This is a genomic window from Knoellia sp. Soil729, from assembly GCF_001427985.1.
Taxonomy (GTDB): Bacteria; Actinomycetota; Actinomycetes; order Actinomycetales; family Dermatophilaceae; genus Knoellia.
Window position 1 is genome coordinate 1 of record NZ_LMSA01000004.1, and the last position, 56,207, is coordinate 56,207.

Below are 56,207 nucleotides of genomic sequence, written 5' to 3' on the forward strand. Positions count from 1 at the left end.
TTGCCGCCCCACATCGTGCCGATCCAGTTGAAGAACTTCACCCCGGTCGGCACCGCGATGAGCATCGTCATGATCGCGAAGAACGGCAGCAGCACCTGACCCGTGCCGTACATGTGGTGGGCCCACACCGAGACCGAGAGCGCTGCGATGGCGATGGTGGCGTAGACGAGGGTCTTGTAGCCGAAGAYCGGCTTGCGCGAGAACACCGGGAGGATCTCGGAGATGATCCCGAAGAACGGCAACGCGATGACGTAGACCTCGGGGTGCCCGAAGAACCAGAAGACGTGCTGCCAGAGCATCACGCCACCGCTGTCGGGGTCGAAGATGTGCGCCCCGAACCGGCGGTCGGCACCGAGGGCGAAGAGCGCCGCGGCGAGGGCCGGGAAGATGAGGAGCACGAGGATCGAGGTGATGAGCACGGTCCACGTGAAGATCGGCATCCGGAACATCGTCATGCCGGGGGCACGCATCGTCAGGATCGTGGTGATGANGAGCACGAGGATCGAGGTGATGAGCACGGTCCACGTGAAGATCGGCATCCGGAACATCGTCATGCCGGGGGCACGCATCGTCAGGATCGTGGTGATGAAGTTGACCGACCCSAGGATGGTGCCGAAGCCCGCGAGGGCCAGGCCGAACACCCACAGGTTGCCACCCATGCCGGGGCTGTACGAGGTGTCCGACAACGGCGTGTAGGCGAACCACCCGAACGCGGCCGCGCCACCCGGGGTGAGGAACCCCCCGGCGGCGATGAGGCCACCGAAGAGGTAGAGCCAGTAGGCGAACATGTTGAGCCGCGGGAACGACACGTCCGGCGCGCCGATCTGCAGCGGCATGAGCGCGTTGGCGAACGCCGCGAACAACGGGGTCGCGAACAGCAGCAGCATGATCGTGCCGTGCATCGTGAAGAGCTCGTTGAACTGCTGCGGGTTGTCGACGACCTGCATGCCCGGCTCGAACAGCTCGGCGCGGATGATCAGCGCCATCACGCCGCCCATGAGGAACCAGGCGAAGGAGGTGATGAAGTAGAGGTTGCCGATGACCTTGTGGTCGGTCGTGGTGATCCACTTGACGACAGTGGCACCCGGGGAGACCCGCGGGTTGGCGCGAGCGGCGGTGCGCTCACGCAGCATCGTGGTGCTGGATTCGGTGGCGGCACTCATCTCGTCAGTTCCTCAGTTCCTTGGGCAACAGCTGGTCCTCACCTGGGACGAGGCCCGACCCGTCACGGTTGAGGTCGGTGCCCAGCAGTCCGGTCTGGCCACGCGACTTGAGGTCGGCGACGTGCGCATCGAAGTCCGCGCGCGAGACGACCTTGACGTTGAACAACATTGCTGAGTGGTAGGCACCGCACAGCTCCGCACACTTGCCCTTGAAGGTGCCTTCCTCGGTCGGGACGACCTGGAACTTGTTGACCTTGCCGGGGAGGACGTCGAGCTTCTGCAGGAACTGCGGCACCCAGAAGGAGTGGATGACGTCACGAGCCGTGAGCACGAACTCGACGCGCTCGTTGACCGGCAGGTAGAGGGTGGGGATGGTCTCCTCGGCCCCCGGCTTGCCGGTGAGGATCGCCTGGGTGCCCGCCTCGTGGACGTTGTCCTCGATGTAGTTGAAGTCCCAGGACCACTGCTTGCCGACGACGTTGACCGTCACCGCAGGGTCCTGCTTGGTGTCCAGCAGCGCCGACTGGTCACGGGCGGTGTAGAAGAAGAACACCGCGATCATGAAGATCGGCACGATCGTGTAGAGGATCTCGAGCGGCACGTTGTAGCGCAGCTGCACCGGGAGCTCGTTGTCGTCACGGCGCCGGCGGTAGGCCACGATGCACCACAGGATGAGCCCCCACACGAGGATGCCCACGAGGAGCAGGGCAATCCACGCGCCGACCCAGAGGTCGCGCACGCGGTGGGCGTGGTCGGTGACGCCCCTGGGCAGGAACCCGTCCTTGGCATCACCCAGCTCGCAGCCGCTGAGGGCCGCCATCGCCATCACGGCCACGGCAGCCCAGATGGCCATGCTGCGGCCGCGTGAGCGAGGGGTGAAATGGTCGTGCTGAGGCACCGTGGCACCTTCCTGCGTCGTCTGCTGGAACACGGACAAACACTAGTGCATGAGGCGGAACTTCTCTGGGACGGGTCGCGTTACGGTGCAGGCGTGCTGGACGCCACCCGCAGCCCCCTGCATCCCTCCGCGCGAGAGACCCTGCTCGCGGCCCTCGAGGCGGGCTGGGCCGACCCCCGGCGCCTCCACCGTGAGGGTCGCCGGGCGCGCCACCTCCTCGACCGGGCACGCGAGAGCCTGGCCGCGTCGCTGGGCGCCCGACCCGACGAGATGTCCTTCCACCCCAGTGGCGCGCACGCCCTGAGGACCGGCCTCGCGGGCCTGCGACACGCCCGCCGGCGCGTGGGCACGCGGGTGCTCACGTCGGCCGTGGACCAGGCCGTCCTCCTGAACGAGGCGCACGACGCCGATGCCGGCTTCCGTCCGCTGTCCGTCGACCGCCTGGGCCGCCTCGCCCCCGAGACCCTTCGGCTCGCCGTGGCGCAGGGTCCCCCGGTGGCGGCGGTCGCGCTCCAGCAGGCCAACGGTGAGGTCGGCACTTCCCAGCCCGTGGAGGACCTCTTCTCCGTATGCCGTGAGGCTCGCCTCCCGCTGCTGGTCGACGGCACCGCCTCGCTGGGCCGGGTGGACCCGCCGGGCACCTACGACGTCCTCGTCGGGGACGCCTCCACCGTGGCCGGACCGCCACTGGGTGTCCTCGTCGTACGCACCGGCACCCGCTTCGACCTCCCGGACCCGCGATGGGAGCCCGAGCACGGCCGCGAGCCGGCCGACCCCTGGGTGCCGGTGGCGCTCGCCGCCGCGGAGGCCTGGCAGCAGGCCGTCCACGTCCGTCCCGACGAGTCGACGTCGGCCAGGGCCCTGGTCGACCGCATCCGCGGCGCCGCGGCCGCCGTCCCGGACGTCGACGTCGTCGGCGACCCGGTCGACCGGCTCCCCCATGTCGTCACCTTCAGCGCGCTCTATGTCGACGGAGAGAGCATCGTCGACGCCCTCGACCGCAGGGGCATCGTCGTGGCGTCGGGCTCGGCCTGCACCTCGAGCCGTCTGGAGCCGAGCCACGTCCTGGCAGCGATGGGGTCCCTCACGCACGGCAACGTCCGGGTCACCCTCCCCCTGGAGTCGGTCTCGCCGCGACGCGCCGAGGACGTCGAGGCCCTGTGCCGCGAGCTCCCGGGCGTGGTTGCCGAGCTGCGTTCCCGGCTCGGGGTGGGTGACCTGTGAGCACCGAGCCCGAGCCCGACCTGGACGCCCGCGGCCTCAAATGCCCCCTGCCCGTCATCAGGCTCGCGCGCCTGGCGCGCGAGCTGCCTTCCGGCACAACGCTGCTCGCTCTCGCGGACGACCCTGCAGCCGAGGCCGACATCCCCGCCTGGGCCCGCATGCGCGGCCACACCGTGACGCTGGAGCAGCGAGGTGGGCACACGGCATACGTGGTCGTCCTGGGGTGAGGTCTCAGCCGAAGCGGACGTGGGGCGCCTCCAGCGCCTCACCGAGCGCGGAGAGGTAGCGCTCGCGCGGCCACTGCGCGACGCCGAGCCTTTCGAGGTGCTCGGTGGCCCACTGGACGTCGATGAGACGGCGAGGGTCGCCGTCTGCGTGGAAGAGGTCGACGAGCGCGGCGAGGGCCACCTTGGACGCGTCGCGCTCGGAGTGGAACATCGACTCACCCGCGAAGAGGCCACCGACGGCCACGCCGTAGAGCCCACCGACGAGGGATCCGTCGCGCCACGCCTCGACGCTGTGGGCCCAGCCGAGGCGGTGCAGCTCGCCGTAGGCCGCACGGATCTCGTCGGTGATCCAGCGTCCATGGCGGTCCGGGTCCGCGCAGCGCTCCATGACCTGCGCAAAGGCCGTGTCGACGTGAATCTCGAAGTGCGCCCGGGACTTGGTGAGGGAGCGGCGCTCCCGGAAGGCACCGGGGGCGAGGACGCCACGTGGCTCCGGCGACCACCAGCCCAGTGGCCGGGCGCCGTCCTCGCCCAGGCCCATGGGGAACAGGCCGGCCCGGTAGGCCGCGAGGAGAGTGCCGGGCGCGAGGTCGGCCCCGGCCGCGACGAGGTCCTCGTCGTCGGTCGGGCGCAGCTGGCCCAGGGCCCAGTCGCTCGGCGGCGGCTCCACCGGCGGGTAGGGGACGCGTGCGTCGCTCACGGGCGTGCGGTCAGCGCGTGGCGCAGGTGATGTGCGGCTCGACGTCGGCGGCGCAGTCGTCCCCGTAGGACTGGGCGAGCCGCTCGAGGAAGGACGTCTTGTCGAGGATGTACTCCTGCGTCCCGACGGTCTCGAGGACGTAGGTCGCGAGCAGCGACCCGATCTCGGCGCAGCGCCGGTATTCGAGGCCGGCGGACAGGCCCGTGAGGAAGCCCGCCCGGAAGGCGTCGCCCACCCCCGTGGGGTCTGCGCGGTGGGCCTCGCCGGCGATGGGCACCTCGATGGGGTCCTCGCCGCGGGTCATGATGACCGCGCCGTGCCTGCCCTTGGTGATGACGCGGGTCGTCACCTGGTTCGCGATGTCTGAGGCACTCCACCCGGTCTTGCTCTCGGTGAGGTGGGCCTCGTACTCGTTGGTGAAGAGGAAGTCCGCGCCCTCGATGAGCTTGCGGATGAAGGGACCGTCGGCGAAGGCGAGCTGCTGCGAGGGGTCGGCGACGAACGTGAGTCCCCTCGTGCGGCACTCGTCGGTGTGGCGCAGCATCGCCTCGGGGTCGTTGGCTCCGACGAGCACCAGGTCCAGGCCCCGCTCCGCGATCGGACCGATCTCGATGAGGCGGGCCTCGCTCATCGCCCCCGCGTAGAACGTCGCCATCTGGGCCATGTCGTGGTCGGTGGTGCACACGAAGCGGGCCGTGTGCTTGCTCGTGGAGATGAGGACGTTGTCGCAGTTCACCCCGTGGCGGGTGAGCCAGCTGCGGTAGTCGGCGAAGTCCTCCCCGGCCGCGCCCACGAGGAGGGGGTGCTGGCCCAGAGCCGCCATGCCGAAGCAGATGTTGCCCGCCACTCCCCCTCGGCGGATCTCGAGGGTGTCGGCGAGGAAGCTCACCGAGATCTTGTCGAGCTGCTCGACGACGAGGGAGTCGGCGAAGCGGCCCTGGAAGGTCATGAGGTGGTCGGTCGCGATGGACCCGGTGACTGCGATGCGCACCACGGCAACCTACCCCGGAAGCGCACCATGCCCGCCCTCCGCCCGCTGAGGACTGCTACTTGACAATGTCGAGTACTGGGCGAGACAGTGGAGTGTGCCCGCCCACGACCCGCAGATGCTCAAGGGAGTCCTGTCACTCCTCCTCCTCAGCGTGCTCTCGAGCGGGGAGAACTACGGCTACGGGCTCGTCACCCAGCTGCGGACCGCAGGCTTCGAGGGACTCGCCGAGGGCACGGTCTACCCGGGCCTCACCCGGCTCGAGGCCGCTGGGCTCCTGGAGTCGCGCCTCGTGCGCAGCGATGCCGGGCCGGCCCGCAAGTACTACCGGCTCACGACGACAGGGCGCGCCGAGCTATCGGCGCGCCGCACCGCCTGGGAGGACCTCGTCCACTCCGTGCAGACGGCGACCGCCGCCTCACTCACCACAGGGGAGACAGCATGAACCTCATCGACCGCCTCCGGATCGAGACCGCCATCCTCAAGTACGACTTCTGGCTCGAGATGCGCGGCGTGCGCGGGCGGCGGCGGCGTGACCTGCGTCGCGAGCTGCGGGCCAACCTCACCGAGGCCGGTGCCGACGTCGGCACCACTGCGGCCCTGTTCGGCATCGGCTCTCCCAAGGAGCTGGCGTATGCCGCGACCGAGAGCGACCCGTCGCGTCCCCGGTGGTCCCAGGGAGCCCTGTGGGCGTCGGCCACGCTCGCCGTGCTCGTGGTGTGGCTCCTCGTCACGAGCCTGAACATCGTCCGGACGATCGAGGCCGCGGGCGTGACCCAACCCGTGGACGTGAGCCCGTTCCCGTGGTTCGGGACGACGTTCTCGGCTCAGTCCTCCCCCGGCGTCCTCGAGGCGAGCATCTCGCCGTTGTGGCAGCTGCTCGCCGGTCCGCTGCTGGTGTTCCTGCTCGTCGCCCAGCCGTGGCGGCTCCTGCGACGCTCGATTCGCCGCTTCCCTCTCGCTGCGTCGCAGAAACGGCGAATCGAGCGGGAACCGGGGAGGTGAGCGGACGGCATACGCCAAGGGCCCCTCACCGCAGTGGTGAGGGGCCCTTCGGCGGCAGCGGTGGCTCAGAACACCGGCACGCCATTCCTGACGAGCCGCCAGTTCTCGACGTGGAAGCTCGGAGGATCGATGGTCCCCGCCGCCGAGGCATAGGCCACGATCGCCTCACGGATCGCGACCTGTGCGTTGTAGACGACGGGCGCCGTCGCGATGTGCGGGAACCCACCGCCACCGGACTGCCGGTAGTTGTTCACGGCGACGACGAACTTCTGGTCCGCAGCCACCGGCACTCCGTCATACGACAGTCCGGTGATGCGCGAGCCCACCGGCTGCGAGATGTCGACCGAGTAGTCAACGCCTGACATCTGGTCGTAGTTGTAGTCGGGAACACCCTGGAAGTTCGTCCAGGCCGCAGGGTCCACCGGAGCGGTGGGTGACACCTGCGTGAAGTACTTCGCGGAGTACTCGAGGAAGTCCTTGATCTCGGCGCCCGTGAGCACCGACGCCATGAGCGTGTTGTCGTAGATGTAGAGCCCCGCGACGTCCCTGATGGTGACCGGGCCCGCCGGGAAGCTCGCGGCGCGGTTGAAGGGCGCAGCGATCGAGATCACGGGCAGTGACGCCTCGGGCGTGCCAGCGACGGCGGCGGAGACCGTCGCCACCTGCACCTCGTTGACGTAGTCGAGGATGGCGGTGTCCTTCCAGCAGGCCTCGGCTGCCGACATCGCCTCCGTGGAGGTGGCCACGGGGTTGTTCATGTACTTCACGACCGCGGCGTGCTGCTCCCGCACGATGTCGACGAAGGCAGGGTCGTCCACGACGGTGTTGGTGTTCACGGTCACCGCGCGACTCTGCGCGACCTGCCAGGAACCGCGCACGAACTCCAGCTGCAGGTCGAACACGCTCACGCGCTGACCCCAGTTCTTCGGCTCGCTCATGATGACCTGCTTGCCGGTCCTGAGGTTCTTCACGAAGCGCTGCGGAACGTCGATGTGAGCGTGTCCGAAGAGGATGGCGTCGATGCCGGGCACCTGCTCGGCGACGAGCGCAGCCGCGTTCTCGACGGGCAGGTCTCCCCCGTACGAAGACGTGCCGCTGTCACCGGAGTGGGCGCTCACGACCACGACATCAGCGCCCTCACGGCGCATCACGGGCACCCAACGCGCTGCCGCTTCGACGAGGCCCTGCACCTCGACCTTGCCCGAGACGTTGGCCTTGTCCCAGATGACGACACCGGGGTTGGTGAGGCCGAGCACGCCGACCCGGATCGGCGGGCGTCCCTTCACCTTCATGGTCGTCATCGTGTAGGGACGGAACCGCGGCACCTTGGTGCCTGCGTGGACAGCGTTCGCCGCGAGCACCGGCGCATCCATCTGCTCGATCCAGTGGTCCAGGAAGTCGAGGCCGTAGTTGAACTCGTGGTTGCCGAGGGCGACGGCGTCGTAGCCGAGGGCATTCATCTGTGCGGCCATCGGGTGGATGGCTCCCGTGTCGGTCGTCGGCTCGACCGTCGCGTAGTAGAACCCGAGCGGTGTGCCCTGGATCGTGTCGCCGGCATCGAAGAGCAGGGTGTGCTCACGCCCACGGTCCGCGCGGATCTGGTTGACGACGCTCGCGACACGGGCGAGACCGACCGTGTTGCCCGCACTGTCGCTGTAGGTCGCGTCCTTGTAGTAGTCCCAGTTGACGACGTTCGCGTGCAGGTCAGAGGTGCCCATGACGGTGATGGTCACGGACCCGTCGCGCGGGGCCGCGGACGCCTGTCCCGGCCAGCCGACGGCGGCGAGGGCGCTCGCGGCGGTGGCGCCGAGCATGACGCCACGGCGAGAGATGGTGGAGGGGCGCTCGGCCTCGTCGGGCACGGCGCAGGAACACCAGCGCGGGGTGGGCTGGGACAGGTGGTGATGGGTGTCGGTCATGGAACGCAATGCGACCACACCTGGACCGCCGCGACAAGAGCACGTGGCGAGTCACTTCCGCGTCGCCGGCATACGCCGAGGGCCCCTCACCGCGACGGTGAGGGGCCCTTCGACGCGCAGGCCGGTGTCGGCTCAGCCGAAGCTGTCGCCGCAGGCGCAGGAGCTGCCGGCGTTGGGGTTGTCGATGGTGAAGCCCTGCTTCTCGATGGTGTCGGAGAAGTCGATGGTCGCGCCCTCGAGGTAGGGCCCGCTCATGCGGTCGACGACAACCTCGACACCGTCGAAGTCGCGGACCAGGTCACCGTCGAGCGAACGCTCGTCGAAGTACAGCTGGTAGATGAGGCCGGAGCAGCCGCCGGGCTGGACTCCGACGCGCAGCCGAAGGTCGTCACGACCCTCCTGCGCGAGAAGGGACCGAACCTTGCCGGCCGCGAGGTCGGTGAGGAGGACGCCGTGGGCCGGGGCCTCGGCGGTGGTCTCGGTCGCGGGTGCCTGGGTGTCGAGCTCGCTCATGGGTGACTCCTGGAATGCGTCGGGGCTCGGGATGGTCTGGTTGTCGTGCATCAGGTCGCAACCGGTGTGGGACGCGATCTGTTCCCGAACGTCTCCAGCGTACGTCGCGTTCGCCGGATCACCGAGCCGGGGACCAAGTTCTGGCCACTCGGGCCGCTCGGGAGCGCAGGGTCCCCACCGGGTCGAGCATGGCCGCGTCCACCTGCTCGGCCGTCTCCGCGACGGCGTAGGTGCCACTGATCCCCAGGCCCATCGTCTCGCGCCGGCCGACCATGACCTGCCCGGCGAGCACGACGCTGGGCAGCCCGGCCTCGAGCGCGGCCACCGCCACCCCCGACGCGACCTTGCCCTGCAGGCTCTGCCAGTCGAACTTGCCCTCACCGGTGACCACGAGGTCGCATCCCCGCACGACGTCGCGGAATCCGACGGCGTCGAGAACGAGCTCGACCCCGCTGACCCGCCGACCGCCCAGCAGGTACAGGGCGTAGCCGAGACCTCCCGCCGCACCCGCGCCCGGCTCCCGGTCGAGACGACGCGGCGCCCCGGTGAGCAGGTCCAAGGGCTCGGGGAGCGTGCGGGCGACGATCTCGGTGAACCGGCCGAGCGCACTCTCGAGCTCTTGGGCGACCTCGGGCGTGGCGCCCTTCTGCGGGCCGAAGACCGCGCTCGCGCCCTTGAAGCCCAGGAGCGGGTTCTCGACGTCGGTGGCGATGACCAGGTCGACCCCCGCGAGCTCCTCGCGCACGGCCAACAGCTCTGACAAGGCGTCGTCGGGCGCGCTGGCGAGGGCCCGGCCGCCACGGGCGAGGTGTTCTGGGGGGCCTGCGCCGAGGGCGGCGAGGAGACCGGCTCCGCCGTCGTTGGTCCCGCTCCCCCCGAGTCCGACGACGATGCGTTTCGGCTTCTCGGCGAGGGCGGCGCGCAGCAGCTCGCCGACGCCCCACGTGCTCGTGAAGGCGGGGTTGCGCTCGTCCGCGCCAAGCAGGTGCAGACCTGCGGCCTGCGCGGACTCGATGTATGCCGTCCGCTCCCCCTGCGCGCCCACGAAGAGGATCGCTGCCGGCACCTCACGGCCCAGCGGGTCGCTGACGGTGAGGGCGACCGTGTCCCCCTCGAGCGCGCGCGTGAGGACGTCGAGGAAGCCCGGCCCCCCGTCGGACAGGGGCAGCAGGGTCAGCGCGTCCAGGGGTGCGGTGTCGTGCCATCCGGCAGCCATCGCCTCTGCGGCCTGGGTGGCCGTGAGGGTGCCGGTGAAGCAGTCCGGGGCGATGACGACGTGCACGCAGGCACGCTAGCGCGCCCGGGCCCGGCCCCGCTGCACCAGTGGCGGGTTGCCCGGCCTCCCCTCCGCAGCGCCGCGGGGTCGCAGCGCGAGGGGGGACACGGCATACGGGCCGGTGTGGCGGCATACGATCGGGCACGTGACGACGACACCCACCGCTCCCCTCCCTCTCCTCGTCCTGGGTCAGGGACGTGAGCTGCGCACGGAGCGCGGAGTCGAGTGCCCCGGTGACCTGCCGTCGCCGTCCGATGCCGGGCTCGTCGCCCGCGCCCGCGCGGCCAAGGAGGCGCTGGGCGACACGGTCTTCGTGCTCGGGCACCACTACCAGCGCAACGAGGTCATCGAGTTCGCCGACGTCACGGGCGACTCCTTCAAGCTGGCCAAGGAGGCCGCCGCTCGTCCCGACGCGCCGTGGATCGTCTTCTGCGGCGTGCACTTCATGGCCGAGTCCGCCGACATCCTCACCAGTGAAGAGCAGACCGTGATCCTGCCCGACCTCGCGGCCGGCTGCTCCATGGCCGACATGGCCGCGATCGCGCAGGTCGAGGACTGCTGGGACCAGCTCGTGGAGGCCGGTGTTGCCGACCGGACCATCCCGGTGACCTACATGAACTCCTCTGCGGCGATCAAGGCCTTCACCGGGCGCCACTCCGGGACGGTCTGCACGTCCTCCAACGCCAGGACCGCGCTCAGCTGGGCGTTCGAGCAGTCCGGTGGCCTCGAGGGCGAGGGCAAGGTGCTCTTCCTGCCCGACCAGCACCTCGGCCGCAACACCTGGGCCCGCGACCTCGGTGGCTCGCTCGAGGACTGCGTCGTCTGGGATCCCGACCGTCCCCTGGGCGGCCTCACCGTCGAGCAGCTTCAGGCGGCGCGCATGATCCTGTGGCGCGGGCACTGCTCGGTCCACGGGCGCTTCTCGACCGAGGCGGTCGCTGCGGCCCGCGCCGAGATCCCGGGGGTCAGGGTCATCGTCCACCCCGAGTGCACCCACGAGGTCGTCCAGCTCGCCGACGAGGTCGGGTCCACCGAGAAGATCATCGCGACCATCGCCGCTGCCCCCGACGGAACGGCGTGGGCCGTGGGCACGGAGCTCAACCTCGTGCAGCGCCTCGCCCAGATGTTTCCCAGGCAGCGCATCGCCTTCCTCGAGAAGAACGTCTGCTACTGCTCGACGATGAACCGGATCGACCTGCCCCACCTCGTGTGGGCGCTCGAGTCGCTCGTCGAGGGACGGGTCGTCAACCCCATCCGCGTGGACGACCAGGTCGCCGCGGACGCGAAGGTCGCCCTCGACCGGATGCTGGCGCTGCCGGGTGAGACCAGCAAGGACTAGGAACGAACCTGCCCTCGGACTCAGTTGAGCCGGATCCAGGTCTGCCGGGTTCCCGCAGGCACACAGCCCCCGTCGAGCCCCGTGGTCGTCATCGTCGCCGCGTTGGACACCACCTCGGCGAACTGCGGCGCGCAGCCGGTGTCTCCGGTGCCAGAGGCCCGGCCTCGGATCGACCTGTCGAGCATCACCGTGAGGACTCCGCGGTGGTCCGGGTCGGTGGCACCGTCGCCGTCGTCGTCGAGGACGTAGGTCAGGGACGACCCGGTGTGACCCCTGCCGATGACGAGCACGCTGCCCGACTCCGGATGGAACCACGTTCCATCCAGCAGGCTTGTCGGCAGGCCCACGACGGTCTCGCCCTCGGGAAAGCGGGGTACGAGTGCCTGTGCTCTCGGCACACCGGGCGAGAGGCGCTCAAGGGTGAACTCGTCACCGCTCTCGTAGTCGGCACACGTGCCGCCCAGGGCCGTCACCGTGACCCCCGCCGGTGTCGTGCGGATGCGGAACTCGGTGCTGCATGCCGCGGTCGCGTTGGTGGCGGTGTAGCGGTCCGCGACCCGCCGGGTGACGGCCATGGCCACGATCTCACCCGTCAGGTAGCCGGTCGCGGTTGGGGTGTTCCCCATCCGGTCGTCATCGGTGAACTGCCACACATAGGGACTGTGTGGCACCTCCCGCCACAGACCGACGAGCTCGGGCGGGAGGAGGCGCGCCTCGACGGGCGCGGCACCGGCCGGACGCGCTGGTGGAGAGTCATCCGTGACCAGCACCGCTCCTGCGGCCAATGCCACAACAGCCACCAGGGCGGCCACCGCCAGCCGCCACCGTCGGCGGCCGCCACGCCGTCCTTGCAACCGCCCCGGACCCGCGAGGGCCGCTCGCAGGTCGTCCTCCATACGGCCGATGTCCTCGTCGGTGACGTCGAGGCCGTCCATGACCTGGTGCATCGCGTCGTGTGCCCGGGCCTCGAGAATGCTCATCGCGATGCCTCCATCTGGTCGTGCAGGGCGGCCAGCGCCCGGCTGGCATGCTTCTTGACCGAACCCACCGACACGTCGAGCAGCTCGGCCGTCGCACGCTCGGTCAGGTCGAGGTAGAACCGGCACACGATGACCTCGCGCTGTCGCTGCGGCAGGCGCGCCACCTGCGCAGCCAGCCGTTGCGAGGCCTCGTGCGTGAGGGCGTCCGCATCCACGCCGGGACGGATGAGGAGCTCGGGGCGCAGCGGCTCGGTGGCGCGGACCCGGCGCCCGCGGAGCCGGTGCACGGAACGACAACGGTTGACGACCGCCCTGCGGAGGTAGGCATGCGTCGCCGTGCGGTCCCGCAGGGTGCGCCAGTTGCGGTAGAGCGACACGAAGGCGTCCTGCACCGCCTCCTCCGCAGCACCCCGGTCGCCGGTGAGGGCGTACCCGAGGCGCACGAGGTCGGCGCAGTGCGCGCGGAAGAGGAGCGGGATCGCCTCGTCACGGCCGCCGTCGAGCGCCGGCGCTCCACGCTCCGGTACTTCGACGCCTCGCAGTCGCCGGCTCACACTGACAGAGTCGCACCGCGAGCCCAAAAGGTTGACCGATGGCGCAAACCTCCGGGAGCTCCGCCGCGGCCGGGAGGTGCACGGCCTCACGTCCTTGCCGGGCCGGGCGGACGCCGACGGCCGCTCAGAGGGTGATGAGCCCGTCCGTGCCGACGTGCGGGTTGTTGCTCGTCGGCACGCGCTCACCCTCGGGCGGCGGGCCGGGAGGCGTGCCGTCGCCGAACGGGCGCCCGCCCAAGGACTCGCGCCCATGGGGTGTGGCCCATCCCGCGAGGTCCGGTCCGAGAGGCACGACCCCTGTGGGGTTGATGTCGCGGTGGACCTCGTAGTAGTGGCTCTTGATCTGCACGAAGTCCGTCGTGTCGCCGAAGCCCGGCGTCTGGAAGAGGTCACGTGCGTAGGCCCACAGCACAGGCATCTCGGTCAGCTTGCTGCGGTTGCACTTGAAGTGACCGTGGTAGACCGCATCGAAGCGGGCCAGGGTCGTGAAGAGCCGCACGTCCGCCTCGGTGATCGTGTCGCCCACGAGGTAGCGCTGTGTGGCCAGTCGCTCCTCGAGCCAGTCCATGGCGGTGAAGAGCCGGTCGTAGGCCGCGTCATAGGACTCCTGGGTTCCGGCGAACCCGCACCGGTAGACACCGTTGTTGACCTCGGTGTAGACGCGCTTGCTGACCTCGTCGATCTCGGCGCGCAACGGCTCGGGATAGAGCTGCGGGGCGCCGTCGCGGTGGAAGTCGGTCCACTGCGTCGAGAAGTCGAGCGTGATCTGCGGGAAGTCGTTGGTGACGACCTGTCCGCTCGGTACGTCGACGACGGCGGGCACGGTGATGCCCTTGGGGTAGTCCGGGAAGCGCGCGAGGTAGGCATCCTTGATGCGCGGGATCTGCAGCACCGGGTCGAGGCCACCGGGGTCGAGGTCGAAGGTCCACGAGTCGGAGTCGTGCGTGGGTCCGCAGATGCCCATCGAGATCGCGTCCTCGAGGCCGAGGAGCCGGCGCACGATGATCGCGCGGTTGGCCCAGGGGCAGGCGCGGGCCACGACCAGGCGGTAGCGGCCGGGCTCCACCGGCCACTGCTCGCCGTCGCGGGTGATGCGGTCCTCGATGTAGGCGGTGTCGCGCTCGAACGAGGCCTCCACGTAGCTGCCCTGTCGGCTCTGGGTGTCCTGCTGCGCACCGTCACTGGATTCGGTCATGGTCACTCCTTCGGCATCGCGCCGAGCCGCGCGAAGAGCACGGCCTCGGCGACACAGACGTTCTCGAACTCGCCCAGGTGCAGGGACTCATTGGCACCGTGGGCGCGGGTGTCGGGGTCCTCGACCCCGGTGATGAGAATCGCGGCGTCGGGGAAGCGCTCGGCGAACGCTGCGACGAAGGGGATCGAGCCGCCCACACCGATGTCGACCGGTTCCTTGCCCCACGCGTCGGCGAAGGCCGCCCGGGTCTGGTCGTAGACCGGCCCGGTGACGTCGGCCGCGAAGCCATGGCCCTCGTCGTCGAGGTGGATCTCGACCTTGGCACCCCACGGTGCGTTGTCGCGCAGGTGCTTCTCGAGGGCGGCAAACGCGTCCGTGGGCTCCTCGTCGGGGGCGATGCGCATCGAGAGCTTCGCCGAGGCCGAGGGAACGAGCGTGTTGGACGACGTCTCGACCGACGGTGCATTGATGCCGATCGTGGTGAGCGACGGCTTGGTCCACATGCGCGAGAGCAGCGGTCCGGACCCGATCGTCGAGACGCCTTCGAGGAGGCCCGACTCCTCCCGCAGCCGCTCCTCGGAGAAGTCGAGGTCGGCGGCCTCGCCGGCCTTGAGCCCGGGAACCGCGACGTTGCCCTCGTCGTCGTGGAGCGTGGCGATGAGGCGGACGAGTGCCGTGATCGCGTCGGGGACAGCGCCACCGAACATGCCCGAGTGGACGCCGTGGTCCAGCGTCGAGACGGTGACGACGACGCGTACGAGCCCGCGAAGGGTGGTCGTGAGGGCGGGCGTGCCGATGTCCCAGTTCATCGAGTCGGCGAGGACGATCGCGTCGGCGCGCAGCTTGTCACCGTGGCGCTCGAGGATGGTCAGGAGTGAGTGGGAGCCGACCTCCTCCTCACCCTCGACGAACACCGTGACGCCCACGGGCAGGTTGCCGGAGTGCGCGCGCAGGGCGGCGAGGTGGGCCATGATCCCGGCCTTGTCGTCGGCGGCACCGCGACCATAGAGCCGGCCGTCGCGCTCGGTGGGCTCGAACGGGGCGCTGTCCCAGTCGGCCTCGTCACCGGGGGGCTGCACGTCGTGGTGCGCATAGAGCATGACCGTCGGAGCGCCCTGGGGTCCGTCGATGTGCCCGATGACCGCAGGGGCACCGCCTTCACGGACGATCTCGACCTCGAGGCCCTCGGCCCGCAGCAGCTCGGCCGTCGCCTCCGCCGACGCGTCGACATGGCTCTGGTCGAACGCGGGGAGCGACACGCTCGGGATCCGCGTGAGCGCCTCGAGGTCGGAGCGCAGCTGGGGCATGAGCTCACGGACGGTGTCGCGCAGCGTCGAGAGCTCGGTCGAGTCGGCCGGGATGCTTGAGTCAGTCACCCTGCCGACCCTACCCAGCCGCACGCGCGGCGGAGCGCGGTGTGGAGGGCCCAGCCCCGCGGCATACACTCGGGCGGTGTTCGGACGCAGCAAGACCACCAACGACGAGCTCCTCGAGCGGGCCACCACGGGTGCCCGCGAGGGCGCCAAGAACCGGCCCACGCCCAAGCGGCGCGACCAGGAGGCGGCCCGCCGCCAGCCCCTCGTCGTGACCGACCGCAAGGCGGCGCGCAACACCGACCGCGCCAAGCGGCGCGAGCAGATGGCCAAGCAGCGCCAGGCCATGCTCAGCGGCGACGAGACGCACCTGCCGGCACGCGACAAGGGCCCGGCCAAGCGCTTCATCCGCGACTACGTCGACGCCCGCTGGGGTGTCGCCGAGTTCATGCTGCCGGTGATGCTCATCGTGCTGGCCCTGTCGTTCGTGCGCCAGCCGTGGGCGATGCTCATCGTGTTCACACTGGTCTACGGGCTCATCATCGTCGCAGCCATCGACACGTTCCTCGCCTGGCGCCGGATCAAGAAGAAGCTCGTGGCCAAGTTCGGCGAGAGCTCGGTGCAGCGCGGCGACGGCTTCTATGCCGCCATGCGCGCCTTCCAGATGCGACGCACCCGCATGCCCCGCCCGGTCGTCAAGCGCGGCGCCTACCCCAGCTGAGGGACGACGTCGCTAGACGGAGGCGTCGAGCGGCATCGGTCCGTAAACCTTCTCGCCGTCCCGCTGCAACGTCACGGCAGCGACACCGGCCTCGGCCAGGTCGCGCCACACCTCGCCGAACCAGTTCTCGGCGTCGGACTGCGTCGGGAACGCCGTCTCGGTCGTCGGCTCGCCGGTGACGGCCGCCCCCTGCGCGTTCTCGTAGGTCCAGGTCCAGGCCTCGGTCATGACTTCTCTTCCCTGTCGGTCGCGGTCGCAGCGATCTCGACGACCGCCTCGACGACGACGTCGGTGTTGAGTGAGTTGGCGATGAAGCAGCTCTCGTGAGCCTCGCCCATGAGCTCGTCGAACCGGCTGACGTCGCTCCCCGGCGCGACCAGCACCCGGGGGCGCAAGGTGATCCGGGTGAGCCGCATGGGCTGGACGTCCTGGGGCATGACGCCCTCGGCGTCGTCGGTGTAGTCGAGCACGTCGAGCCTGGCGCTGGCGGCGACGTGGAGGAAGGACAGCAGCTGGCAGGAGCTGGCCGCGAGCACGAGGAGCTGCTCGGGGTTGGCCCGGCTCGCATCTCCGCGGAAGTGCGGATCGGCACTGAGGGCCAGGCCTTCGGCGGCGGGGGGCACCCCTCCGTCATGGTCACGCGTGTATGCCGTGTAGCCGCCTCCCGTGGACCCCTCCCAGGCGACCGTGGCCCTGTAGGTGTGCTCGCCCATGCGCGTTCCTCCCTGTTCCTCAGCTCTCGCGGACGCCGACCTGGACGAACGGCGGCTTGGTCACCGTCGCGGGGATCTCGCGGCCGCGCACGTCGATGACGACCTCGTCGCCGATCGCGACCGAGCGCTCGAGCTGGGCCAGGGCGATGCCCTCCTTGCGGGTCGGGCTGAACGTCCCGGACGTGACCTCGCCGACGACCTCGCCGTCCTTGAGGACCGAGCAGTGGGCCCGCGGGATGCCGCGGCCGGTGACGACCAGCCCGCGGTTCAGGCGTGAGGTCTTGGCGGCGCGCTGCTCGGCCAGGGCCTCCTTGCCCCAGAAGGTCTCCTTGTCCCAGCCCACCGCCCACGCGGCGCCCGCCATGACGGGGGTGATCGCGGTGCTGAGGTCGTTGCCGTGCAACGGGTAGCCCATCTCGGTGCGGAGGGTGTCGCGCGCTCCGAGACCGGCCGGCATACCGCCCTGTTCGGCGACCGCGGACGCGAGCGCGTCCCACACCGCTCCTGCGGCCTCCCACGTCGGCACGATCTCGTAGCCGCGCTCACCGGTGTAGCCGGTGCGGCAGACGATGACCGGCTGGCCCTCCCAGTCGGCCTCGACGAAGGACATGTAGTCGTGGTCGACCGGCAGGCCGAGGGAGGTGAGCACCTCGTCGCTGCGCGGACCCTGGACGGCGAACACGGCATACGCGTCGTGGAGGTTCTCGACCTCGATGCCCTCGGGAGCGGCGGCCCTCAGCAGCTCGACGACGCTCGCGGTGTTGGCGGCGTTGGGGATGAGGAAGACGTCCTCCTCGCTGCGCACGTAGGCGATGAGGTCGTCGACGACACCCCCGTCGTCCTGGCAGCACAGGGTGTACTGGGCCTGGCCCGGACCGATGCGGCGCAGGTCGTTGGTGAAGCAGGTGTTGACGAAGTCGACCGCGCTGAGGTCGCCGGCGCGGCCACTGACGCGGGCCTTGCCGAGGTGGCTCACGTCGAAGAGCCCGACGCGCTCGCGCACCGAGGTGTGCTCGGCGACGACCCCACCACCGGGGTACTCGATCGGCATCTCCCACCCGCCGAAGTCGGCCATCTTGGCGCCGAGGGCGACGTGCCGGTCATGGACGGGAGAGTGCAGCAGCTCGGTCATGACGGCACGCTACCGCGAGGGCTCGACGACGGGCGCCGCTAGGGTGCTGGCCAAGGGGCGATGACCTCGCCTGCCCGGACCACCCCCAGGAGAACTCGCAGTGCCCAACCTCAACCTGACCACGCGCGACGCCGCCGCGCTCAAGGTCGACGCCATCGTCGTCGGCTCCGTCTCCACCGACTCCGGCGCGAGCCTGGCCGAGGGCCACGGCCTCCCCGCGGCCGCTGCCACGCACCTCGCCGCCGTCCTCGCCGACCTCGAGGCCAAGGGCAAGCCGGGCGAGACCGTGCGCGTCGTCGCGGTCCCCGACGTCTCGGCCACCGCCGTCGTGGTCACCGGCCTCGGCGCCGCCGACGCGATCACCCCCGACACGCTTCGCATCGCCGCAGGCTCGGCCCTGCGCTCGGTCGCCACCAAGGCGACGGTCGCCGTGGCCCTGCCGGCCGGGGACGAGGCGTCGCTCGCGGCGGTCTCCGACGGCGCGTATGCCGGGTGCTACACCTTCGACGCCACCTCCACCAAGGTGTCGACGGGCACCACGAAGAAGGCGAGCGCCACGAAGGCCTCGTCGGGCCCGAAGATCACCATCGTGTCGACCCTCGGCCAGGGCAAGTCGCTCAAGGCAGCGGTCGAGCGCGCCGCGGTCATCGGCTCGGCACGCGACCTCGCCCGGGACCTCGTCAACACCCCGCCCAACCTCCTCACCCCGCAGGCCTTCGTCGACCGCATCAAGGCCGTCGCCGCAGCGTCCTCGGGCAAGGTCACCATCTCCGTGCTCGACGAGAAGGCCCTCGCCAAGGGCGGCTTCGGCGGCATCGTCGGTGTCGGCCAGGGGTCGGCGAACCCGCCGCGCATCGTCACGATGGCCTACTCCCCCGGTGGAGCCCGCGGCTCCCGCACCGGTGGCGTGGCGCTCGTGGGCAAGGGCATCACCTTCGACTCCGGAGGCCTGTGCATCAAGCCTGCCGCCGGAATGCTCACGATGAAGTCCGACATGGCTGGTGCTGCCGCGGTCGCGGCCACGGTCATCGCCGCCGCCGAGCTCGGTGGGCGGGTTCCCGTCACGGGCTACCTCTGCCTCGCTGAGAACATGCCGAGCGGCACGGCCCAGCGTCCCGGCGACGTCGTGACGATGCGCAACGGCACCACGGTCGAGATCATCGACACGGACGCCGAGGGCCGCATGGTCCTGGGCGATGGCATCTGCCTGGCCAGCGAGGCGAAGCCCGACGTCATCGTCGACATCGCCACCCTCACGGGCGCGCAGATGGTCGCCCTCGGCAGCCGGGTCGCCGGCGTCATGGGCAACGACGACGCCTTCCGGAGCCGCGTGGTCGATGCGGGCGGCGCCGAGGGTGAGGCGTCCTGGGCGATGCCCCTGCCGCGCGAGCTGCGCGCCGGCCTCGACTCCTCCGTGGCCGACCTGGCGCACAAGGCCGACCGCTGGGGCGGCATGCTCACGGCCGGGCTGTTCCTGCAGGAGTTCGTCGGCGAGGGCATCCCGTGGGCACACGTGGACATCGCCGGCCCGTCCTTCAACGAGAAGGGCCCCGACGGCGTCATCCCCAAGGGCGGCACCGGCTACGGCGTCGCCACGCTGGTGAACCTCGTCGAGAACCACACGGCCTGACCCAGCCCCACCCGGCTGGACCCCGCCTGACCCCGCTAGACCCCGCTGGACCCCCTGACGCGCCACCCCTTTCCGGCGCATCACGCAAAGGGAGCGTTCGGCCCGGAACTGTTCCGGGCCGAACGCTCCCTTTCGTGGATCAGGCGGAAAACGTGAGGTGGGGCGGGGGTGCGTCAGCCGGACTTGCGGCGGAACATCTGGTCACGCCCGGACGTCTCGGGGCCGTGCCCGTGGTCGACCTTGCCCTGGTCGGCGCGGTCGGAGACGTCGGCCCCGCCGTGCGCGTGCTTCTTGTCCAGGGCCTCACGGAACTTCTTCTTCATGTCCTCGCTGGGCGTGGGACGGGAACTCTTCGACTCGGTCACGGGTCCTCCTGGATCGGCGGTGCGGTCACGCTCACTCTCGCACGTCACGACCACCACGGGCGACAGACTTCGCCGACGTCAGCGGCGGCGCTGGCGGGCGTTCCAGTCGCGCATCCGCTGCGGGTAGCCCGTCTGGTTGACGTCGTAGGTCGGCAGGTGCAGCTGGGTCGCGAGCGTGAAGGCGTCCTCTCGCGTGGGCAGGGCCCGACGGGTCCACTCACCGTCGTGCGCGATGAGGATGACGGTGGTCGACGTGACGCGGGTGGCCGGCTCGACGAAGGCCTCGACACCACGGCGGCTGCGCGCGAACTCCTCGAAGTGCGTGCGCGCCCGGCGGACGTCATCCTTCGAGGGCGCCGACGAGCCCCCTGCGGACGAGCCGCCCTTCCGTCGCCTGAACCACGCCATGGCGTCACGATACGGAAGAGGGCTGGGAGGTGCCCGTGACTTCGCTGGCCGCGCCGACGGCATACCGCAAAGGCTTGTCGACCGGCTCGGACCTCGTGTGACGCGGGCCACGGTGCAGTGACAGGATGTGCGCACTGGCACGACGTGGGCGCGACCCGCTGCGTTGGTGCCGTCGACCCAGAGCCAAGGGAGCAGACACCGATGCCGGCCACCGCCGAGGACACCTACGACGTCGTCATCCTGGGAGGCGGAAGCGGCGGCTATGCCTGCGCCTTCCGCGCGGCCGAGCTCGGGCTGAGCGTCGCGCTCGTCGAGAAGTCCAAGCTCGGGGGCACGTGCCTGCACGTCGGGTGCATCCCGACCAAGGCCCTGCTGCACGCTGCCGAGGTCGCCGACAGCGCCCGTGAGGGAGAGCAGTTCGGCGTGCGCACGACGTTCGAGTCGGTCGACATGGCCGGGGTCAACGCCTACAAGGACGGCGTGATCGGCCGCCTCTACAAGGGCCTGCAGGGCCTGGCCAAGGCGCACAAGGTGGAGCTCGTCGAGGGAACCGGCCGCCTGGTCGACGCCACGACGGTCGAGGTCGACGGGCGCCGGCTCACCGGGCGCACCGTCGTCCTGGCCACCGGCTCCTACCCGCGCTCGCTCCCGGGGCTCGAGATCAGCGGCCGCATCATGACGAGCGAGCAGGCGCTGCAGCTCGACCACGTGCCGGACCGCGTCGTCGTGCTCGGCGGCGGCGTCATCGGCGTCGAGTTCGCGTCGGTGTTCCGCTCGTTCGGCTCCGAGGTGACGGTCGTCGAGGCCCTGCCCCGGCTCGTCGCGGCAGAGGACGAAGCCGTCTCCAAGGTCCTCGAGCGCGCGTTCCGCAAGCGCAAGATCACCGTGCGCGCGGGTGTGAAGTTCACCGGTGCCACCCAGGAGGGTGACGTCGTCACCGTCTCCCTCGAGGACGGCACGTCGATCGAGGCGGACCTGCTCCTCGTGGCCGTCGGCCGCGGTCCCGTGACCGACGGGCTCGGCTTCGCCGAGGCGGGTGTGAAGCTCGACCGCGGGTTCGTCACCACCGACGACCGGCTGCGGACCGGTGTCGATGGCCTGTATGCCGTGGGAGACATCGTTCCCGGCCTCCAGCTCGCCCACCGCGGCTTCCAGCAGGGCATCTTCGTCGCCGAGGAGATCGCCGGGCTGTCACCGGCTCCGATCGTCGAGTCGACCATCCCCCGAGTGACCTACTGCAACCCCGAGATCGCCTCCGTCGGCCTCACCGAGGCGCAGGCACGTGAGGCGCACGGCGAGATCGAGACCTACGAGTACAACCTCGGCGGCAACGGCAAGTCCCAGATCCTGCAGACCGCCGGCTTCGTCAAGCTCGTGCGCGCCAAGGACGGACCCGTCGTCGGCATCCACATGATCGGCGCAAGGATGGGCGAGCAGGTCGGGGAGGCACAGCTCATCGTCGGCTGGGAGGCCCACCCCGACGACGTCGCACCCTTGATCCACGCGCACCCCACCCAGAACGAAGCACTCGGCGAGGCCCATCTGGCGCTCGCTGGCAAACCCCTGCATGCTCACAACTAGAGTTGACGCGACGCCACCGTTGATAGGAGAAACCACACCATGTCCGAACGTGTGACCATGCCCGCCCTCGGCGAGTCCGTGACCGAGGGCACCGTCACCAGGTGGCTCAAGAACGTCGGCGATGAGGTCGCGGTGGACGAGCCGCTGCTCGAGGTCTCGACCGACAAGGTCGACACCGAGATCCCGTCGCCCGTCGCGGGCACGCTCCAGGAGATCCTCGCCGAGGAGGACGAGACGGTCGCCGTGGGCGCCGACCTCGCCGTCATCGGTGACGGACCCGCAGCGGGTGGCGACGACGACGCGCCGGCCGAGCAGTCCGACGACTCCGACACCCCTGCGGCCGGTTCTCCCCCGGCTGACGCAGGGTCCCCGTCCGAGCAGAGCGACTCCGCTCCGGCCGAGCAGTCGCCTGCTGACTCCGCGCCCGCTGACTCGGCGCCTGCAGAGTCCGAGTCGGCTCCGTCCGAGGCTCCAGCGCAGAGCGAGTCCGCTCCGGCAGCGTCCTCGTCCTCCGGTGGCGGTGGTGGGGGCACGACCGTGACCATGCCCGCCCTGGGCGAGTCGGTCACCGAAGGCACCATCACCCGCTGGCTCAAGGCCGAGGGTGACGAGGTCGCCGTCGACGAGCCGCTGCTCGAGGTCTCGACCGACAAGGTCGACACCGAGATCCCCTCCCCTGTTGCCGGCACCCTGAGCAAGATTCTCGTCCAGGAGGACGAGACCGTGCCGGTGGGCGCCGACCTCGCCGTCGTCGGTGGCGACGCCGGTGGCTCTGCACAGCAGGAGGAGGCGCCCCAGCAGGACGCCCCGAAGCAGGAGGACGCCCCGAAGCAGGAGGAGGCGCCACAGCAGGAGGCGGCACCCCAGCAGGAGGCGCCCAAGGCGGAGCCCTCCCCCGAGACCGGCAAGGAAGGCGGGCCCGAGGCCACGCAGGAGGAGCCGAAGAAGGAGGAAGCCAAGGAGGAGTCGGCCACCCAGCAGGTTGCCCCCGATGAGCCCGCTCCCTCCGCCGAGAGTGTCGCCAAGGCGACCGCTCCCGCGTCCAGTGGCGGCTCGAACGAGCCGGCCGACGCATCCGCCTACGTCACTCCCCTCGTGCGCAAGATCGCCAACGAGAACGGCATCGACCTCGGCTCCCTCAAGGGCACCGGTGTCGGCGGGCGGATCCGCAAGCAGGACGTCCTCGCCGCGGCCGAAGCCGCCAAGGCACCTGCGCAGGCTCCTGCTGCCCCGCAGGAGTCCACCCCGGCCCCTGCGGCTTCGTCGGCGTCCTCCTCGAGCAAGCCCGCGAGTGCCGACACGAGCCTTCGTGGGACCACCCAGCCGATGACCCGCCTGCGCAAGGTGATCGCCAAGCGCATGGTCGAGTCCCTGCAGACCTCGGCCCAGCTGACCACGGTTGTCGAGGTCGACGTCACCAAGATCGCTCGCCTGCGTGACCGTGCCAAGGCCGACTTCGCCCGTCGCGAGGGCAGCAAGCTCAGCTTCCTGCCGTTCTTCACCCTGGCGGCGATCGAGGCGCTCAAGGTGCACCCGACCGTCAACGCCAGCATCGACGGCGACAACGTGACCTACCACGGCAGCGAGAACGTCGGCATGGCCGTCGACACCGAGAAGGGCCTGCTCGTCCCGGTCGTCAAGAACGCCGGCGACCTCAACATCGCCGGCCTCTCTCGCGGCATCGCCGAGCTGGCGGAGCGCACGCGCACCAACAAGATCACGCCCGACGACCTCGCTGGAGGCACGTTCACCATCACCAACACGGGTTCGCGCGGCGCCCTGTTCGACACGCCGATCATCAACCAGCCGCAGGTGGCCATCCTCGGCACCGGTGCGGTCGTGAAGCGACCGGTCGTCGTCAAGGACTCCGACGGCGGCGAGACGATCGCGATCCGTTCGATGGTCTACCTCGCACTGTCCTACGACCACCGGATCGTGGACGGCGCCGACGCCGCTCGCTTCCTCGGCACGGTCAAGGAGCGCCTGGAGGAAGGCGCCTTCGAGGCAGACTTGGGTCTCTGAGGCCCTGAGCTCCATGTCACAGCGCATCGCCGTCGCCGGCTCGTCCGGTTTGATCGGTGGTGCGCTGTGCCGTTCCCTGCGGGAGCGCGGTGACGAGGTGATCCGCCTCGTGCGTCGCCCGCCCGAGCACTCCTCGGAGGTGCAGTGGGACCCGTCGACACGGCACCTCGCGCCCGAGGTGCTCGACGGTGTCGACGCCGTCATCAACGTTGCCGGGGCCAGCTTGGGCGCCCATCGCTTCACCCCGGCCTTCAAGGCCGAGGTGGTCCGTTCCCGTACCGATGGCACCACGGCACTGGCCACGGCGATTGCCGCGACCGGACGGCCGATCCACCTCCTCAACGGGTCCGCGGTGGGCTACTACGGTGACCGGGGCGACGAGGTGCTCACGGAGGAGAGCAGCGCCGGCTCCGGTTTCCTCGTCGACGTCGTCCACGCCTGGGAGGGTGCGACCGAGCCCGCCGCGCAGTCGGGCGCGCCCGTCTCGCTGTTGCGCACCGGCATCGTGCTGGACCCGCAGGGTGACGCGATCAAGGCGTTGCTCCTGCTGACCAGGCTCGGGCTCGGCGGACCTCTCGGCAACGGTCGGCAGTACTGGGCCTGGATCACGCTCGAGGACCACGTGCGCGCCGTCCAGCACGTGCTCGACAACGTGCTGCAGGGCCCGGTCAACCTCACCGGCCCCGAACCCGCGCCCCAGCGCGAGGTCGTCGCCGAGATGGGGCGCCAGCTCCACCGGCCGACCCTGCTGCCGGCGCCCAAGCTCGCGCTGCGCGCCATCGTGGGCGAGATGGGGGACAACATCGTGTCCAGCCAGCGAGCCATCCCCCAACGGCTTCTGGACAGCGGCTTCGACTTCAACCAGTCGACGCTCGAGGACGCCGTGAGCTGGCTCCTCTCACGCCAGCGCTGACCCCCGGCGCAGTCCCGGGCCGAGTGGCCCTCCCTCGCCTCCAGCGAGGCCACGCTCAGGGTGACCGCACGTCGTGGACCCGCCAGCCCGAGTCGGTCCGCATGAGGTCGAGAAGCACCGCGTCGCCCGGGACCGCCCCGCGGGGCTGGTCTCCGCCCGGTCCCCTCACCACGTGCGCGCCCGTGTCGATCGCCGCGCGGATCGTGGTCACCCCGTCGCTCGCGCCCACGACGGTGGCGTCACGCACCACGAAGGTGAGCCCGGCGTAGCGCTGGTGTGCCCGCTGCACTCCCGCGAGCACCTCGGTGTCGCGGGTCATCGCCGGGGAACGAGGCGCGTCGACCTCGACGAGGCGAGCGGCCACGCCGGTGGACCACGCGAGCGCGCGGGCATCGGCCAAGGCCTGCACCAGGCCGACGGGGTCCCGATCGGGTGCATCCGGCACGCAACGGGGGTCGGTGGGGGCGAGGTCGGCGGCCGGGGCCCGCTCATGACCACTGTCTGGACCGGCACCCTGCGGGCCGGACGAGGACGCCACTGCGTCCTGGCGACCCGCGGTCCACGAGACGATGCCCAGCGTCAGCGCCGACACCACTGCGACCACCGCCAACCAGGGCACGAGCCCACGCAACGCACCGCCGGTTCGGCGAAGCAACGACCCGACGCGCGCACTCCATCGGTCCTCGACGGCCCGTCGCCGCAGCCGTGCACCCAGCAACGTGCGCCGGGCCGCCCCTTTCTCGCCCACACCCCCACGCGCACCGACAGCGGACTCCGCCCTCGCGCAGGCACGGATGCGGCGGGTGAGGAGGCTGACGTCGTCCTCGCCACGCACGAGCACGAGCGGCTGCGCTGGGGCGCTCTCGAAGATCGCCACCGCGAGTGCGTCCGCGCCGGGACGATCCTCCGGCCGAGAACGCAGCGCACCCTCGACAGCTGCGACGAGCTCATCGCCCAGGCCGGGCACACGGTCCCCCAGCCGCCCCCGGAGCACGGCGGGCCCAGGTGCCTCACCGGTGAGGCAGAACCACGCCAGCGCACCGAGGGCATGGACGTCGGACGCCGTGGTGGGGATCGCACCCAGGAGGACCTCCGGTGCGACGAAACCCTCGGTACCCCGCGGCTCGCCGGGTTGCTCCCCCACGATGCGGGCCACCCCGAGGTCGGCAAGGAATGGCTGGCCGTCCAGGTCGAGCAGCACGTTGTCCGGGGACAGGTCACCGTGGACCACGCCGACGCCGTGCAGCCGTCCCACGGCCGAGGCGATCGGGCTGAGGACCGAGACCACCTCGCCCGGCGCGAGATGCCCGCGAGCGCGCACGGCAGCGCCGAGCGTTCCCCCCGCCAGGTGGTCGAGCACAAGAGCCACGTCACCGCTGGGCAGCGCCGTCGCCTCGTGCAGCCTCACCAGGTGCGGTTCGTGCAGCCGTCCCAGCACGGCAAGCTCGACCAGCGCGTCCTGGGCGTCGAACGCCGGCACGACCTTGATCGCCACGCTCTCGCCCGCACTGCTGGTCGCCGACCACACGGAACCGGACCCGCCCTGCCCGATCGGCTCGACGACGTCGTAGCCGGGCACGCTGGGAGCGCGGTGGTCCACGATCCGGTGGCGTCCGGCATACCGGCTCTCGGGTGCCCTGTCGGGGTTCTGCATCAGCCCATGCTGGCCGAGATGACGACACCCGCCGCGGGGTTTTCCACAGCCTCAGGCGATGCGCTCCCCCGCCGACGCGACTCCCAGCCAGGTGTGCGGGTTGCCGTCCCAGCACCAGCCGAGCTTCGGCGCGCGCTCGCTGATCCACAGCGCGGGGACCCTGCGGTCGGCTCGTCGCGAGCCGGAGAGCATGAAGCACCTGTTCTTCTCGAGCAGCTGCGGGGCCTGGGTCACGACGGCGATGCCCTCGTCGATCGTGAGCGGGGTCCGCCCGCGCCCGCGGATGACGGGCAGGGCGTCCTCCGGCCGCACGCCGCAGAACTCCTCACCGCGGTCGATGTCGACGAGCAGGTAGGCGGGGGCCATTGGCACCTCGAGCTCGGGCAGCGGGTCGTAGGTCGCGAGGTCTCCCGGCGCGTGGTTGCGGTCGACGACCCCGGGCTTGCGCCCACCGACGAGGCGCAGGAGCGGGACGGTCGTCGTCGGGTCGACGAGCTGGCGCGTGACCACCACCGTGTATGCCGTCCGCCCCGGTTCCTCGCTCGGCGGCACCTCGTCGAGTCGGTGGGCTGGCTCCCTCAGGGGGGCGAGCTCACGGCGAAAAGCGTTCTCGCTCAGGCCTGCCAGCGCCGGATAGCCCAGCTCGACCAGACGGTCGACCTGCTCCTCGAACGACATGCGCTCTCCCTCCTCTCGGCACCGGCTCGTTCAACGCCCCGTCGTCACGGGAGGTTCCGATGGTCCCGCTAGGGTCGGCACCATGCCTGCCGACCAGCCCACGATCCTTGCCACCTCCGGTGGCTACCGCCCCGCGAGCCGCACCCAGTTCGAGTTCGACGCCCTCGTGCACCACGCCGTCGAGCTGTCCGGCGTCACGGGACGCCGGCCCAGGGTCACCGTGGTCGGTACGGCGATGGGCGACCAGCGCTACCTCAACGACCACCTGCAGCAGGCTGGGCGTGTGGCCGGTTTCGAGGTCACGACCTTGGACCTCTTCCCGATGCCGAACCACGACGACGTGCCCGGGCTGCTCCTCGACCAGGACGTCATCTGGGTCAACGGCGGGTCGGTCGCCAACCTGCTGGCCGTCTGGGCCGTCCACGACCTCGGTCCTGCAATGCGCGCGGCGTGGGAGGCCGGAGTCGTCCTGTCGGGTGTCTCCGCGGGATCGATCTGTTGGTACATCGGCGGGACCACCGACTCCTTCGGTCCGGAGCTGCGAGCGGTCACCAACGGGCTCGCCCTCCTCCCCTACGGCAACGGCGTGCACTACGACTCGGAGGCACGCCGCCGACCTCTCGTCCACGAGCTCGTCGCCAGAAGCACCCTTCCCGTGACGCACTGCACCGACGACGGGGTCGGGCTCGTCTATCACGGGACCGAGCTCGTCGAAGCGGTCTCGGAGCGCGATGGCAAAGGTGCCTACATCGTCACGCGGGATGGTGACGCCGCCGTCGAGGAGCGCATCGAGCCACGCCGTCTCACCAACCCCTGACGCAGTTCGCTGCGCCCGGCGCTCGTCTCAGCGGAAGCCGTCTGCGGTGTTCTGCAACCGATTTCGGTGGGTCTCCCAGTAGTCCACTCCACCTTCGGGCAGGTTCGAAACACCCTCGCGCAGACCGGCAGCACCATCGATGAGCTCGCGGACGATGTCCATGTGACCGGCGTGCCTGTTGGTCTCGGCGATCATGTGGACGATGAGCCACTGCATCGAGACGGCTGTGCCGGCATCGCCCCACCACTCGACCGTGCCCGTGTCGTCGAGGTCGAGTTCCTCGATCGCCGCGTCCGCGTGAGCGGCAACGTGACGATAGAGGTCGACGATCGACTCACGAGACTCCTCGGCCGTGGCCCACATGTCGGCGTTGTCCTCGATGGTGTCGGCCATCATGTCGGCGTACCACGCCGGCAGGTCCGGTACCGGGCGGCCGATGCAGTCACCGAAGTAGCCCGCCTCGACTCCGGCGAGGTGCTTGACGATGCCGAGGAGGTTCGTGCCCGTCGGTGTCAGGGGACGACGGACGTCGTGCTCGGACAGTCCCTCGAGCTTCCAGAGCACGGCCTCGCGTGCCCGTCCCAGGTAGCGTTGCAGAATCGCCTTGTGGTCGTTGCCCATCTCAGGACTCATCGTCGGTGTGACCCGGGCGCACGCCGGGTGTCATCACCTCGACGACCCGCTCACCCTCGGCGCTGACGCGGGCCGCGTCGATGACGGCAAGGGTGTGGATGGCATCGCGCGGGTCGACCGGCATCGCGGCCTGCGGGTCAGGTGCCGACAGCGCCGCACCGACGGCACGGTAGAAGTCGGCCTGGGTGGAGGCCGTCGTGGGCACGGGCTCGCGCTCCTCCGACCGGTAGAGCCAGCCGCAGTGCTCCGCGTCGGCATCGGCCCAGTCCGCGAAGACGTTGGGCTCCCCTTCGAACTCGTTCTGGATGTAGGCGGCCTCCCGTCCCAGGAGACGGACCCGCGGTCCGGGAGCTCCCGAGACCGAGAGGGCACCGAGGTGACTGACCACGCCCGACTCGTGACGGCATACGAAGAACGCATCGTCCTCTGCCGCAGTCGTGTGCGACTCGACGGTCGCGAACACGGTGAGGATCGGCCCGAACAGCTGCACGGCCGAGTCGACGAGGTGCGCGTGCAGGTCGAGCATGATGCCCCCACCGTCCGAGGGAGCGGCGTTCTCGCGCCAGCGGTCCTTGGGCACCGGGCGCCACCGCTCCCAGCGCTGCTCGCAGCGGAAGACCTCTCCCGCAAGGCGATCGGCGACGACGGTGGCCAAGGTTGTGAATGCCGGGTCGTAGCGCCGGTTCTGGAAGACGGTGAGGGGCACCCCGGCCCGCTCGGCCGCGTCGACCACGGTCAGGCAGTCGTCGGCGTTGACCGCGAGCGGCTTGTCGACCACGCACGCGACGCCGGCCTCGATGACCTTGAGTGCATGCTCGAGGTGGTCGCCGGTCGGTGTCGCGAGAACGACGACGTCGAGCCCATCGACTGCCAGGAGTGCGTCGAGGTCGTCCACCACCAGTGCGTCGGGGAAGTCCGAGGCAACCTCGGCCCGGCGTTCCGGGTTCGAGGTCGCCACCGCCGCGATCTCGAGCCCCGCCTCGGCGATGATGGGGGCGTGGATGCCCCGTCCGGCTGATGCGTATCCCGCGAGTCCGACTCTGGTCATGCCGAGAACCCTAGTGCTCGGCTGCGGCTCCCTGACCCGGGTTCTCCGCGTGTCGGCCGCGGTCCCCGGCCAGTCGTGCGGGCCACCACACGCGGCGCCCGATGTCGTGGACCAGAGACGGCACGAGCAGGCTGCGCACGACGAACGTGTCGAGGATGACTCCGAACCCGACGATGAACGCGATCTGTACGAGGAAGACCAGCGGCAGCACGGTCAGCGCGGAAAACGTTGCGGCAAGGACGATCCCGGCGCTCGTGATCACTCCGCCGGTCACCGCCAGACCGACCAGCACTCCGGGGCGGGTGCCTCGGTGCACCGACTCCTCGCGCACCCGGGTCATGAGGAAGATCGAGTAGTCGATCCCGAGGGCCACGAGGAAGACGAACCCGTAGAGCGGGATCGCCGGGTCACTGCCGCCGAAGCCCAGCACATGCTCGAACACGAGCGAGGCCACCCCGATCGTCGCCGCGAACGAGACCACGTTGGCGACGACGAGGAGCAGCGGGGCCAGCACGGACCGCAGGAGCAAGCAGAGCACGAGGAAGATCACGAGCAGGATCGCCGGGACGATGACGCGCAGGTCCCGACCACTGGCATCGAGGACGTCGAGGTTGATCGCTGCCTGTCCACCGACGAGCGCATCGGAGCTGACGGTGTCGAGGGAGGTGCGCAGGCGGCGGACCGTTTCCTCCGCTGCCGGGCTGTCGGCCGACCCCTTGGCCGTGCCCTGCACCAGCTGGAGGCCGTCGACCGGTGCCGGTGGTGGTGCGTCCTGTCCCGGGACCGCAGGGCTGAGGCCGATGTAGGCATCCTCGATGCCGCGGTCGGCGGCGAGTGCGTCACGCACCGCCTCGGCCCGGTCGGCGGGGACGATGACCTGGATCGGGTTTCCCGCCCCGGCGGCGAAGTGACGCTCGATGGCGTCCTGCGCCTGCACGGAGTCGGTCGGGGCGAGGAAGGTGTCCTTGATGCTCACGCCGTCCGCCCGGAACGACGGAGCGAAGCTCGCGGCGGCCAGCAGCGCGACGAGGGTGATGACCCACGTGCGACGGGGGTGCCGCCCGACGAGCCCGGCGACCCTGCCCCAGAGTGACCTGCTGCCCACGACGTCCTCGGCGTGCACGTCATCGACGCGAGGAGCGAAGGGCCAGAAGGCCTTCCGTCCGAAGACGAGCAGTACCGCGGGGAGGAACGTCAGGGCCGCCAACAGGGCACCGGCAATCCCCACCGCACCCACCGGCCCGAGCCCGGCGGTGTTGCGCAGGGAGGCCAGCAAGAGGCACAGCAGGCCCAGGATGACGGTCGCGCCCGACGCTGCGATCGGCTCGACGGCACCACGCCACGCCCGCCTGAGGGCCACCCAGGTGTTCGACTCGCCGTGCAGCTCCTCGCGGAAGCGGCTCACGAGCAGGAGTGCGTAGTCGGTGGCGGCACCAACCACGAGGATGAACATGATCCCCTGCGACTGCCCGGACAGCTCGATCGTGCCGCTTTCGGCGAGCGGTCGGATGACGAGCGCGGCCAGGCTGAGCCCGAAGACGGCACTGAGCAGCACGGCGATCGGCAGGATCGGGCTGCGATAGACCACGAGCAGGATGACGAGGACGACGGCGAGCGCGACGAGGAGCAGGACACCGTCGATACCGGCGAACGCGGCCGAGAAGTCGGCGACGAGCCCACCCGGGCCTCCCGCATGCGTCGTCATCCCGGTGCCCGCGACCGCGAGGCGCGCCTTGACCCGTACCCCCTCGGCAGCGACGACGATGGGTGCCTCGCCGTTGACGACCTCCGAGGCGGCGGTCTCCTTGAGCGGGATGACGATGAGGGCGGCGCGCCGGTCCTCACTGGGGACGGGGGCCAGACGGCTGCCCTCGACCACGTAGTCGCCCAGCGTGCGATCAGTCCCGGGCAGGGGCAGGGAGGGCAGGTCGGCCGCGAGCCGGGTGAGGGCCAGCCCGTCCTTGGCATCGAGCTCGGAGCCGTCCTTCTGCTCGGCCACGACGATGAGCGGGATCTCGTCCTCGTCGCTGAACCGGCTCACGGCGTTGAGCACTGCCGTGGACTCCGCGTCAGGAGGCAGGAACGACGCGTTGTCGTTCTTCTGCACCTCGGACAGGCGCCCGATGGCAGGTCCTCCCACGGCGCCGACAGCCAGCCAGCACAGCAGGACCGCCAGGGCGCCCAGCAGCACGGCCCTCGGACGGCCCATCCGCCGTGCGGTGCTGCGTGGCTTCATCGGCTCACCCTAAGTGCCCGAGCGCGGGTACCGGACCGCGCAAGGCAAGGGTGAGCCCACGGCATACGGTGGTGTCATGCATTTCGTGCACTTGGGTTTCGCCCCGGACTTCGTCGACTACGAGGACGGATGGCAGCGCCAGCGCGAGGTCCACGCCGCCGTGGCGGAGGGTCGCGAGCCCGACACGACGCTGCTGCTGGAGCACTCGGCCGTCTACACCGCGGGCAAGCGCACCCAGCCCGAGCAACGGCCCTTCGATGGGACGCCGGTCGTCGACGTCGACCGCGGCGGCCTCATCACGTGGCACGGTCCCGGCCAGCTCGTCGGCTACCCGATCGTGGCGCTCAAGGGGGTGCCGATCGACGTCGTGGCGCACGTGCGCCGCCTCGAGGACGCCATGATGCGGATGACGCGTGAGTTCGGCGTCGAGACGGTGCGCGTCGAGGGCCGCAGTGGCGTGTGGGTGCTCGCCGACGAGCGTGGTCCCGACCGCAAGCTCGGTGCGATCGGCGTGCGCGTGAGCAAGCGCGTCACGATGCACGGCTTCGCCCTCAACTGCGACGCCGACCTGTCATGGGCCGACAACATCGTGGCGTGCGGCATCGAGGACGCCGGCGTCTCGTCGATCAGTCGCGAGGCCGGGCGCACCGTCACGGTGCAGGACGTCCTCCCCTACGCCGAGAAGCACCTCACCGACGTCCTCGGCTGAGCTCACGACCTTCTGTCGGGGCGTGCGTGACGAGTCGGGTTGCCCGCAGGGCCCGACCCGTCGCAGAGGTACCGAACGGTGGTCGTGGGCGTATGCCGTCCGTTCGTCACTGCTGGCGTCCGCACGTCGTCAGGTCGGGCAGCTCCGTGACCGTCCCGCAGGAGACGTGCGAGTGCTCCTCGCTTCCGAACCGGTCCTTGCTGGAGTCGATGTCCGCGGTGAGGGTGCCGTCGTAGGTCAGCTGCCATGAGGTGACGATCGGGTCGCCCTCGGCCGTGGGGGTGGTGACCGTGAGCGCGGCCCTGCGGCTCTCCTCCAGAGCACGGTCGAGGCAGGCCAGCTCTGCAGCGGCGGCCACGGTCAGCTGTTCCCCCTGGTCCAGGACGACATCACCGCACGAGACGTCATCTGACGCCGAGCTCGGTGGCGTCGCCAAGGGCGCCAGCGTGGGATTCTCGCCCACCGACGTCGAGCCACAGGACGTCAGGAGCCCGATCGCTGCCAGCAGCAGAACTCTTCTCATGCCCCTCTGACGCCGGCGGGTGCCGAGCGGTTCCTTGACCGGCGAACGACACGCTGGGCCCCCGGGCCGCCTGTGCTGAGCACGAGTCACGCCACCTCTGGGGCAAGCGTGTCGTCGGCCGGTGGGCTTCCCTGCACGCCGAGGGCGAATGTGGGGTTGGACACGCCCCGGCGTAGGCTGGCGAGTGTGACTGCCGCACCCGAAGGACGCCGTCTCCTGCGCGTCGAAGCCCGCAACTCCGAGACCCCCATCGAGCGCAAGCCCGAGTGGATCCGGACCACGGCCAAGATGGGCCCCGAGTACACCCAGCTGCACTCGATGGTGAAGAAGGAAGGCCTCCACACCGTCTGCCAGGAGGCCAGCTGTCCCAACATCTTCGAGTGCTGGGAGGACAAGGAGGCGACCTTCCTCATCGGCGGTGACGTCTGCACCCGCCGCTGCGACTTCTGCGACATCGCCACCGGACGCCCGACGAGCCTCGACCTCGACGAGCCGCGACGCGTCGCCGAGTCGGTCCGGTCGATGGGCCTGCGCTACTCGACCGTCACCGGCGTCGCCCGCGACGACCAGCCCGACGGAGCCGCCGGCCTCTATGCCGAGACGATCCGCCAGATCCACGCGCTCAACCCCAACACCGGCGTCGAGATCCTGCCTCCGGACTTCGGCGCCAAGCCCGAGCTCGTGAGCCAGGTCTTCGACGCCCGTCCAGAGGTCTTCGCCCACAACCTCGAGACGGTGCCGCGCATCTTCCGCCAGATCCGCCCCGCCTTCACCTACGAGAAGTCGCTCAAGGTCCTCTCGATGGCGCGCGAGGCCGAGCTGGTCACGAAGTCCAACCTCATCCTGGGCATGGGCGAGGAGGACCACGAGGTGGAGCAGGCGATCGCCGACCTCCACGATGCGGGCTGCGACATCCTCACGATCACCCAGTACCTCCGCCCCTCCAAGCTGCACCACCCGATCGACCGCTGGGTCAAGCCCGAGGAGTTCGTGCACTGGAGCACGGTTGCCGAGGACATGGGCTTCAAGGGCGTCATGGCGGGTCCGCTCGTGCGCTCGTCCTACCGCGCGGGTCGCCTGTGGGCCACGGCCATGACCAAGTGGGGCCGGCCGATCCCCGAGCACCTGTCGCACCTGGCCCAGGCCGCCAGCGACCCCGCCCGCCAGGAGGCCGCGTCGTTGGTGGCGCGTTCCGAGGCCACCGCCCGGGCCGTATCCTGACCCTCTAGCACCGGCGCGCCTCCCGCGTGCCATCCACCGACGCAGGAGCACGCACCTCGTGGCCAAAGAGACCACCGAAGAGAAGAAGCCCGGCCGGATCGCCGAGATCCGCCAGGCCTACTCCGCCATCAAGCAGCTCGACGCCAAGATCGGCTGGGCGATGCTGCTCGCCGCCCTCGTGACGTTCGCGGTCATCGTGGGCATCGGTTTCCTGTTCGGCGGCCTGTGGCGCTGGTACCTCATCATCATCGCCATCCCGTCGGCCCTACTCGCGGCCGTCTTCGTCATGAACCGGCGTGGCAACAAGGCCATGTACGGCGCCCTCGAGGGACAGGCCGGCGCCGCCGGCGCCGCGCTGCAGAGCGTGGGCAAGCGTGGCTGGTACGCCACCACCGAGCCGGTCGCCATCGACGCCAACCGCGCGTCCAGGGCGAGCGAGCTCAGTGGTGCGGCCATGGTGTTCCGTGCCCTCGGCCGCCCCGGCATCGTGCTCATCGGCGAGGGCCCCAAGCAGCGCGTCCTCAAGCTCCTCAAGGCCGAGGAGAAAAAGGTCACCCGGGTCGCCCCCGGCGTCCCCGTCCACCTCTGGGTCGTCGGCAACGGTGACGACGAGGTCAAGGTCAGCAAGATCAGCTCCAAGCTGACCCGCATGCGCCCGGTCCTCACCAAGGAGGAGGCGTCGGTCGTCAACAAGCGCCTCAAGTCCCTCGGCGGCCTGCGCACCGGCGTCCCCGCCGGCATGGACCCCACCCGCGCCCGCGTCGACCGCAAGGCGATGAAGGGCAAGTAAGCCACCGCGCGGAATCCGCTCGCTGCCCGTGCGTGGTCGGGTCTAACGTGCGGCGTATGCCGTCCGCTCCCACCCTTGCCACCTTCGCCTTGGCGTCGTTGCTGCTGATACTTTTCCCCGGGCCCGCGATGCTCTTCCTGGTCGCTCGTGGCGCTGCTGGCGGCCGCCGAGTCGGGGTGATGTCGGCCCTCGGAGTCGAGACGGCGACGGCGACGTTTGTCGTGGCTACGGCGCTGGGGCTCACCGCCGTCCTCGCCACCTCGGCGTTGGCCCTGTCGGTCGTGAGGTACGTCGGTGCCGCCTACCTCATCTGGCTCGGCATCGGGGTACTGCGCACTCGCGGAGCCTCCACCACGGTCGTCGCACCGGCCGTCTCGGCTCCCACGAGTGACTGGACGAGCTGGCGCCAGGGCTACGTCGTGGGCATCGCCAACCCCAAGGTGGCCCTGTTCTTCCTCGCGTTCTTCCCGCAGTTCCTCGACCCCGCCCGCGGCTCGATGACCGGGCAGATCCTCGTCCTGGGCGCGGTCTTCGTCACGATCGGGCTCATCTTCGACGCGAGCTATGGCGCTCTGGCCGGGACGATCTGGTCCCGGCTGGCGCGGCGCCGCGGCACTCGCTCGGCCAGGGGCAAGGTCGCGATCGGCCTGACCTACATCGGCCTGGGCGGCTTCACGGCCGTGACCGGGTCGCGCGCCCTGTGAGGCGGTGCGGTCAGCGGCGCACGATGACGGTGCCGGCTGCCGCGTCGTGGAAGCCGCGTCCGTGCCGGTCGCTGAGGACGGCGGGGATGAACAGGCACAGTAGAGCGGTGCGGATGAGCACCTGCAGTGGGAACGAGCCCGCGCGCACCTGGAGGACCTGCATCCGCAGGAGCGCCTGACCGGGCGTCGCCGCGAAGGCGGTGATGCTCAGAAGGTTGATCGCGGCAAGGACGGCGAGCGGCACGAAGGACTGCGCTCCCCCCGCCCCCATGTCGGCACCGAACCCGTAGGTCGAGATGAGCTGCGCGATGATCCAGTCGACGAGGAGACCGACGGCGCGACGCCACAGTGGAGCCATCGACCCGGGACCGGAAGCCGGCATGCCCAGCTGCTGGCCGGCATACTCCGACGTCTGTTCCGTGCTCACGTGCAGGACTGTATGCGCTCTCACTGCGGACGCTCCCGACGGGTGCGTGCGACCTCTGGCAGGGTGTAACACCGGTGAAACATTCGGGTCATGGTCGAGAAACCCCCCGCATCTAGGTTTGCGGTCGTGCCCGGGCGTCGCTGCCCTTTCCCCTTTGCCTAGGAGGCTCCACTTGTTCAGCTCTGCTGACGAGGTCCTGTCGTTCATCAAGGACGAGGACGTCAAGTTCGTCGACATTCGCTTCTGCGACCTGCCCGGTGTGATGCAGCACTTCAACGTGCCCGCCCAGTCGGTGGACCAGGACTTCTTCACGGTCGGCCAGGCCTTCGACGGTTCGTCGATCCGCGGCTTCCAGGCCATCCACGAGTCCGACATGAAGCTCATCCCGGATGTGAAGTCGGCCTACCTCGACCCGTTCCGTGAGCACAAGACGCTCATCATGAACTTCTCGATCGTCGACCCGTTCACGGATGAGCCCTACAGCCGCGACCCGCGCAACATCGCCGCGAAGGCCGAGGCCTACCTCGCCTCGACCGGCATCGCGGACACGGCGTACTTCGGTGCCGAGGCAGAGTTCTACGTCTTCGACGACGTGCGCTTCGAGACCAAGGCGAACGCGAGCTACTACTACCTCGACTCGATCGCCGGCGCCTGGAACACCGGCCGGGTGGAGGAGGGCGGCAACCTCGGCTACAAGCCGCGCACCAAGGGTGGCTACTTCCCCGTGCCGCCCGTGGACCACTTCGCCGACCTGCGCGACAACATCTGCCTCAAGCTGGCCGAGGTCGGGCTCAACGTCGAGCGCAGCCACCACGAGGTCGGCTCGGGCGCGCAGCACGAGATCAACTACCGCTTCAACACGCTGCTGCACTCGGGCGACGACATGATGAAGTTCAAGTACGTCGTCAAGAACACGTGCTGGTCCTACGGCAAGACTGCGACGTTCATGCCGAAGCCGATCTTCGGTGACAACGGCTCGGGCATGCACACCCACCAGTCGCTGTGGAAGGACGGGGAGCCGCTGTTCTACGACGAGCGCGGCTACGGCGGCCTGTCCGACCTCGCGCGCTGGTACATCGGTGGGCTGCTCAAGCACGCCCCGGCGGTGCTCGCCTTCACGAACCCGACGGTGAACTCCTACCACCGCCTCGTCCCGGGCTACGAGGCGCCGGTCAACCTCGTCTACTCGGCGCGCAACCGCTCCGCGTGCGTGCGCATCCCGATCGCGGGCGACTCCCCCAAGGCCAAGCGGATCGAGTTCCGCATCCCGGACCCTTCGGGCAACCCCTACCTCGCGTTCGCCGCGCAGCTCATGGCGGGCCTCGACGGCATCAAGAACCGCATCGAGCCCCCGGAGCCGGTCGACAAGGACCTCTACGAGCTGCCGCCGGAGGAGCACGACGCCATCGAGCAGGTTCCTGGCTCGCTGCCGGCCGTCCTCGACGCGCTCGAGGCCGACCACGAGTTCCTCCTCGAGGGCGATGTCTTCACCCAGGACCTCATCGACACCTGGATCGAGTGGAAGCGCAAGAACGAGGTCGACCCGATCCGCTTCCGACCGCACCCGCACGAGTTCGAGATGTACTTCGACATCTGAGCAGCGAGGGCGGAGGTAGGGGCCGACGAAGGAGGCACCTGCCGCAGCCCGAGGTGCCAGATGTCGAAGATACGAGTTCGACATCTGAGCAAACCCGCAGGTCCGAGAGCTACGGGTCGTTTGAGTCCGCAGAGAGTCCGCCCGTGCCGCCAGCACCGATCCGACGGCAGCACGGGCGGACTCCTGTGCGTGGGCACGGTCTGGACGCCGTGACGATGGACCACAATGGCGGCATGGCGACGACCCACACCGAGACCCACATCGAGACCCTCACTGGCGAGCTCATCGAGGCCGGCGCCCACGTGGTCTCACGCGGTCTGGTCCAGGCCAGCGGTGGCAACCTCTCGGCCCGGCTGCCGGGAACGGACCGCTTCCTGATCACGGGCACCGGCACCTGGCTCAATCGACTCGTGCCCGACGACTTCGCTGTGATGACCCTGGCCGGGGAGTGGGTCGACGGTGCCGAGCGCGCGTCGGTGGAGTGGAAGCTTCACCAGCGCACCTACGCCGCTCGCCCTGACGTGTCGGCGATCGTGCACCTGCACCCCCAACACGTCCTGCTGGTCGACATGCTCGGCGCGCCCATCCGCTTCACGACCTTGGACCACCAGTACTACCTCGGCAGCGCGGCTCGGGTGCCCTTCCTGCCGTCAGGGTCGGACGCCATTGCCGAGGCCGCCGCGCAGGCCGCCCTCGACCACGACGCCGTGGTCCTGGCCCACCACGGGTGTTCCACGCTCGGCGACTCTGTGTCCATGGCCATGCGCCGCGCCCTCAACCTCGAGGAAGCGGCCACGATGACCTATCGCCTGCTCGTCGCGGGCAACACCACGGCCACCTTCCCCGCGGAGTTCAAGGACACCATCGTCACCGTCTGAGCCCTCACGCCTACCGCCTCCTCATCTTCCTGGAGGCGGGTCGTCACTCAACCCTTGCCGCGACGATGTTTCCCGCCAACGCCGCGAGGTCGCTTCCCGAGCGCGGCTCGGCCACCCCACGCTCGGTACTCACCGCATCGACAAGGCGCGCCGGGGTGACGTCGAAGGCTGGGTTGAAACCCTGCGTCCCCTCGGGGACCACGCGAGCGCCCGCCCATTGGGTCACCTCGTTGCCATCCCTCTCCTCGATCTCGATCCCCGATCCGTCGTTCATGGAGAGGTCGACCGTGGACCACGGGGCGGCCACGAGGAAGGGAATGCCAGCGTCCCGGCACGCGAGGGCCACTCCGAGGGTCCCGATCTTGTTGGCGGTGTCGCCGTTCGCCGCGATCCGGTCGGCGCCGACCACCGCAAAGTCGACCAGGCTACGCATGATGGTCGAGGCGGCGGCGGAGTCGGTCTGCACGACGTGCGGGATGCCGTCGTTCGCAAGCTCGTATGCCGTCAACCGCGCACCTTGGAGCAACGGCCTGGTCTCGTCGGCGTAGACGAGCTCGACACGGTCGCGGGCATGCAGCTCGCGGATCACCCCGAGGGCGGTCCCCCAGCCGGAGGTCGCGAGGATGCCGGCGTTGCAGTGGGTCAGCACCCGAAGCCGGCGACGGTCGATCCGCTCGAGGAGCCAGTCCGCAGCGAGCCGGGAGAGCTCTCGGTTCGCGGCCTCGTCCTCGCGAGCCAGTCGCAGGGCCGCGCTCAGCACGGCCTCTCGCCCGGACGCCATGAGCGGCCGCACCTCGTCGACTCCCCATGCCAGGTTGACCGCCGTCGGGCGCGCGTGGCGCACCCGGTCCACCGCGGCCTGAAGGTGGGTGTCGTCCCAGTTCTCTCGCACCGCCTCGTCCATGGCGACCACCACGCCCAGGGCGCCCGCGACACCCAGCGCTGGCGCGCCTCGCACGGCGAGCTCGCGGATCGCGGCCACGAGGTCATCCGTGCGCTCGACCGTGCGGAACTCAGTGCGCAGTGGGAGCAGGGTCTGGTCGAGCAGACGCACCGCTCCCGCCCGGTCGCGGCCGGCAGCGGGGTCCCATTCAATGGCACGCAGGGTCATGTCGTCACCCTATGCGCGCCCAGCCGCGGTCCCACGATCCGCCTCGCAGTGCCCAATAGCCGTCGAGAGTAGACAGACTCCCGCTTGGACCCGGTGCGGGCGGGAGTTTGTCTACTCTCGACGGCATGGAGCTCCGGGCGTTCTTGGACCACGTCAACGCGGGCCGGTTGATCGAGGGCGGTTCGGAGGCTCACCAGTTCATGCACGGCGCCGCCCAGGAAGCGCTGCGCACGGTTGCCGAGATCAACGCGGGCTATCGCACGGCCGAGCAGGTAAGGGCGCTCCTGTCCGAGCTCACGGGCAGGGTCGTGGACGAGTCGGTCGTGGTCTTCCCGCCGTTCTACAGCGAGTTCGGCAAGAACCTCACCCTCGGCAGGGGTGTCTTCATCAACATGGGATGCCGCTTCCAGGACACCGGCGGCATCACCATCGGTGACGGCTCCCTGATCGGGCACGGCAGCACCCTGACGACGCTGAACCATGGGATCGACCCCGAGCGCCGCGCGGACATGCTTCCGGCACCGGTCGTCATCGGACGCAAGGTGTGGCTCGGCGCCAATGCCACGGTGGTTCCCGGAGTGACGATCGGCGACGGCGCCATCGTGGGTGCCGGCGCGGTCGTCACCAAGGACGTGCCGGCCAACACGGTCGTCGCCGGAGTGCCGGCCCGGCCCATCCGGGATACGGGCTTCACCGCCTGAGCCTGAGCACCCGGTCGAGGACTGGCGATCGACTGACGGACCAACCCGGGCCGAGCCACCACACTCGAAGTGGCACTCATCCCTTCAGAGGTCACGCTGGTGACGCTGCCTCTGACTTCAGCTCCCCTACGGGTTGGCCTGGAGAGGCATCGACGGCGCCATGACACGAGCTGCCGGCATCTTGGGCGTCGTCCGCTCAATGGGGTCGTTGGGGCTGATCCATGTCAGCACGTTGGTCATCATCGTCTGAACTGCCGTCCGAGAGGTAGCACTGGGTGAGGGCACGGTCCAGGTGGAGGGGCATCGGCCGACCAAGTAGCAGCTGAAGGAGAAGACCGAGGCGTTGAAGACGCGGCTCCCCGATGGCGCCGTGAACGCGGTGACGGTGACCGGCTTGGTCCCACGGGTGCCGCGGCACAGGCCCTGACCAGCGAAGAGAGTGGCAATGCCCGGCTGCTGATAACGACCGGGCTCCATGTAGTCGATCTCTCCGGCGATGAAGCCGGGGAGGGTCGTACCGGGCGTGACGCCGTTGAAGAGCCAGGAGGACCCGGTGGTCATCGTGCTTCCATTGAGGGGGCACTGGTACTCGGCGCCCAGGAGCGGCTGGGACGCGTATGCGTCACCCACCCACTTCCACGTGGTGGAGTTCTCTCCCGCCGTCCAGCGGTCGGCATCCCAGGCGCGTCGGGAGCTGCTCGTGAATGCGATCTTGCGGTACACGGTGTTGGCGCCCATGCTCGCGACGTTGACGCCGCTCTTGATGGTCTGGCTGAGTGCGGCGCGCATCCCCGTCGAGTAGTACTCATCGTGCGCGGGCATCATCAGGTTGGTTGCCCGGCTGGCTATCTGTCCACCGAACTCGTCCATGTCGTTGTCAGTCCAGTACGTGACGTCGACGCCTTGGGACTCGAGCCAGAAGACCATTCCTTGCTCCAGGGTCAGGAACTGCCCTGAACCCTGTCCCTCGGTGTATGGCCGGTCAAAGCTCAGTCGCGCTGAGGGGTTTGTGGTGCTGTAGAAGCCCGCACCGCCGAAGTTGTTGTATGCCGACCAAGTGGTCGTGGCCTGCTGCAGCAGGACGTCGTGCTTGGTTCCGCTGTCGTCGCGAACCGTCAGGGGGGCATACGTCGCGGTTGTGCCATCGTCCACCCGGATGAGGTACACGCCCGGTGCCCAGTCGGGTGTGATGGGGATGGTCAGCGTGGTGGACCAGTTCGCAGCGGACACCGAGTACAGGTTGTGGCCGTCCTTGGTGCCCCCAAGAATCGGGGCCGGCTGCTTGACCGTTCCGACCTGGGTCTGGGTCCACACCTCGCGAGCGCCGAGACCCTGGTAGTACCCCATTCGGTAGGCCGTGACGGTGACGTCGGCGCCGGAGTCGACCTTGAGGTCCACCGACTGGCCACAGGTGGCCGACACCTGTGTGAGGTACGCCGACATCTTGCCGTTCATCGAGGTCGGGATGACCCAGCTTCCAGTTCCGGGCTTGGCGTTCTCCGTGGCGATCGAGTCCCACGCTGAGGGGCACGGCGAGGCAGGCTGGTCGATGGGTGTCACTGGTACGGGAGCCATCGAGGCAGGAGGAGCGATGAGAGGCAGACGCCCAGAACCATTGGCGAGGATCGTCCCATCAGCCTTCCGCGCCGTCATTGCCAAGACGTTGATACTGCCGTAGACGGAGAGCTTGACGTTGTAGACCGGAATGCTGAGCTGGGTACCGACCGACACCGCAAGTGGCGCTTTCGGAGTCCACGTCACGTAGGAGCCGGATCGCACCAAACTCCCATTTGCGGTCGACAGGGACCCAGTGGCGCTGGCGGGAAGGTACAAGCGCACGGATGCCAAGGTGCCGCTACGCGTCACTTTGGTGAGGTATCTCAACGTCGTGGTTGTGCCGGGCACGGTCGAGGTGCCCGTCACACTGACAGCCGCGGTGTAGCCGGTCCCCGACGAGAGGGTCACGCCGGAGGTCGACCTCGCGGTGAACCGCAGTCCCCAGGGCCCCAGACCACTCGGCAGCACGAACCCACGCATCGTGACGTTGAAGCGGTACCCCACTGCCACGGTGAGCTTGGATGACGGCTTCCAGCGCAGCACTCCGGGGGAAACCGTACGGATCGAGCCGTTGGGCGAGGTGATGGAACCCCGGGTCCCCGCGGGCAACGTCACGTCAACGTACGACACCGTGCCGCCACTCGTTGCAGTCGAGAGGTACTGCAGACCGTGCTTCCCGTCCGGTCGGGCCAGTGCGAAGACCTGCACCCCGGCGGTGACTGCCTCGGCGGCCGGAGCCGCCGCCAACCCCGCGAGAACCAGCAGTAAGCCAACGACGCTGGTTCCGATGCTACGTCGGATCATCCCGACCCCCCTCTTGCTGCTGCGTGGGCTCGGTTCCGACTGGGACGAGCAAAGAAAACTGTGCATGCACGTCAGGCGCTTGTCAGGAGATTGCCAAAAATTGGCAAAGAAATGGCAAAGAAACGGTCAAGGGGCCTGAAGTCGAGTGTCGCTGCGTCCGTCGGCGTCGGTTGAGACCGGCCACGGTCAACAGCCTCAGGTTCGCGGCGCCCTCACCCGGTTGCCGGCTCTCGGCTGCAGCCCTGGAATACCTACTCGAAGCGGGGGCGGCAGCCATCGGGTTCTGACCCGATGTGTCCGCGAGACCGTCCGCTACCGACCCGTCATGGCCCACGCCGGCCAACGCCGGCGCACGACGTTTTGGCAGGTCAGAGCCCCAAGGCCAGTTCGAACGAACGCGAGCCCAGGACGGTCAGGCCTCGACGAAGAGGTCCTGCCCGTCGATGGTCTCGGCGTTCTCGTCGATGGCCTCGACCGCGGCAGTGGGCTCGGCCTCTGCCGTGGGGCGGCGATCGAGGTGGACCCCGGCGATCATGCAGCGCACCGACCCACCGGCGAGCTCGATGGTCGGGATGTCGACCGCGACGATCTCGCAGGACTCCTCGATCGTCTCGACCTGGTCCGGGCGCAGGCTGCGCCTGGCACGCGCCGACATGGCCATGATGTAGCGGCGCTTCCCCTCTGCGGTGCGGCCGCAGAGCTCCACGGCATTGCCGGCGAACTCCCGGATCTGCTCCTCGGTGAGCTCGACGATGGTCCGCCCGGTGACCGACAGCCGCTCGCGCACCTGCTCACGTCGCTGCGCGTCGGAGATCATGTCGAGGGCGATCAGTGCCACGTCGGTGCCGATGCAGGCGATGACGTTGGTGTGGTAGACCGGCACGCCACCGGAGTCCACCGCGTCGAAGGCCATCGGCTCGTAGCCGAAGTCGGTGCAGAAGCGCTCGAGGACGGCGATGTCAGCCCGGTGGCTGCGCGCCGTGTAGGCCACGCGCGAGACGTGGTCGAGGACCATGGCGCCGGTGCCCTCGAGGAAGATGCCGTCGGGCTCGAGACCGGAGTAGTCCACGATCGACTGGACGCGGTAGTCGGACTTGAGCATCTCCAGGACGTCCGCACGTCGCTCGTGGCGGCGGTTGGAGGCATACATGGGGTAGACCGCAACGGACCCGCCCGCGTGGGTGGAGAGCCAGTTGTTGGGGAACACGCTGTCGGGGCGGGTGTGGTCCTCGTCGGCGAAGACGTGGACCCGCACACCGGCACCGCGCAGCGCGTCGGCGAGCGCGTCCATCTCGGCCAGGGCGAGGGTTGAGACGTCGTCGGAGTCCTGCCCTGCGGGGACGTCACGCTGGAAGGCGTTGTCAGCGGCGGTCGCGGGGTTGGGCATGAACCGTTCGGCACGGATCAGGATGACGGCGGAAGGGGCCTGAGCACTCACGCACGGAATCTAGACCATGACGGACCGGCCCCAGAACTGGGACGCGGTCAGAAGCCTCCGAAGTCGCCACCACCGAAGTCCCCGCCACCGAAGTCGCCACCGCCGAAGTCCGATGCGTCAGCGTCCGGAGCACCGGTGTCGCCAGCCCAGTCCGTGCCACCAGACTCTCCGCCGGTGTCTCCTGAGGGGTCACCGCCGGCATCTCCACCCGGGCCGCCATCAGAGCCGACGTCGGCACCTGTCTCTCCGGCCTCGGCCGCCTCGGGCGAGGAACCGTAGTCGTTGAACAGGGCCCCGGCAATGGCGGACCCGACCACGACACCGGCCACGGAACCCATCATCGAGCCCATCATGGCCCCGCCCATGCCGACTCCTGCCCCGCCGAAACCTCGGCCTCCGAACGTGCGCTCCAACGTGCCGGGCTGGCGCATCTCTGCCCGGGTCGCGGCTCGGGCCAGGTCCTGCGGCTGGGCGCTGGCCGGCGTCTCACCCTGCGGCGCGTCGTGGCTCAGCGTGGTGAGCACCTCGTGACGCTGGTCGGGAGTCAGTCGGGCGAACGCCTCGGCGTGCACCTGCTCCAGCGTCTCGGGAGGAGCGGTCCGGAGCAGGTAGCGGTAACGGGCCACCGCGCGAGCGTCGTCACCACCCTGGTCAGCCGCGCCCGCACTCCCGAACTGCTGGGGCCCGGCCGTGCCGTGGCTTCCCTGCGTCGTCCATGACCCGCCGCCGGACCCGGGCGCATCTGCGTGTCCCTGCATGCGCGGCTCACGACCGAGCAGCCTGTCGAGGAAACCCATGGCTCCTGCTCCCATCGTGGCCCGTCGGGCGACGCGGCCTCGCTGCCCAGCATGCCTCACGAACGGTCAGCGAGTCAGTGCCAAGGACCCCAGGGCGACCAGCCAGCTGACGAAGCTGCCGACCAGGAAGTACTCGGTGACCTCGTCGATCCCGTCGCCCTTGACGCTCGTCGTGTCGTCCTTGGCCGACTGCAGCTCGGGGAAGCGGATGAGGCCCTTGGCGGCGATGACGATGCTCGCGGCGGTGATCTGTCCCGCGAGGCCGAGTCCGAGGATGAAGATGCGCTCCATGGGCCCGAGCAGGCGCCCGCCCTTGAGCTTCTCGGACGGCTGCGTCTCGTGCGCATGAACGGCGGTGGCGGAGGGACGCAGGGCGCCGACGCTGACGAGGACGAGCCGCACGATGACGTTGCCCGTCGCGAGGTTGGCGACGAAGAAGCCGGCCACGAGCAGCAGCCTGGCCACGGTGAGGTGGCCGGCGAAGGGGAGGTCGGCCCACGTGAGCCATTCGCCGAGCAGGCCACCGGGCTGCGACGCCAGTCCTGACATCACCACCAGGGCCAGAGCCGTGCCGCCGAGCAGCAGGAGCGCTTCGACGTGGCCACCGCCCCGGCGCAACGACCTCTCGGACAGGAGCACCCATCCGGTCAGGGGCACGAGTGCCGCGACCATGGCCACGATGTCGGCCACCCCGGTGAGGCCGCCGAGCAGCCCGGCGAGGAGGACCGTCAGCGCACCGACCGGCACGGCGAGCCGCTGGACGCGCCGGTGGTCGACGGCCCGCAGGAGGTCACTCACCCCGACGCCGAGCAGCCACACCGCCAGCCACGTCACGGCAGGTCCTTGAGCAGCTCGTGGCAGCGCACGATCACGGCAAGACCGTCGGCCCGCACGCGCTGTGACACCGCGGACGGGCTGATGCCCTCGGCTGCGGCCAGCTCACGCTGCGTCATACCGTCCAGAAGTCCCTTCAGCAGCCGCCCTGACCGCTCCGACAGCGAGCCAACCATGTGGTCCTGACACTGCAGGGCTGCCTCGACGGCCAGCGCGGTGCCGGACTCGTCCGGCTCACCCTCGGCCATCCGGTATGCCGTGTGCACGTGTTCCAGCGCGGCGCGTTCGGCGCGCTTCTCCACGTCGATGATGGCTTCCCTGGCGGCCCACCACGCAGGTCCGTCCTTGATCCCTCGTGCCGCGTCGAGCGTGGTGGTCGTGCCACGGCCCAGACCGTAGCGGCTCTCGGCGGCGGGTCGCAGTGCCAACCGCGTGCGCAGTGCGGCCTCGAGAGCGGCGCCCAGATGGGGATAGACGCCCTGGAACTCGTCTCCCACCGTGATCTCCAGTGGTTCGACGTGGCCGACACGACCGTTGGTGTCGGTCAGGGCCGCCTCGAGGGCACGGTGAAGGCCTCGACGGTCCGTCGTCTCGCGGGAGGCGACGACGTCCCCGATGAGGACGACGGGAGTGGCTGGTGTGGTGGCCATGTCCAGAGCATACCTTCATCTGACCGATCTTTAGTTTTTTGCTTCACTTTCATCAGGTTTAGTCGCTGGCTGAACCTGCGGTCGGCGTTCGACTGCTCCGCGCGTCCGTGCGACACACCCCCGGGCAAGGTCCATGATGGATGGACGGGCCCATCGAGCCCGTGACGACGGGGCCCTGTGGTCCCTGGCCGCGAGGTCTCCCGCCGCCAGGTCCACCACTGTGGGAGGCATCATGAGCGGCACCACCTCACCCGCCCGGACAGAGCGCATCGTCGTCGGCGTCGACGGCTCGGCACACGGCTGGGCAGCCCTCGACTGGGCCGCCGAGCGCGCCCACGAGCTCGCGGTGCCTCTGCACATCGTGCACGCCTTCGCCCCGGACATCCCCATGCTCGGTTTCGGCGCCACCGACCAGAGCTCGATCCTCGCCGAGGGCAAGCGGATGCTCGCCACGGCCGTCGCCCGGGCACACGCCGTGAGCTCGAACCTGCCCGTCACCACGGCCCTGCCGCCGGGCTTCGCCTCGCGCGCCCTCATCGGCGCCTCACGCGACGCCTCCATGGTCGTCCTCGGTGCCATCGGGCACGGACTGCTCAGTCGCGCGACGATCGGCGCCGTGGCACAGCAGGTCGCCGCGCACGCCAGCTGCCCGGTCGTCATCGTCAACCACGAGGACCACAGCGAGGGCACCCACCGGCGCGTCGTCGTCGGGGTCGACGGCTCTCCCTCCTCGATGGCCGCGCTGCACACCGCCTTCGACCACGCCGCCGGCCGGGACTGCGAGCTCGTGGTGGTGCACTCCTGGGAGGCCAAGGGTCCCGAGGACCCGACCCTGCAGACCGACTCGAGCTGGCCGGCATACGAGAGCCACCTCGAGCAGGAGGTGACCCGGGAGATCGCGGCGAGCAGCGCGAGGCACCCGGCAGTGAAGGTCCACCACGAGGTGGTGCGCAGCTCACCGGTCGCAGCCCTCATCCAGGCTGCGGACACCGCCGACCTCGTCGTCGTCGGCTCGCGTGGCACCGGCGGCTTCCCGGGGCTGAACCTCGGCTCAGTCTCGAACCGGCTCCTGGGTCGCACGGCCTGCCCGCTGGTCATCGTCCACACGCGGGAGGCGTGAGGTCGCCCCCAGCTGGTCGAGGACGAAGGCCCACTCCCACGCGATCTGCTCCCACGCGGCATACCGACCGCTGCGGCCGCCGTGGCCCGCCGCCATCTCGGTGCGCAGCAGGATCGGTCGCGTCGCCTCGTCGTTGGTCACCGTCGCCCGCAGTCGCGCAACCCACTTCGCCGCCTCGGTGAAGAAGACGCGGGTGTCGTTGAGGCTCGTCGTCGCGAGGATCGCCGGATAGTCCTGTGCCGCAACGTTCTCGTAAGGTGTGTAGGCCTTCATCGCGGCATAGACCTCGGCGTCCTCGAGCGGGTTGCCCCACTCCTCCCACTCCCCCACCGTGAGCGGCAGGTCCGGACGCAGAATGGTCGTCAGCGCGTCGACGAAGGGCACGGCGCCATGGGCCACCCGGAAGCGGTCGGGCGCGAGGTTGACCACCGCCCCCACGAGGAGTCCGCCGGCCGAGCCGCCCTCAAGGCCCAGCCGGTCGGGGGCGACCCATCCCAGCTCCACGAGCCGGTCCGCACAGGCCACCGTGTCGCTGAAGGTGTTGGGCTTGGCGAGGAGCTTGCCCTGGTCGTACCAGTGACGACCCATCTCGCCGCCTCCGCGCACGTGCGCCGTGGCATGCACGACACCGCGGTCGAGCAGCGACAGGCGTGCCACCGAGAAGTAGGGATCGCTGGAGTGCTCATAGGCGCCGTATGCCGTGAGCAGACCGGGGTTGCTCCCGTCCGGTCCCAGGTCGGCCCGGTGCACGACCGAGATCGGGACCAGGGTTCCGTCGGCGGCTGTGGCCCACTCGCGACGTTGCACGTAGTCGGAGAGGTCGACGTCACCGAGGACCGGCTGTTGCTTGAGGAGCGTGCGCTCTCCCGTGGCCAGGTCGAGGTCGAGGACGGTGCGCGGAGTCACGAACGACTCGAAGACGACCTGGAGAGCCGACTGCCCCGGCTCGGGGTTGTCGCCCAGGCCGACGGAGTAGATCGGCTCGTCGAACGGCACGGGGACCGGTGCGGCATACCCGGATTCGCTGCTGGAGTCGACCGGGAGCAGGGACAGGGACGTCAGCCCCTCACGCCGCAACGACAGCACCGCGACGTCGTCGAAGGCGTCGACGCCCAGGAAGCGCTCGCCCTCGCCGGCTGCGAGGAGGGGACGCCACTGCTCGTGGCTCGTGGCATCGAGCGGCGCCCACGCGAGGTCGGAGTTGGGGTTGTCGGTGTTGTGGACGATGAGCAACCGGTCGGCTGCCGGCTCGACGTCGTACTCGACGCCGTCGCGCCGGGGCGCCACGACCCGGAAGTCCGCCTCGGGTTTCGTCGAGTCGAGCAGGCGCACCTCGGACGTGGTCTTGGAGCCCAGGGCGAGCAGGATCCAGCGGTCGTCGCGGCTCGAGCCGATACCCATCCAGAAGCGCTCGTCGGGCTCCTCGTGGACGAGCACGTCCGTGGCAGGGTCGCTGCCCACGACGTGACGGTACAGCTGGTGGGGGCGCCAGGCCTCGTCGACGCGGGTGTAGAACAGCGTGCCGCCGTCGTGGGAGAACTCGACGCCGTAGCCGATGCCCGTCAGGCCGTCGTCGAGCGTCTCCCCGCTCGTGAGGTCGCGCACCACGAGGTCGAAGCGCTCGTCGCCGCTGGTGTCCGTCGCGAACGCCAGTCTGGTGTGGTCGGGGCTCACCGAGAGGGCCCCGATCGAGAAGAACTCGGAGTCGCCCGCCTCGAGGTTGCCGTCGAGCAGCACCTGCTCGTCCCGGGGTGTCTCGTCGGGCGCGACGACGGGCCGCACTGCCGGGTCGTCCACGGGCACCCGGGCATGGATGGAGTACTGCTGGCCCTCGACGGTGCGCGAGTAGTACCACCACGGCCCGGAGCGAACGGGCACGGAGAGGTCGGTCTCGAGGACCCGTGACTTGATCTCGGCGAAGATGCTGTCCCGCAACGGTTGCAGCCCCACCGTCCGGGCCTCGGCATACTCATTCTCGGCATCCAGGTACGCGCGGACCTCGGGGTCGTCGCCGTCGCGCAACCACTCGTAGGGGTCGACGACCCGGTCACCGTGGTGCTCGCGCACGTGCTCGCGGGTGTCCGCCCGGGGCGGGGTGAGGTCAGCCACCGGTGAGACACCTCGGACCGAAGAGGACCTTGAGGTCACCGAAGAGGGACTCGCTGGCGTTGACGCGCAGTGCGTCGTCGAGCCTGATCAAGGTGGCCCTCCCGGGTTTGGTCAGCTTGAGGTGCACCTCGGTGGTGCCGGGGTGGTTGGCGAGGACTCCCTTGAGCTCCTCCATGCGGCCGGTCGTCGCCCGCATGGTGTCGAGCGTGACGACCACGGGGCCGCGGGGGCCCTCGGTGATCTCGGGCAGGGTGAGCTCCTGGGCGTAGATCGACACCGAGTCGTCGCGGCGGTTGACCTTGCCGCGGACCACGGCGACGACGTCCTGCTGGAGCATCGTGGACACCGTGAGGTAGGAGCTCGGGAAGAAGAGGCACTCGATGGCACCCTCGAGGTCCTCCACGGTGGCGATCGCCCAGAGGTCGCCCTTCTTGGTGCGCTTGATCTGCAGCCCGGTGATGAGGCCGGCGACGGTGACCATCGACCCCTCGGGCTTGCCCTCCTCGGCGCTGAGGGTCGCGATCGCGGTGTCGGCGTGCTGCTGGAGCACGTGCTCGACGCCGAAGAGGGGGTGATCGGAGACGTAGAGCCCGAGCATCTCCCGCTCGAAGGTCAGCAGGGTCGACTTGTCCCACTCGACGGTGGGCACGGACGTGAGTCCCATCATCGTCGCATCGCCCCCCGAACCGTCGGCGTCGTCGTCACCGAAGGACCCGAAGAGGGAGTCCTGGCCGATCGCCTCCTGGCGCTTGATCGAGACGAACGCGTCGACGTACTCCTCGTGGATCCGGAGCAGGCCGGCGCGCGACTCGCCCAACCCGTCGAAGGCACCGCCCTTGATGAGCGACTCGATCGTCCGCTTGTTGCACACCACTGCCGGGCACTTGGAGAGGAAGTCGCGGAACGAGGTGAACGCGCCCTTCTCCTCGCGCGCGCCGATGATCGCCTCGACGACGTTGTGCCCGACGTTGCGGATGGCGGCCAGGCCGAAGCGGATGTCGGTGCCGACGGCGGCGAAGCGCGCGACCGAGTCGTTGACGTCGGGCGGGAGGACCTTGATGCCCATGCGCCGGCACTCGCCGAGGTAGAGGGCGGACTTGTCCTTGTCGTCGCCGACGCTCGTGAGCAGGCCGGCCATGTACTCGGCCGGGTAGTTGGCCTTGAGGTAGGCGGTCCAGTACGAGACGAGCCCGTAGGCCGCCGTGTGCGCCTTGTTGAACGCGTAGTCCGAGAAGGGGACGAGGACGCCCCAGAGCGCCGCGATGGAGGCCTCGTTGAAGCCCTTCTTCTTCATGCCGCCGGAGAAGTTGTCGTACTCGGCGTCGAGCACCGACTTCTTCTTCTTGCCCATGGCACGGCGCAGCAGGTCGGCGTTGCCGAGGGTGTAGCCGGCGAGCTTCTGGGCGATCTCCATGACCTGCTCCTGGTAGATCACCAGGCCGTAGGTCGTGCCGAGGATGGGCAGGAGGGCGTCGATCATCTCCTGCTGGAGCTTGCCCTTGAGCTGCGGGTCGAGCGGCGTGAGCTCCTGCTTGCCGTTCTTGCGCAGCGCGAAGTTGGTGTGCGCGTTGACGCCCATCGGGCCCGGTCGGTAGAGCGCGAGGGCGGCGGAGATGTCCTCGAAGTTGTCGGGCTGCATGAGCTTGAGCAGCGTGCGCATGCCGCCACCGTCGAGCTGGAAGACGCCGAGCGTGTCACCGCGGGCGAGCAGGTCGTAGGTCGCCTTGTCCGTCATGTCCTTGGACAGGGCGTCGAGGTCGAGGTCCTCGCCGCGGTTGGTCTTCACGTTCTCGAGGGCGTCGTCGAGGATGGTGAGGTTGCGCAGGCCGAGGAAGTCCATCTTGACCAGCCCGAGCGTCTCGCACGTCGGGTAGTCGAACTGGGTGAGGACCTGCCCGTCCTGGAGGCGCTTCATGATCGGGATGACCTCGATCAGGGGCTCGCTCGACATGATGACGCCGGCCGCGTGCACGCCCCACTGCCGCTTCAGGCCCTCGAGTCCCTTGGCGGTCTCGACGACCTCCTTGAAGTGCGGCTCGGTCTCGACGAGCGCGCGGAACTCGTTGCCCTCGGCGTAGCGGGGGTGCTCGGGGTCGTAGATGCCGGACAGCGGCACGCCCTTGCCCATGACGTCAGCGGGCATCGCCTTGGTGAGCTGGTCGCCGACGTTGAACGGGTGGCCCATGACCCGGGCCGAGTCCTTCACGGCCTGCTTGGCCTTGATGGTGCCGTAGGTGACGATCTGGGCGACGCGCTCCGAGCCGTACTTCTCGGTGACGTAGCGGATGACCTCGCCGCGGCGGCGTTCGTCGAAGTCGATGTCGAAGTCGGGCATCGACATGCGCTCGGGGTTGAGGAAGCGTTCGAAGATCAGCCCGTGCGGGATCGGGTCCAGGTCGGTGATCTTCATCGCGTAGGCGCACATGGAGCCGGCACCGGAGCCACGACCCGGGCCGACCCGGATGCCGTTCTTCTTGGCCCAGGTGATGAAGTCGGCGACGACGAGGAAGTAGCCGGCGTAGCCCTTGGAGGAGATGACCTCGATCTCGTAGTCAGCCTGCTTCTGCGCATACTCCGGTATGCCGTCCGGGAACCTTTCGCGCAGACCGGCCTGGACCTCCTTGACGAACCACGACGCCTCGTTCTCGCCCGGCGGGCACTCGAACCGCGGCATGTAGCGGCCCTCACCCTCGGTGAAGGAGACCTCGCACATGTCGGCGACGAGCAGCGTGTTGTCGCAGGCCTCCGGCAGCTCACGCCACGTGTGACGCATCTCGGCGGCGGACTTGAGGTAGTAGCCGTCGCCGTCGAACTTGAACCGGTTGGGGTCCATGAGGGTCGAGCCGGACTGCACGCACAGCAGGGCGCCGTGGGCCTTGGAGTCCTCGGGGTAGGTGTAGTGGCTGTCGTTGGTGGCGAGCAGCGGGAGGTTGAGCTCCTTGGCCAGGCGCAGCAGGTCCTTGATGGTGCGCCGCTCGATCTCGTTCTGGTGGTCCATGACCTCGCAGAAGTAGTTCTCGGCGCCGAAGAGGTCCCGGTAGTCGCTGGCGGCTTGCTTGGCGAGGTCGTACTGGCCCAGCCGCAGGCGCGTCTGGATCTCGCTCGACGGGCAGCCGGTCGTCGCGATGAGGCCCTTGCCGTGCTGGTCGAGGAGCTCGCGGTCGATGCGGGGCCACTTGGCATAGACCTGGTCGAGCGAGGCCATGCTGTCCATCTTGAACAGGTTGCGCAGGCCGTCATTGTTCTTGGCGAGCAGCGTCATGTGCGTGTAGGCACCGGAGCCGGAGACGTCGTCACCCTGCCGGGTGCGCTCGTCGCCCCACTTGACGCGGGTCTTGTCGGTGCGGTGGGTGCCTGGGGTGACGTAGGCCTCGAGCCCGATGATGGGCTTGACGCCGGTCCCCTGCGCCTTGCGCCAGAACTCGTGCGCGCCGTAGAGGTAACCGTGGTCGGTCATGGCGAGCGCCGGCATACCCAGCTCTGCAGCCCGCGTGAAGAGGTCCCCGATGCGTGCCGCTCCATCGAGCATGGAGTACTCGGTGTGGACGTGGAGGTGGACGAAGTTGTCCTTGCGGTCCGGGGCTGGGGAAGAGGTGGGCGACGACATCGTGGACCATCCTAGGTCGCCGCGCCGACACCTCCGAGCGCCGCGCCATCGTGTGACGGATGAGGGCCGTGGGACAGGCCCACGGCGCCCTCAGGCGCCCCTCAGAGTCGCTCGAGCGCGCCCTGGAGGTCCGCGGGGTACTGGCTCTCGAAGGTGACCCACTCCCCCGAGCCCGGGTGCTCGAAGCCCAGGCCCACGGCGTGCAGCCACTGCCGTTCGAGGCCGAGCTTCTTGGCCAGCGTCGGGTCGGCGCCATAGGTGAGGTCGCCGACGCACGGGTGGCGTAGCGCGGAGAAGTGGACGCGGATCTGGTGGGTGCGACCCGTCTCGAGGTGGATCTCGAGCAGGCTCGCGTGGCGGAATGCCTCGAGGAGCTCGTAGTGCGTCACGGCGTGCTTGCCCGACTCCATGACCGCGAACTTGTAGTCGTGGCCGGGGTGACGCGCGATGGGCGCGTCGATGGTGCCGACGAGCGGGTCGGGCAGGCCCTGCACGAGCGCGTGGTAGGTCTTGTCGACCGTGCGTTCCTTGAACGCCCGCTTGAGCAGCGAGTAGCCGCGCTCGCTCTTGCAGACGACCATGAGCCCGGACGTTCCGACGTCGAGGCGGGAGACGATGCCCTGGCGCTCACTGGCGCCGCTCGTGGAGATCCGGTAGCCGGCAGCGGCCAGACCACCCAGGACCGTCGGACCGGTCCAGCCCACGCTGGGGTGGGCCGCGACGCCGACCGGCTTGTCGACGACCACGATGTCGTCGTCGTCGTGGATGATCCCCATGCCCGGCACGGGTTCGGCGATGACCTCGAGGGTCGGGCTGGGGTCGTTGCTCGGCAGGGCGAGCTCGAGCACGTCGCCACCGTGGACCCGGTGGGACTTGCCCACGCTGGCCCCGTTGACCGCGACCCCTCCACCGGCGGCGAGGTCGGCCGCCCGGGTGCGGGACAGGCCGAAGAGCCGCGAGATGGCGGCGTCGACGCGTTCACCCTGGAGCCCCTCGGGGATGAGCATGGTGCGGCTGTCAGACATGGTCGCCTTCCTCGTCCTGCACGACGTGGTCGGCTTCGTGACGACCGTGCGTCACACCCTCGAGAGGTATGCCGCGCATCGCCAGGAGCGCTCCGAACACCGCTGCCGCGACGATCGCGATGTCGGCGATGTTGCCGATGAACAGGCCGGCGTAGTCGATGAAGTCGACGACGTGGCCTCGTCCGAAGCCCGGCTCACGCAGGATGCGGTCGAGGAGGTTGCCGATGGCGCCGCCGAGGAGCATGCCCAGGGTGACCGCCCACCAGGGATGCCCCACCCGTCGGGCAGCCCGGCCCACCCACACCACGATGCCCAGGGCGACGATCGTCAGCAGCCAGGTCACCCCGTCGCCGAGGGAGAAGGCCGCCCCCGCGTTGCGGATGAGGTTGAGGCGCACCACGGGGCCGAGGAGGTCGCGCGGCTCGCCCGGCGTGAGGGTCGCCAGGGCCCAGAGCTTGGAGCCCTGGTCGAGGGCGAGCGTGAGCAGGCCCACACCCACCAGGAGGGCAAACAGCCGCGACCGGCCCTGGACGTGATCCGGGGCCGGTGCGGGAGTGGACTGGAGGCTGGGCGTCAGCGGCGTTCCTGTTTCGTCTTGCATGGCATGCATAGGGTCGCACGAGGGGCGGCCTGGAGACGAAGTTTGCCGATCGGCTGGGCGCAGGACTCGCACACGCCGTAGGTCCCGTCGTCCAGACGCTCGAGGGCGTGCTCGTTCTGGCGAAGCATCTCGCGGGCGTTGTCGGCGAGCGCGATCTCCTGCTCGCGGTCATAGGTCTTGGCGCCCGCGTCCGCCTGGTCGTCGCCGGCTCCGTCACCGGAGTCACGCAGCAGCTCGGACATCTCGGCCTCGGCCACCTCGAGCTCCGCCTTGAGCTGGGCGATGTCCGACTCGATCTCGGCGCGCACTGCCTTGAGCTCCTTGGCGGTCCAGGGCGACTCGTCGCCACGCACGACCAGGGCTGCCTTCTTGGCCGCCTTCTTGGCCGGGGCCCTGGTGGCCGCGGCTGACGTGGCAGATGTCTTCGTGGCGGGACGCGCCTGTGCTGCAGCCGTCTTCGCGGCTGGAGCCTTCGTGGCAGGCGCCTTCGCGGCTGGAGCCTTGGCGGGCGCCTTCGTGGCGGGCGCCTTCTTGGCCGGAGCCTTGACGGCAGCCTTCTGGGCCGGTGCCTTCTTCGCCGCGGCGGCCTTCGTGGCGGGCGCCTTCTTCGCCGGAGCCTTCTTGGCCGGGGCTTTCTTCGCCGTCGACGTCGCTGACGCGGAGGTCGAGGCGGACGATCTCGCTGAGCTCAACGCTGCGGAGGCCTTGGCGCCCACCTTCTTCGCCGCCGCCTTCGCAGCCGAGGTCTTGCCGGATCCAGCGGGGGTGGCCCCGGAGGGAGCGCGCTTGGCAGCCATGCCTGTCCTCACTCGTCAACAAAAGGTCGGGCCCGTGAGGGCTCGACCACGTGCCGCGAGGATAAGCCCTGATGATGCGCACCACAATGCAAAACGCCACACGACCTGCGAAGTTCGCCCACGGCATACAGGCTGGAGGAACGCCACAGGGCACCCGGATGACCGGGTGCCCTGTGTGGTGGAGCGCAGCTCAGTGACGCGTCACTGCTCCTGCGTGGCGGCTTCCTCGAGCTCGGGGTCGACCGCCGTCTGGTCCAGCTCCTCGAGCTGGCCCTGGATCCAGGTCTTGAGGCGACCGCGGTACTCACGCTCGAAGTTGCGCAGCTGCTCGATCTTGCGCTCGAGCACGGTCCGCTGCTCGT

The 56,207-nt window shown here is 69.7% G+C and carries 54 protein-coding genes and 1 pseudogene (1 of these 55 running past the window's edge); 19 read left to right on the forward strand and 36 right to left on the reverse strand.

The window, feature by feature from the left end; genetic code table 11:
- The 3 genes and pseudogenes from ASG74_RS17760 to ctaC all read right to left on the reverse strand — a co-directional run.
- Positions 1-490 (reverse strand): cbb3-type cytochrome c oxidase subunit I (locus ASG74_RS17760; protein WP_235499022.1); only part of this gene is annotated, 490 nt, incomplete at both ends.
- A gap of 1 nt (position 491) precedes the next feature.
- Positions 492-1,133 (reverse strand): annotated as a pseudogene (locus ASG74_RS17765) (cytochrome c oxidase subunit I); the annotation flags it as partial.
- Positions 1,134-1,167: 34 nt separating this feature from the next.
- Positions 1,168-2,094 (reverse strand): aa3-type cytochrome oxidase subunit II, encoded by a 927-nt coding sequence (ctaC, locus tag ASG74_RS13945; RefSeq protein WP_082569775.1) that lies wholly within the window; start codon positions 2,092-2,094, stop codon positions 1,168-1,170.
- Between the two features lie 60 nt (positions 2,095-2,154).
- Between ctaC and ASG74_RS13950 the strand changes: the two genes are divergently transcribed.
- Together ASG74_RS13950 and ASG74_RS13955 are read left to right on the forward strand one after the other, a co-directional pair.
- The gene (locus ASG74_RS13950; RefSeq protein ID WP_056144844.1) at positions 2,155-3,285 is read left to right on the forward strand and encodes a cysteine desulfurase family protein; all 1,131 of its coding nucleotides are present in this window, start codon (positions 2,155-2,157) and stop codon (positions 3,283-3,285) included.
- Positions 3,282-3,512: a sulfurtransferase TusA family protein gene (locus ASG74_RS13955; protein ID WP_056144847.1), complete on the forward strand. Its 231-nt coding sequence runs from the start codon at positions 3,282-3,284 to the stop codon at positions 3,510-3,512. The genes ASG74_RS13950 and ASG74_RS13955 overlap by 4 nt, the downstream gene beginning before the upstream one ends.
- 4 nt (positions 3,513-3,516) lie before the next feature.
- Here the strand turns inward: ASG74_RS13955 and aat are convergent, their stop codons facing one another.
- Positions 3,517-4,212 (reverse strand): leucyl/phenylalanyl-tRNA--protein transferase, encoded by a 696-nt coding sequence (gene aat, locus ASG74_RS13960; RefSeq protein ID WP_056144850.1) that lies wholly within the window; start codon positions 4,210-4,212, stop codon positions 3,517-3,519.
- Between the two features lie 10 nt (positions 4,213-4,222).
- The gene (locus tag ASG74_RS13965; protein WP_056145311.1) at positions 4,223-5,203 is read right to left on the reverse strand and encodes a carbohydrate kinase family protein; all 981 of its coding nucleotides are present in this window, start codon (positions 5,201-5,203) and stop codon (positions 4,223-4,225) included.
- A gap of 94 nt (positions 5,204-5,297) precedes the next feature.
- On the opposite strand from ASG74_RS13965, the gene ASG74_RS13970 reads away from it, so the two are divergent.
- Together ASG74_RS13970 and ASG74_RS13975 are read left to right on the forward strand one after the other, a co-directional pair.
- A complete protein-coding gene (locus ASG74_RS13970; RefSeq protein WP_156465413.1) occupies positions 5,298-5,645 on the forward strand; it encodes a PadR family transcriptional regulator in 348 nt (115 codons plus the stop codon).
- A complete protein-coding gene (locus tag ASG74_RS13975) occupies positions 5,642-6,205 on the forward strand; it encodes a hypothetical protein (protein ID WP_056144858.1) in 564 nt (187 codons plus the stop codon). The genes ASG74_RS13970 and ASG74_RS13975 overlap by 4 nt, the downstream gene beginning before the upstream one ends.
- A 65-nt stretch (positions 6,206-6,270) precedes the next feature.
- On the opposite strand, the gene ASG74_RS13980 is transcribed toward ASG74_RS13975, so the two are convergent.
- The 3 genes from ASG74_RS13980 to ASG74_RS13990 form a co-directional block, all read right to left on the reverse strand.
- Entirely contained in the window at positions 6,271-8,124 is a 1,854-nt protein-coding gene (locus tag ASG74_RS13980) for a bifunctional metallophosphatase/5'-nucleotidase (RefSeq protein ID WP_200942624.1), read from the reverse strand.
- A 132-nt stretch (positions 8,125-8,256) separates the two neighbouring features.
- Positions 8,257-8,637: a HesB/IscA family protein gene (locus tag ASG74_RS13985; RefSeq protein WP_056145316.1), complete on the reverse strand. Its 381-nt coding sequence runs from the start codon at positions 8,635-8,637 to the stop codon at positions 8,257-8,259.
- 118 nt (positions 8,638-8,755) lie between these two features.
- Complete coding sequence (locus tag ASG74_RS13990) at positions 8,756-9,919, reverse strand: glycerate kinase family protein (protein ID WP_056144861.1); 1,164 nt, start codon at positions 9,917-9,919, stop codon at positions 8,756-8,758.
- A 139-nt stretch (positions 9,920-10,058) separates the two neighbouring features.
- Between ASG74_RS13990 and nadA the strand changes: the two genes are divergently transcribed.
- Complete coding sequence (gene nadA, locus ASG74_RS13995) at positions 10,059-11,252, forward strand: quinolinate synthase NadA (RefSeq protein ID WP_082569776.1); 1,194 nt, start codon at positions 10,059-10,061, stop codon at positions 11,250-11,252.
- A 20-nt stretch (positions 11,253-11,272) separates the two neighbouring features.
- Here nadA and ASG74_RS14000 read toward each other — a convergent pair whose 3' ends face one another.
- The 4 genes from ASG74_RS14000 to ASG74_RS14015 all read right to left on the reverse strand — a co-directional run bounded on the left by ASG74_RS14000 (position 11,273) and on the right by ASG74_RS14015 (position 15,357).
- Positions 11,273-12,232 (reverse strand): hypothetical protein, encoded by a 960-nt coding sequence (locus ASG74_RS14000; RefSeq protein ID WP_056144864.1) that lies wholly within the window; start codon positions 12,230-12,232, stop codon positions 11,273-11,275.
- Positions 12,229-12,786 (reverse strand): RNA polymerase sigma factor, encoded by a 558-nt coding sequence (locus ASG74_RS14005; protein ID WP_200942625.1) that lies wholly within the window; start codon positions 12,784-12,786, stop codon positions 12,229-12,231. Before ASG74_RS14005 ends, ASG74_RS14000 begins: the two co-directional genes overlap by 4 nt.
- 124 nt (positions 12,787-12,910) lie before the next feature.
- Positions 12,911-13,981: a glutathione S-transferase family protein gene (locus tag ASG74_RS14010; RefSeq protein WP_056144866.1), complete on the reverse strand. Its 1,071-nt coding sequence runs from the start codon at positions 13,979-13,981 to the stop codon at positions 12,911-12,913.
- A 2-nt stretch (positions 13,982-13,983) separates the two neighbouring features.
- Positions 13,984-15,357 carry a dipeptidase gene (locus tag ASG74_RS14015; protein ID WP_056144870.1) on the reverse strand — a complete coding sequence of 458 codons (1,374 nt, stop codon included), beginning with the start codon at positions 15,355-15,357 and terminating at the stop codon, positions 13,984-13,986.
- Positions 15,358-15,433: 76 nt separating this feature from the next.
- On the opposite strand from ASG74_RS14015, the gene ASG74_RS14020 reads away from it, so the two are divergent.
- Complete coding sequence (locus ASG74_RS14020; protein WP_056144873.1) at positions 15,434-16,015, forward strand: DUF3043 domain-containing protein; 582 nt, start codon at positions 15,434-15,436, stop codon at positions 16,013-16,015.
- A 12-nt stretch (positions 16,016-16,027) separates the two neighbouring features.
- Here ASG74_RS14020 and ASG74_RS14025 read toward each other — a convergent pair whose 3' ends face one another.
- Genes ASG74_RS14025 through gcvT form a run of 3 tightly spaced genes read right to left on the reverse strand, consistent with a single transcriptional unit; the run spans position 16,028 to position 17,860 of the window.
- Positions 16,028-16,243 (reverse strand): hypothetical protein, encoded by a 216-nt coding sequence (locus ASG74_RS14025; protein WP_056144876.1) that lies wholly within the window; start codon positions 16,241-16,243, stop codon positions 16,028-16,030.
- Positions 16,240-16,728 carry an OsmC family protein gene (locus tag ASG74_RS14030; RefSeq protein ID WP_056144879.1) on the reverse strand — a complete coding sequence of 163 codons (489 nt, stop codon included), beginning with the start codon at positions 16,726-16,728 and terminating at the stop codon, positions 16,240-16,242. Before ASG74_RS14030 ends, ASG74_RS14025 begins: the two co-directional genes overlap by 4 nt.
- A gap of 19 nt (positions 16,729-16,747) precedes the next feature.
- Positions 16,748-17,860, reverse strand: coding sequence for a glycine cleavage system aminomethyltransferase GcvT (gene gcvT / locus ASG74_RS14035; protein WP_056144881.1), 1,113 nt, complete (start codon positions 17,858-17,860; stop codon positions 16,748-16,750).
- Between the two features lie 100 nt (positions 17,861-17,960).
- Here gcvT and ASG74_RS14040 point away from each other — a divergent pair, with 100 nt between their 5' ends.
- The gene (locus tag ASG74_RS14040) at positions 17,961-19,490 is read left to right on the forward strand and encodes a leucyl aminopeptidase (RefSeq protein ID WP_056144884.1); all 1,530 of its coding nucleotides are present in this window, start codon (positions 17,961-17,963) and stop codon (positions 19,488-19,490) included.
- Positions 19,491-19,663: 173 nt separating this feature from the next.
- Here the strand turns inward: ASG74_RS14040 and ASG74_RS14045 are convergent, their stop codons facing one another.
- Both ASG74_RS14045 and ASG74_RS14050 read right to left on the reverse strand, forming a co-directional pair.
- A complete protein-coding gene (locus tag ASG74_RS14045) occupies positions 19,664-19,855 on the reverse strand; it encodes a DUF5302 domain-containing protein (RefSeq protein ID WP_056144886.1) in 192 nt (63 codons plus the stop codon).
- A 78-nt stretch (positions 19,856-19,933) separates the two neighbouring features.
- Positions 19,934-20,263: a hypothetical protein gene (locus ASG74_RS14050; protein WP_056144889.1), complete on the reverse strand. Its 330-nt coding sequence runs from the start codon at positions 20,261-20,263 to the stop codon at positions 19,934-19,936.
- Between the two features lie 201 nt (positions 20,264-20,464).
- On the opposite strand from ASG74_RS14050, the gene lpdA reads away from it, so the two are divergent.
- The 3 genes from lpdA to ASG74_RS14065 are packed head-to-tail and all read left to right on the forward strand — an operon-like array spanning position 20,465 to position 24,779.
- Positions 20,465-21,844, forward strand: a complete 1,380-nt coding sequence (gene lpdA / locus ASG74_RS14055; RefSeq protein WP_056144891.1) for a dihydrolipoyl dehydrogenase — start codon at positions 20,465-20,467, stop codon at positions 21,842-21,844.
- Between the two features lie 39 nt (positions 21,845-21,883).
- Positions 21,884-23,866: a 2-oxoglutarate dehydrogenase, E2 component, dihydrolipoamide succinyltransferase gene (gene sucB, locus ASG74_RS14060; RefSeq protein WP_056144894.1), complete on the forward strand. Its 1,983-nt coding sequence runs from the start codon at positions 21,884-21,886 to the stop codon at positions 23,864-23,866.
- Positions 23,867-23,879: 13 nt separating this feature from the next.
- Entirely contained in the window at positions 23,880-24,779 is a 900-nt protein-coding gene (locus ASG74_RS14065) for a TIGR01777 family oxidoreductase (RefSeq protein ID WP_056144897.1), read from the forward strand.
- Positions 24,780-24,834: 55 nt separating this feature from the next.
- Here ASG74_RS14065 and ASG74_RS14070 read toward each other — a convergent pair whose 3' ends face one another.
- Together ASG74_RS14070 and ASG74_RS14075 are read right to left on the reverse strand one after the other, a co-directional pair.
- Entirely contained in the window at positions 24,835-26,433 is a 1,599-nt protein-coding gene (locus tag ASG74_RS14070; RefSeq protein ID WP_056144900.1) for a serine/threonine protein kinase, read from the reverse strand.
- A gap of 51 nt (positions 26,434-26,484) precedes the next feature.
- A complete protein-coding gene (locus tag ASG74_RS14075; protein WP_056144903.1) occupies positions 26,485-27,111 on the reverse strand; it encodes a DUF5701 family protein in 627 nt (208 codons plus the stop codon).
- An 82-nt stretch (positions 27,112-27,193) separates the two neighbouring features.
- Here ASG74_RS14075 and ASG74_RS14080 point away from each other — a divergent pair, with 82 nt between their 5' ends.
- Positions 27,194-27,928, forward strand: a complete 735-nt coding sequence (locus ASG74_RS14080) for a peptidase E (RefSeq protein WP_056144905.1) — start codon at positions 27,194-27,196, stop codon at positions 27,926-27,928.
- A 27-nt stretch (positions 27,929-27,955) separates the two neighbouring features.
- Here the strand turns inward: ASG74_RS14080 and ASG74_RS14085 are convergent, their stop codons facing one another.
- Genes ASG74_RS14085 through ASG74_RS14095 form a run of 3 tightly spaced genes read right to left on the reverse strand, consistent with a single transcriptional unit; the run spans position 27,956 to position 31,845 of the window.
- A complete protein-coding gene (locus ASG74_RS14085; RefSeq protein WP_056144908.1) occupies positions 27,956-28,561 on the reverse strand; it encodes a DinB family protein in 606 nt (201 codons plus the stop codon).
- A complete protein-coding gene (locus ASG74_RS14090; protein WP_056144911.1) occupies positions 28,551-29,609 on the reverse strand; it encodes a Gfo/Idh/MocA family protein in 1,059 nt (352 codons plus the stop codon). Before ASG74_RS14090 ends, ASG74_RS14085 begins: the two co-directional genes overlap by 11 nt.
- Before the next feature lie 10 nt (positions 29,610-29,619).
- Positions 29,620-31,845 carry an MMPL family transporter gene (locus ASG74_RS14095; protein ID WP_056144914.1) on the reverse strand — a complete coding sequence of 742 codons (2,226 nt, stop codon included), beginning with the start codon at positions 31,843-31,845 and terminating at the stop codon, positions 29,620-29,622.
- 76 nt (positions 31,846-31,921) lie between these two features.
- Here ASG74_RS14095 and lipB point away from each other — a divergent pair, with 76 nt between their 5' ends.
- Positions 31,922-32,554, forward strand: a complete 633-nt coding sequence (lipB, locus tag ASG74_RS14100) for a lipoyl(octanoyl) transferase LipB (protein ID WP_056144916.1) — start codon at positions 31,922-31,924, stop codon at positions 32,552-32,554.
- A gap of 106 nt (positions 32,555-32,660) precedes the next feature.
- On the opposite strand, the gene ASG74_RS14105 is transcribed toward lipB, so the two are convergent.
- A complete protein-coding gene (locus tag ASG74_RS14105) occupies positions 32,661-33,077 on the reverse strand; it encodes a hypothetical protein (RefSeq protein ID WP_056144920.1) in 417 nt (138 codons plus the stop codon).
- A gap of 186 nt (positions 33,078-33,263) precedes the next feature.
- On the opposite strand from ASG74_RS14105, the gene lipA reads away from it, so the two are divergent.
- From lipA to ASG74_RS14120, 3 genes are read left to right on the forward strand one after another with little or no spacing between them, the layout of a single operon-like run.
- Positions 33,264-34,298 carry a lipoyl synthase gene (gene lipA, locus ASG74_RS14110; RefSeq protein ID WP_056144923.1) on the forward strand — a complete coding sequence of 345 codons (1,035 nt, stop codon included), beginning with the start codon at positions 33,264-33,266 and terminating at the stop codon, positions 34,296-34,298.
- Between the two features lie 58 nt (positions 34,299-34,356).
- Positions 34,357-35,088 (forward strand): DUF4191 domain-containing protein, encoded by a 732-nt coding sequence (locus ASG74_RS14115; RefSeq protein ID WP_056144927.1) that lies wholly within the window; start codon positions 34,357-34,359, stop codon positions 35,086-35,088.
- Between the two features lie 56 nt (positions 35,089-35,144).
- Positions 35,145-35,792 carry a LysE family translocator gene (locus ASG74_RS14120; RefSeq protein ID WP_056144930.1) on the forward strand — a complete coding sequence of 216 codons (648 nt, stop codon included), beginning with the start codon at positions 35,145-35,147 and terminating at the stop codon, positions 35,790-35,792.
- 10 nt (positions 35,793-35,802) lie between these two features.
- Here the strand turns inward: ASG74_RS14120 and ASG74_RS14125 are convergent, their stop codons facing one another.
- Positions 35,803-36,219: an RDD family protein gene (locus tag ASG74_RS14125; protein ID WP_056144932.1), complete on the reverse strand. Its 417-nt coding sequence runs from the start codon at positions 36,217-36,219 to the stop codon at positions 35,803-35,805.
- 172 nt (positions 36,220-36,391) lie between these two features.
- Here ASG74_RS14125 and glnA point away from each other — a divergent pair, with 172 nt between their 5' ends.
- Both glnA and ASG74_RS14135 read left to right on the forward strand, forming a co-directional pair.
- A complete protein-coding gene (gene glnA / locus ASG74_RS14130) occupies positions 36,392-37,816 on the forward strand; it encodes a type I glutamate--ammonia ligase (protein WP_056144935.1) in 1,425 nt (474 codons plus the stop codon).
- Between the two features lie 233 nt (positions 37,817-38,049).
- A complete protein-coding gene (locus tag ASG74_RS14135; protein ID WP_056145325.1) occupies positions 38,050-38,694 on the forward strand; it encodes a class II aldolase/adducin family protein in 645 nt (214 codons plus the stop codon).
- 43 nt (positions 38,695-38,737) lie between these two features.
- On the opposite strand, the gene mtnA is transcribed toward ASG74_RS14135, so the two are convergent.
- Positions 38,738-39,805, reverse strand: a complete 1,068-nt coding sequence (gene mtnA / locus ASG74_RS14140) for an S-methyl-5-thioribose-1-phosphate isomerase (RefSeq protein WP_056144938.1) — start codon at positions 39,803-39,805, stop codon at positions 38,738-38,740.
- 125 nt (positions 39,806-39,930) lie between these two features.
- Here mtnA and ASG74_RS14145 point away from each other — a divergent pair, with 125 nt between their 5' ends.
- Positions 39,931-40,506, forward strand: a complete 576-nt coding sequence (locus ASG74_RS14145) for a sugar O-acetyltransferase (protein WP_056144941.1) — start codon at positions 39,931-39,933, stop codon at positions 40,504-40,506.
- A gap of 126 nt (positions 40,507-40,632) precedes the next feature.
- On the opposite strand, the gene ASG74_RS14150 is transcribed toward ASG74_RS14145, so the two are convergent.
- The 5 genes from ASG74_RS14150 to ASG74_RS14170 all read right to left on the reverse strand — a co-directional run bounded on the left by ASG74_RS14150 (position 40,633) and on the right by ASG74_RS14170 (position 46,586).
- Positions 40,633-42,867 (reverse strand): N,N-dimethylformamidase beta subunit family domain-containing protein, encoded by a 2,235-nt coding sequence (locus ASG74_RS14150; protein WP_156465414.1) that lies wholly within the window; start codon positions 42,865-42,867, stop codon positions 40,633-40,635.
- Between the two features lie 412 nt (positions 42,868-43,279).
- Entirely contained in the window at positions 43,280-44,305 is a 1,026-nt protein-coding gene (ctlX, locus tag ASG74_RS14155) for a citrulline utilization hydrolase CtlX (RefSeq protein WP_056144947.1), read from the reverse strand.
- A 47-nt stretch (positions 44,306-44,352) separates the two neighbouring features.
- Positions 44,353-45,102, reverse strand: a complete 750-nt coding sequence (locus ASG74_RS14160; RefSeq protein WP_056144950.1) for a hypothetical protein — start codon at positions 45,100-45,102, stop codon at positions 44,353-44,355.
- 66 nt (positions 45,103-45,168) lie between these two features.
- On the reverse strand, positions 45,169-45,936 hold the full coding sequence (locus ASG74_RS14165) for a hypothetical protein (RefSeq protein WP_056144953.1): 768 nt from the start codon (positions 45,934-45,936) through the stop codon (positions 45,169-45,171).
- Complete coding sequence (locus tag ASG74_RS14170) at positions 45,933-46,586, reverse strand: SatD family protein (protein ID WP_056144955.1); 654 nt, start codon at positions 46,584-46,586, stop codon at positions 45,933-45,935. The genes ASG74_RS14165 and ASG74_RS14170 overlap by 4 nt, the downstream gene beginning before the upstream one ends.
- 232 nt (positions 46,587-46,818) lie before the next feature.
- On the opposite strand from ASG74_RS14170, the gene ASG74_RS14175 reads away from it, so the two are divergent.
- Positions 46,819-47,706, forward strand: coding sequence for a universal stress protein (locus tag ASG74_RS14175; protein ID WP_162252807.1), 888 nt, complete (start codon positions 46,819-46,821; stop codon positions 47,704-47,706).
- Here ASG74_RS14175 and ASG74_RS14180 read toward each other — a convergent pair.
- The 6 genes from ASG74_RS14180 to ASG74_RS14205 all read right to left on the reverse strand — a co-directional run.
- Positions 47,638-49,815, reverse strand: coding sequence for a S9 family peptidase (locus tag ASG74_RS14180; RefSeq protein WP_056144965.1), 2,178 nt, complete (start codon positions 49,813-49,815; stop codon positions 47,638-47,640). The two genes, ASG74_RS14175 and ASG74_RS14180, sit on opposite strands and share 69 nt — an antisense overlap.
- Positions 49,808-53,422, reverse strand: a complete 3,615-nt coding sequence (gene dnaE, locus ASG74_RS14185) for a DNA polymerase III subunit alpha (protein ID WP_056144968.1) — start codon at positions 53,420-53,422, stop codon at positions 49,808-49,810. The genes ASG74_RS14180 and dnaE overlap by 8 nt, the downstream gene beginning before the upstream one ends.
- A gap of 101 nt (positions 53,423-53,523) precedes the next feature.
- On the reverse strand, positions 53,524-54,447 hold the full coding sequence (locus ASG74_RS14190; protein WP_056144971.1) for an RluA family pseudouridine synthase: 924 nt from the start codon (positions 54,445-54,447) through the stop codon (positions 53,524-53,526).
- Positions 54,440-55,048, reverse strand: a complete 609-nt coding sequence (locus tag ASG74_RS14195) for a signal peptidase II (RefSeq protein WP_082569802.1) — start codon at positions 55,046-55,048, stop codon at positions 54,440-54,442. Before ASG74_RS14195 ends, ASG74_RS14190 begins: the two co-directional genes overlap by 8 nt.
- Positions 55,021-55,845 carry a TraR/DksA family transcriptional regulator gene (locus tag ASG74_RS14200; RefSeq protein ID WP_056144974.1) on the reverse strand — a complete coding sequence of 275 codons (825 nt, stop codon included), beginning with the start codon at positions 55,843-55,845 and terminating at the stop codon, positions 55,021-55,023. Before ASG74_RS14200 ends, ASG74_RS14195 begins: the two co-directional genes overlap by 28 nt.
- Before the next feature lie 201 nt (positions 55,846-56,046).
- Positions 56,047-56,207, reverse strand: partial view of a DivIVA domain-containing protein gene (locus ASG74_RS14205; protein WP_056144979.1) — the 3' portion only. It continues 1,243 nt past the right edge of the window; only the last 161 of its 1,404 coding nucleotides appear in the window; the start codon falls outside the window, past its right edge; it ends in the stop codon at positions 56,047-56,049.

What these genes read in the sequence shown, in the direction of transcription:
- ASG74_RS14000 (WP_056144864.1), bottom strand. Translation starts at nt 12,232, where the DNA reads ATGAGCATTCTCGAGGCCCGGGCACACGACGCGATGCACCAGGTCATG.
- gcvT (WP_056144881.1), bottom strand. Translation starts at nt 17,860, where the DNA reads ATGACCGAGCTGCTGCACTCTCCCGTCCATGACCGGCACGTCGCCCTC.
- ASG74_RS13980 (WP_200942624.1), bottom strand. Translation starts at nt 8,124, where the DNA reads ATGACCGACACCCATCACCACCTGTCCCAGCCCACCCCGCGCTGGTGT.
- ASG74_RS14200 (WP_056144974.1), bottom strand. Translation starts at nt 55,845, where the DNA reads ATGGCTGCCAAGCGCGCTCCCTCCGGGGCCACCCCCGCTGGATCCGGC.
- sucB (WP_056144894.1), top strand. Translation starts at nt 21,884, where the DNA reads ATGTCCGAACGTGTGACCATGCCCGCCCTCGGCGAGTCCGTGACCGAG.
- ASG74_RS14080 (WP_056144905.1), top strand. Translation starts at nt 27,194, where the DNA reads ATGCCTGCCGACCAGCCCACGATCCTTGCCACCTCCGGTGGCTACCGC.
- ASG74_RS14095 (WP_056144914.1), bottom strand. Translation starts at nt 31,845, where the DNA reads ATGAAGCCACGCAGCACCGCACGGCGGATGGGCCGTCCGAGGGCCGTG.
- ASG74_RS14150 (WP_156465414.1), bottom strand. Translation starts at nt 42,867, where the DNA reads ATGATCCGACGTAGCATCGGAACCAGCGTCGTTGGCTTACTGCTGGTT.
- ASG74_RS14030 (WP_056144879.1), bottom strand. Translation starts at nt 16,728, where the DNA reads ATGGGCGAGCACACCTACAGGGCCACGGTCGCCTGGGAGGGGTCCACG.
- ASG74_RS14170 (WP_056144955.1), bottom strand. Translation starts at nt 46,586, where the DNA reads ATGGCCACCACACCAGCCACTCCCGTCGTCCTCATCGGGGACGTCGTC.
- ASG74_RS14050 (WP_056144889.1), bottom strand. Translation starts at nt 20,263, where the DNA reads ATGGCGTGGTTCAGGCGACGGAAGGGCGGCTCGTCCGCAGGGGGCTCG.
- ASG74_RS13985 (WP_056145316.1), bottom strand. Translation starts at nt 8,637, where the DNA reads ATGAGCGAGCTCGACACCCAGGCACCCGCGACCGAGACCACCGCCGAG.
- ASG74_RS14145 (WP_056144941.1), top strand. Translation starts at nt 39,931, where the DNA reads ATGGAGCTCCGGGCGTTCTTGGACCACGTCAACGCGGGCCGGTTGATC.
- ASG74_RS14065 (WP_056144897.1), top strand. Translation starts at nt 23,880, where the DNA reads ATGTCACAGCGCATCGCCGTCGCCGGCTCGTCCGGTTTGATCGGTGGT.
- ASG74_RS14135 (WP_056145325.1), top strand. Translation starts at nt 38,050, where the DNA reads ATGGCGACGACCCACACCGAGACCCACATCGAGACCCTCACTGGCGAG.
- lpdA (WP_056144891.1), top strand. Translation starts at nt 20,465, where the DNA reads ATGCCGGCCACCGCCGAGGACACCTACGACGTCGTCATCCTGGGAGGC.
- ASG74_RS14160 (WP_056144950.1), bottom strand. Translation starts at nt 45,102, where the DNA reads ATGGGTTTCCTCGACAGGCTGCTCGGTCGTGAGCCGCGCATGCAGGGA.
- ASG74_RS14090 (WP_056144911.1), bottom strand. Translation starts at nt 29,609, where the DNA reads ATGACCAGAGTCGGACTCGCGGGATACGCATCAGCCGGACGGGGCATC.
- ASG74_RS14010 (WP_056144866.1), bottom strand. Translation starts at nt 13,981, where the DNA reads ATGACCGAATCCAGTGACGGTGCGCAGCAGGACACCCAGAGCCGACAG.
- ASG74_RS14190 (WP_056144971.1), bottom strand. Translation starts at nt 54,447, where the DNA reads ATGTCTGACAGCCGCACCATGCTCATCCCCGAGGGGCTCCAGGGTGAA.
- ASG74_RS14105 (WP_056144920.1), bottom strand. Translation starts at nt 33,077, where the DNA reads ATGAGAAGAGTTCTGCTGCTGGCAGCGATCGGGCTCCTGACGTCCTGT.
- dnaE (WP_056144968.1), bottom strand. Translation starts at nt 53,422, where the DNA reads ATGTCGTCGCCCACCTCTTCCCCAGCCCCGGACCGCAAGGACAACTTC.
- ASG74_RS14085 (WP_056144908.1), bottom strand. Translation starts at nt 28,561, where the DNA reads ATGAGTCCTGAGATGGGCAACGACCACAAGGCGATTCTGCAACGCTAC.
- mtnA (WP_056144938.1), bottom strand. Translation starts at nt 39,805, where the DNA reads ATGACCCTGCGTGCCATTGAATGGGACCCCGCTGCCGGCCGCGACCGG.
- lipB (WP_056144916.1), top strand. Translation starts at nt 31,922, where the DNA reads ATGCATTTCGTGCACTTGGGTTTCGCCCCGGACTTCGTCGACTACGAG.
- ASG74_RS14075 (WP_056144903.1), bottom strand. Translation starts at nt 27,111, where the DNA reads ATGTCGTTCGAGGAGCAGGTCGACCGTCTGGTCGAGCTGGGCTATCCG.
- ASG74_RS14025 (WP_056144876.1), bottom strand. Translation starts at nt 16,243, where the DNA reads ATGACCGAGGCCTGGACCTGGACCTACGAGAACGCGCAGGGGGCGGCC.
- ASG74_RS14120 (WP_056144930.1), top strand. Translation starts at nt 35,145, where the DNA reads ATGCCGTCCGCTCCCACCCTTGCCACCTTCGCCTTGGCGTCGTTGCTG.
- ASG74_RS14070 (WP_056144900.1), bottom strand. Translation starts at nt 26,433, where the DNA reads ATGCAGAACCCCGACAGGGCACCCGAGAGCCGGTATGCCGGACGCCAC.
- ASG74_RS14175 (WP_162252807.1), top strand. Translation starts at nt 46,819, where the DNA reads ATGAGCGGCACCACCTCACCCGCCCGGACAGAGCGCATCGTCGTCGGC.
- ASG74_RS14195 (WP_082569802.1), bottom strand. Translation starts at nt 55,048, where the DNA reads ATGCAAGACGAAACAGGAACGCCGCTGACGCCCAGCCTCCAGTCCACT.
- ASG74_RS13975 (WP_056144858.1), top strand. Translation starts at nt 5,642, where the DNA reads ATGAACCTCATCGACCGCCTCCGGATCGAGACCGCCATCCTCAAGTAC.